Origin of the sequence: Exiguobacterium sp. Helios (assembly GCF_014524545.1) — a bacterium.
Classification (GTDB): Bacteria; Bacillota; Bacilli; order Exiguobacteriales; family Exiguobacteriaceae; genus Exiguobacterium_A.
In genome coordinates this window covers 1,776,527-1,828,891 of record NZ_CP053557.1, presented here as the reverse complement: position 1 = coordinate 1,828,891, position 52,365 = coordinate 1,776,527, and the positions used below count along the sequence as shown (strand labels likewise).

Annotated in this window: 73 protein-coding genes and 3 pseudogenes (2 of these 76 only partly in view); 35 read left to right on the top strand and 41 right to left on the bottom strand. The window is 47.8% G+C overall.

The window, feature by feature from the left end; genetic code table 11:
- Positions 1-964, bottom strand: the 5' portion of a protein-coding gene (gene nikA, locus HNY42_RS09645) for a nickel ABC transporter substrate-binding protein (RefSeq protein WP_188004386.1). The gene continues 560 nt to the left of window position 1, outside the view; 964 of the gene's 1,524 nt are visible here — the first part of the coding sequence; its start codon is at positions 962-964; the stop codon falls past the left edge of the window.
- 310 nt (positions 965-1,274) lie between these two features.
- Positions 1,275-1,484, bottom strand: a complete 210-nt coding sequence (locus tag HNY42_RS09640; protein WP_188004385.1) for a hypothetical protein — start codon at positions 1,482-1,484, stop codon at positions 1,275-1,277.
- A gap of 106 nt (positions 1,485-1,590) precedes the next feature.
- On the opposite strand from HNY42_RS09640, the gene HNY42_RS09635 reads away from it, so the two are divergent.
- Positions 1,591-2,319: an SDR family oxidoreductase gene (locus HNY42_RS09635; protein ID WP_188004384.1), complete on the top strand. Its 729-nt coding sequence runs from the start codon at positions 1,591-1,593 to the stop codon at positions 2,317-2,319.
- Between the two features lie 37 nt (positions 2,320-2,356).
- On the opposite strand, the gene HNY42_RS09630 is transcribed toward HNY42_RS09635, so the two are convergent.
- From HNY42_RS09630 to HNY42_RS09615, 4 genes are all read right to left on the bottom strand, one after another.
- Positions 2,357-3,346 (bottom strand): LLM class flavin-dependent oxidoreductase, encoded by a 990-nt coding sequence (locus HNY42_RS09630; RefSeq protein WP_188004383.1) that lies wholly within the window; start codon positions 3,344-3,346, stop codon positions 2,357-2,359.
- Positions 3,347-3,408: 62 nt separating this feature from the next.
- Positions 3,409-4,101 (bottom strand): ABC transporter ATP-binding protein, encoded by a 693-nt coding sequence (locus HNY42_RS09625; protein WP_188004382.1) that lies wholly within the window; start codon positions 4,099-4,101, stop codon positions 3,409-3,411.
- A 93-nt stretch (positions 4,102-4,194) separates the two neighbouring features.
- The gene (locus HNY42_RS09620) at positions 4,195-4,593 is read right to left on the bottom strand and encodes a hypothetical protein (RefSeq protein ID WP_131972656.1); all 399 of its coding nucleotides are present in this window, start codon (positions 4,591-4,593) and stop codon (positions 4,195-4,197) included.
- 55 nt (positions 4,594-4,648) lie between these two features.
- The gene (locus HNY42_RS09615) at positions 4,649-5,065 is read right to left on the bottom strand and encodes an Rrf2 family transcriptional regulator (RefSeq protein ID WP_131972657.1); all 417 of its coding nucleotides are present in this window, start codon (positions 5,063-5,065) and stop codon (positions 4,649-4,651) included.
- Positions 5,066-5,192: 127 nt separating this feature from the next.
- Here HNY42_RS09615 and HNY42_RS09610 point away from each other — a divergent pair, with 127 nt between their 5' ends.
- The 3 genes from HNY42_RS09610 to HNY42_RS09600 all read left to right on the top strand — a co-directional run bounded on the left by HNY42_RS09610 (position 5,193) and on the right by HNY42_RS09600 (position 7,203).
- Positions 5,193-5,819: an NAD(P)-dependent oxidoreductase gene (locus tag HNY42_RS09610; RefSeq protein ID WP_188004381.1), complete on the top strand. Its 627-nt coding sequence runs from the start codon at positions 5,193-5,195 to the stop codon at positions 5,817-5,819.
- A 258-nt stretch (positions 5,820-6,077) separates the two neighbouring features.
- Entirely contained in the window at positions 6,078-6,620 is a 543-nt protein-coding gene (locus HNY42_RS09605; RefSeq protein ID WP_188004380.1) for a recombinase family protein, read from the top strand.
- A 58-nt stretch (positions 6,621-6,678) separates the two neighbouring features.
- Positions 6,679-7,203 carry a DUF4256 domain-containing protein gene (locus HNY42_RS09600; protein ID WP_188004379.1) on the top strand — a complete coding sequence of 175 codons (525 nt, stop codon included), beginning with the start codon at positions 6,679-6,681 and terminating at the stop codon, positions 7,201-7,203.
- Positions 7,204-7,249: 46 nt separating this feature from the next.
- On the opposite strand, the gene HNY42_RS09595 is transcribed toward HNY42_RS09600, so the two are convergent.
- Positions 7,250-7,858, bottom strand: coding sequence for a helix-turn-helix domain-containing protein (locus HNY42_RS09595; RefSeq protein WP_255508302.1), 609 nt, complete (start codon positions 7,856-7,858; stop codon positions 7,250-7,252).
- A 140-nt stretch (positions 7,859-7,998) separates the two neighbouring features.
- Here HNY42_RS09595 and HNY42_RS09590 point away from each other — a divergent pair, with 140 nt between their 5' ends.
- The 6 genes and pseudogenes from HNY42_RS09590 to HNY42_RS09565 all read left to right on the top strand — a co-directional run bounded on the left by HNY42_RS09590 (position 7,999) and on the right by HNY42_RS09565 (position 12,574).
- Positions 7,999-8,241: a PLDc N-terminal domain-containing protein gene (locus tag HNY42_RS09590; protein WP_188004378.1), complete on the top strand. Its 243-nt coding sequence runs from the start codon at positions 7,999-8,001 to the stop codon at positions 8,239-8,241.
- The gene (locus HNY42_RS09585; RefSeq protein WP_188004377.1) at positions 8,225-9,115 is read left to right on the top strand and encodes an ABC transporter ATP-binding protein; all 891 of its coding nucleotides are present in this window, start codon (positions 8,225-8,227) and stop codon (positions 9,113-9,115) included. The genes HNY42_RS09590 and HNY42_RS09585 overlap by 17 nt, the downstream gene beginning before the upstream one ends.
- Positions 9,112-9,876: an ABC transporter permease gene (locus HNY42_RS09580; protein ID WP_131972663.1), complete on the top strand. Its 765-nt coding sequence runs from the start codon at positions 9,112-9,114 to the stop codon at positions 9,874-9,876. The genes HNY42_RS09585 and HNY42_RS09580 overlap by 4 nt, the downstream gene beginning before the upstream one ends.
- Positions 9,877-10,074: 198 nt before the next feature.
- Positions 10,075-10,245, top strand: a pseudogene (locus HNY42_RS09575) (DUF4256 domain-containing protein); the annotation flags it as partial.
- Between the two features lie 108 nt (positions 10,246-10,353).
- Complete coding sequence (locus HNY42_RS09570; protein ID WP_188005437.1) at positions 10,354-11,385, top strand: serine hydrolase domain-containing protein; 1,032 nt, start codon at positions 10,354-10,356, stop codon at positions 11,383-11,385.
- A gap of 346 nt (positions 11,386-11,731) precedes the next feature.
- Positions 11,732-12,574, top strand: a complete 843-nt coding sequence (locus HNY42_RS09565; protein WP_188004376.1) for a sensor domain-containing diguanylate cyclase — start codon at positions 11,732-11,734, stop codon at positions 12,572-12,574.
- Positions 12,575-12,585: 11 nt separating this feature from the next.
- On the opposite strand, the gene HNY42_RS09560 is transcribed toward HNY42_RS09565, so the two are convergent.
- Both HNY42_RS09560 and HNY42_RS09555 read right to left on the bottom strand, forming a co-directional pair.
- Positions 12,586-13,008: a hypothetical protein gene (locus HNY42_RS09560; protein WP_188004375.1), complete on the bottom strand. Its 423-nt coding sequence runs from the start codon at positions 13,006-13,008 to the stop codon at positions 12,586-12,588.
- A gap of 9 nt (positions 13,009-13,017) precedes the next feature.
- Entirely contained in the window at positions 13,018-13,485 is a 468-nt protein-coding gene (locus tag HNY42_RS09555) for an alpha/beta fold hydrolase (protein WP_188004374.1), read from the bottom strand.
- Between the two features lie 304 nt (positions 13,486-13,789).
- Here HNY42_RS09555 and HNY42_RS09550 point away from each other — a divergent pair, with 304 nt between their 5' ends.
- Both HNY42_RS09550 and HNY42_RS09545 read left to right on the top strand, forming a co-directional pair.
- Positions 13,790-14,167, top strand: coding sequence for an HAD family hydrolase (locus tag HNY42_RS09550; RefSeq protein WP_255508301.1), 378 nt, complete (start codon positions 13,790-13,792; stop codon positions 14,165-14,167).
- Complete coding sequence (locus tag HNY42_RS09545; RefSeq protein WP_188004372.1) at positions 14,164-14,559, top strand: GNAT family N-acetyltransferase; 396 nt, start codon at positions 14,164-14,166, stop codon at positions 14,557-14,559. Before HNY42_RS09550 ends, HNY42_RS09545 begins: the two co-directional genes overlap by 4 nt.
- A gap of 6 nt (positions 14,560-14,565) precedes the next feature.
- Here HNY42_RS09545 and HNY42_RS09540 read toward each other — a convergent pair whose 3' ends face one another.
- The 3 genes and pseudogenes from HNY42_RS09540 to HNY42_RS16270 form a co-directional block, all read right to left on the bottom strand.
- Positions 14,566-15,405, bottom strand: a complete 840-nt coding sequence (locus tag HNY42_RS09540) for a hypothetical protein (protein WP_188004371.1) — start codon at positions 15,403-15,405, stop codon at positions 14,566-14,568.
- Positions 15,402-15,779: pseudogene (locus HNY42_RS09535) on the bottom strand (RNA polymerase sigma factor); the annotation flags it as partial. The gene HNY42_RS09540 and the pseudogene HNY42_RS09535, both read right to left, overlap by 4 nt.
- Before the next feature lie 15 nt (positions 15,780-15,794).
- Positions 15,795-15,929: a hypothetical protein gene (locus HNY42_RS16270; RefSeq protein ID WP_255508300.1), complete on the bottom strand. Its 135-nt coding sequence runs from the start codon at positions 15,927-15,929 to the stop codon at positions 15,795-15,797.
- 111 nt (positions 15,930-16,040) lie between these two features.
- Between HNY42_RS16270 and HNY42_RS09530 the strand changes: the two genes are divergently transcribed.
- From HNY42_RS09530 to HNY42_RS09520, 3 genes are all read left to right on the top strand, one after another.
- On the top strand, positions 16,041-16,445 hold the full coding sequence (locus tag HNY42_RS09530) for a TIR domain-containing protein (protein WP_188004370.1): 405 nt from the start codon (positions 16,041-16,043) through the stop codon (positions 16,443-16,445).
- 200 nt (positions 16,446-16,645) lie between these two features.
- Positions 16,646-17,341, top strand: coding sequence for an ABC transporter ATP-binding protein (locus HNY42_RS09525; RefSeq protein ID WP_188004369.1), 696 nt, complete (start codon positions 16,646-16,648; stop codon positions 17,339-17,341).
- Positions 17,342-17,367: 26 nt separating this feature from the next.
- Positions 17,368-20,004: an ABC transporter permease gene (locus HNY42_RS09520; RefSeq protein ID WP_188004368.1), complete on the top strand. Its 2,637-nt coding sequence runs from the start codon at positions 17,368-17,370 to the stop codon at positions 20,002-20,004.
- A gap of 90 nt (positions 20,005-20,094) precedes the next feature.
- Here HNY42_RS09520 and HNY42_RS09515 read toward each other — a convergent pair whose 3' ends face one another.
- Positions 20,095-20,442, bottom strand: coding sequence for a potassium channel family protein (locus HNY42_RS09515; protein ID WP_131972681.1), 348 nt, complete (start codon positions 20,440-20,442; stop codon positions 20,095-20,097).
- Positions 20,443-20,617: 175 nt separating this feature from the next.
- Between HNY42_RS09515 and HNY42_RS09510 the strand changes: the two genes are divergently transcribed.
- Entirely contained in the window at positions 20,618-21,139 is a 522-nt protein-coding gene (locus HNY42_RS09510; protein WP_188004367.1) for a shikimate kinase, read from the top strand.
- A 2-nt stretch (positions 21,140-21,141) separates the two neighbouring features.
- Here the strand turns inward: HNY42_RS09510 and HNY42_RS09505 are convergent, their stop codons facing one another.
- From HNY42_RS09505 to HNY42_RS09495, 3 genes are read right to left on the bottom strand one after another with little or no spacing between them, the layout of a single operon-like run.
- Positions 21,142-21,531 (bottom strand): YkvA family protein, encoded by a 390-nt coding sequence (locus tag HNY42_RS09505; protein WP_188004366.1) that lies wholly within the window; start codon positions 21,529-21,531, stop codon positions 21,142-21,144.
- A gap of 59 nt (positions 21,532-21,590) precedes the next feature.
- Positions 21,591-22,388 carry a phosphotransferase gene (locus HNY42_RS09500; RefSeq protein ID WP_188004365.1) on the bottom strand — a complete coding sequence of 266 codons (798 nt, stop codon included), beginning with the start codon at positions 22,386-22,388 and terminating at the stop codon, positions 21,591-21,593.
- Positions 22,385-22,624 carry a hypothetical protein gene (locus HNY42_RS09495; RefSeq protein ID WP_255508299.1) on the bottom strand — a complete coding sequence of 80 codons (240 nt, stop codon included), beginning with the start codon at positions 22,622-22,624 and terminating at the stop codon, positions 22,385-22,387. Before HNY42_RS09495 ends, HNY42_RS09500 begins: the two co-directional genes overlap by 4 nt.
- Before the next feature lie 135 nt (positions 22,625-22,759).
- Here HNY42_RS09495 and HNY42_RS09490 point away from each other — a divergent pair, with 135 nt between their 5' ends.
- The 4 genes from HNY42_RS09490 (at position 22,760) to HNY42_RS09475 (ending at position 25,839) form a co-directional block, all read left to right on the top strand.
- Positions 22,760-23,758 carry an NADP-dependent oxidoreductase gene (locus HNY42_RS09490; RefSeq protein ID WP_188004363.1) on the top strand — a complete coding sequence of 333 codons (999 nt, stop codon included), beginning with the start codon at positions 22,760-22,762 and terminating at the stop codon, positions 23,756-23,758.
- Positions 23,759-23,916: 158 nt separating this feature from the next.
- A complete protein-coding gene (locus HNY42_RS09485; RefSeq protein ID WP_131503795.1) occupies positions 23,917-24,156 on the top strand; it encodes a hypothetical protein in 240 nt (79 codons plus the stop codon).
- 40 nt (positions 24,157-24,196) lie between these two features.
- Positions 24,197-25,372 (top strand): hypothetical protein, encoded by a 1,176-nt coding sequence (locus HNY42_RS09480; protein WP_188004362.1) that lies wholly within the window; start codon positions 24,197-24,199, stop codon positions 25,370-25,372.
- Positions 25,373-25,491: 119 nt separating this feature from the next.
- A complete protein-coding gene (locus HNY42_RS09475) occupies positions 25,492-25,839 on the top strand; it encodes a DUF2200 domain-containing protein (protein WP_071500063.1) in 348 nt (115 codons plus the stop codon).
- Positions 25,840-26,020: 181 nt separating this feature from the next.
- Here the strand turns inward: HNY42_RS09475 and HNY42_RS09470 are convergent, their stop codons facing one another.
- Positions 26,021-26,725 (bottom strand): alpha/beta hydrolase, encoded by a 705-nt coding sequence (locus HNY42_RS09470; protein WP_188004361.1) that lies wholly within the window; start codon positions 26,723-26,725, stop codon positions 26,021-26,023.
- 104 nt (positions 26,726-26,829) lie between these two features.
- Here HNY42_RS09470 and HNY42_RS09465 point away from each other — a divergent pair, with 104 nt between their 5' ends.
- Both HNY42_RS09465 and HNY42_RS09460 read left to right on the top strand, forming a co-directional pair.
- Entirely contained in the window at positions 26,830-27,300 is a 471-nt protein-coding gene (locus tag HNY42_RS09465) for a site-2 protease family protein (RefSeq protein ID WP_188004360.1), read from the top strand.
- 14 nt (positions 27,301-27,314) lie between these two features.
- A complete protein-coding gene (locus tag HNY42_RS09460; protein ID WP_188004359.1) occupies positions 27,315-27,515 on the top strand; it encodes a hypothetical protein in 201 nt (66 codons plus the stop codon).
- Between the two features lie 71 nt (positions 27,516-27,586).
- On the opposite strand, the gene HNY42_RS09455 is transcribed toward HNY42_RS09460, so the two are convergent.
- The 3 genes from HNY42_RS09455 to HNY42_RS09445 are packed head-to-tail and all read right to left on the bottom strand — an operon-like array spanning position 27,587 to position 28,744.
- Positions 27,587-27,790 (bottom strand): protein kinase family protein, encoded by a 204-nt coding sequence (locus HNY42_RS09455; protein ID WP_370528924.1) that lies wholly within the window; start codon positions 27,788-27,790, stop codon positions 27,587-27,589.
- A 4-nt stretch (positions 27,791-27,794) separates the two neighbouring features.
- A complete protein-coding gene (locus HNY42_RS09450; protein WP_188004357.1) occupies positions 27,795-28,304 on the bottom strand; it encodes a phosphotransferase in 510 nt (169 codons plus the stop codon).
- Positions 28,301-28,744 (bottom strand): Lrp/AsnC family transcriptional regulator, encoded by a 444-nt coding sequence (locus HNY42_RS09445; RefSeq protein ID WP_188004356.1) that lies wholly within the window; start codon positions 28,742-28,744, stop codon positions 28,301-28,303. The genes HNY42_RS09450 and HNY42_RS09445 overlap by 4 nt, the downstream gene beginning before the upstream one ends.
- 150 nt (positions 28,745-28,894) lie before the next feature.
- On the opposite strand from HNY42_RS09445, the gene HNY42_RS09440 reads away from it, so the two are divergent.
- A complete protein-coding gene (locus HNY42_RS09440; protein ID WP_188004355.1) occupies positions 28,895-29,053 on the top strand; it encodes a DUF1272 domain-containing protein in 159 nt (52 codons plus the stop codon).
- Positions 29,054-29,098: 45 nt separating this feature from the next.
- Here the strand turns inward: HNY42_RS09440 and HNY42_RS09435 are convergent, their stop codons facing one another.
- Both HNY42_RS09435 and HNY42_RS09430 read right to left on the bottom strand, forming a co-directional pair.
- A complete protein-coding gene (locus HNY42_RS09435; RefSeq protein ID WP_188004354.1) occupies positions 29,099-29,566 on the bottom strand; it encodes a DUF4188 domain-containing protein in 468 nt (155 codons plus the stop codon).
- Complete coding sequence (locus HNY42_RS09430; protein WP_188004353.1) at positions 29,563-30,108, bottom strand: PadR family transcriptional regulator; 546 nt, start codon at positions 30,106-30,108, stop codon at positions 29,563-29,565. The genes HNY42_RS09435 and HNY42_RS09430 overlap by 4 nt, the downstream gene beginning before the upstream one ends.
- Before the next feature lie 206 nt (positions 30,109-30,314).
- On the opposite strand from HNY42_RS09430, the gene HNY42_RS09425 reads away from it, so the two are divergent.
- Positions 30,315-31,400 carry a hypothetical protein gene (locus tag HNY42_RS09425; protein WP_188004352.1) on the top strand — a complete coding sequence of 362 codons (1,086 nt, stop codon included), beginning with the start codon at positions 30,315-30,317 and terminating at the stop codon, positions 31,398-31,400.
- A gap of 53 nt (positions 31,401-31,453) precedes the next feature.
- Here the strand turns inward: HNY42_RS09425 and HNY42_RS09420 are convergent, their stop codons facing one another.
- Positions 31,454-31,873 (bottom strand): SRPBCC domain-containing protein, encoded by a 420-nt coding sequence (locus HNY42_RS09420; protein WP_188004351.1) that lies wholly within the window; start codon positions 31,871-31,873, stop codon positions 31,454-31,456.
- 163 nt (positions 31,874-32,036) lie between these two features.
- Here HNY42_RS09420 and HNY42_RS09415 point away from each other — a divergent pair, with 163 nt between their 5' ends.
- From HNY42_RS09415 to HNY42_RS09405, 3 genes are all read left to right on the top strand, one after another.
- Positions 32,037-32,654, top strand: coding sequence for an ArsR/SmtB family transcription factor (locus tag HNY42_RS09415; protein WP_188004350.1), 618 nt, complete (start codon positions 32,037-32,039; stop codon positions 32,652-32,654).
- Entirely contained in the window at positions 32,641-33,849 is a 1,209-nt protein-coding gene (locus HNY42_RS09410) for an MFS transporter (RefSeq protein WP_188004349.1), read from the top strand. Before HNY42_RS09415 ends, HNY42_RS09410 begins: the two co-directional genes overlap by 14 nt.
- Before the next feature lie 140 nt (positions 33,850-33,989).
- The gene (locus HNY42_RS09405; RefSeq protein WP_188005435.1) at positions 33,990-34,442 is read left to right on the top strand and encodes a GNAT family N-acetyltransferase; all 453 of its coding nucleotides are present in this window, start codon (positions 33,990-33,992) and stop codon (positions 34,440-34,442) included.
- A 148-nt stretch (positions 34,443-34,590) separates the two neighbouring features.
- Here HNY42_RS09405 and HNY42_RS09400 read toward each other — a convergent pair whose 3' ends face one another.
- The 5 genes and pseudogenes from HNY42_RS09400 to HNY42_RS09380 form a co-directional block, all read right to left on the bottom strand.
- On the bottom strand, positions 34,591-35,502 hold the full coding sequence (locus HNY42_RS09400; protein ID WP_188004348.1) for a methyl-accepting chemotaxis protein: 912 nt from the start codon (positions 35,500-35,502) through the stop codon (positions 34,591-34,593).
- Positions 35,503-35,806: 304 nt separating this feature from the next.
- Positions 35,807-36,283 (bottom strand): VOC family protein, encoded by a 477-nt coding sequence (locus tag HNY42_RS09395; RefSeq protein ID WP_188004347.1) that lies wholly within the window; start codon positions 36,281-36,283, stop codon positions 35,807-35,809.
- A pseudogene (locus HNY42_RS09390) lies at positions 36,280-37,101 on the bottom strand (hypothetical protein). The gene HNY42_RS09395 and the pseudogene HNY42_RS09390 overlap by 4 nt, the downstream one beginning before the upstream one ends.
- A 19-nt stretch (positions 37,102-37,120) precedes the next feature.
- A complete protein-coding gene (locus HNY42_RS09385) occupies positions 37,121-37,300 on the bottom strand; it encodes a hypothetical protein (RefSeq protein WP_188004346.1) in 180 nt (59 codons plus the stop codon).
- A 27-nt stretch (positions 37,301-37,327) separates the two neighbouring features.
- Positions 37,328-37,516: a PspC domain-containing protein gene (locus HNY42_RS09380; RefSeq protein ID WP_188004345.1), complete on the bottom strand. Its 189-nt coding sequence runs from the start codon at positions 37,514-37,516 to the stop codon at positions 37,328-37,330.
- A gap of 136 nt (positions 37,517-37,652) precedes the next feature.
- Between HNY42_RS09380 and HNY42_RS09375 the strand changes: the two genes are divergently transcribed.
- Positions 37,653-37,868, top strand: coding sequence for a hypothetical protein (locus HNY42_RS09375; protein WP_188004344.1), 216 nt, complete (start codon positions 37,653-37,655; stop codon positions 37,866-37,868).
- Positions 37,869-37,938: 70 nt separating this feature from the next.
- Here the strand turns inward: HNY42_RS09375 and HNY42_RS09370 are convergent, their stop codons facing one another.
- Positions 37,939-39,249 carry a right-handed parallel beta-helix repeat-containing protein gene (locus tag HNY42_RS09370; RefSeq protein ID WP_188004343.1) on the bottom strand — a complete coding sequence of 437 codons (1,311 nt, stop codon included), beginning with the start codon at positions 39,247-39,249 and terminating at the stop codon, positions 37,939-37,941.
- A 93-nt stretch (positions 39,250-39,342) separates the two neighbouring features.
- Here HNY42_RS09370 and HNY42_RS16265 point away from each other — a divergent pair, with 93 nt between their 5' ends.
- Positions 39,343-39,588, top strand: a complete 246-nt coding sequence (locus HNY42_RS16265) for a hypothetical protein (protein ID WP_255508298.1) — start codon at positions 39,343-39,345, stop codon at positions 39,586-39,588.
- Positions 39,589-39,699: 111 nt separating this feature from the next.
- Positions 39,700-39,957 (top strand): hypothetical protein, encoded by a 258-nt coding sequence (locus tag HNY42_RS16260; protein WP_255508297.1) that lies wholly within the window; start codon positions 39,700-39,702, stop codon positions 39,955-39,957.
- Between the two features lie 43 nt (positions 39,958-40,000).
- Here the strand turns inward: HNY42_RS16260 and HNY42_RS09360 are convergent, their stop codons facing one another.
- The 5 genes from HNY42_RS09360 to HNY42_RS09340 form a co-directional block, all read right to left on the bottom strand.
- Complete coding sequence (locus HNY42_RS09360) at positions 40,001-40,504, bottom strand: DUF1572 family protein (protein WP_188004342.1); 504 nt, start codon at positions 40,502-40,504, stop codon at positions 40,001-40,003.
- A gap of 20 nt (positions 40,505-40,524) precedes the next feature.
- Positions 40,525-41,703 (bottom strand): hypothetical protein, encoded by a 1,179-nt coding sequence (locus HNY42_RS09355; protein WP_188004341.1) that lies wholly within the window; start codon positions 41,701-41,703, stop codon positions 40,525-40,527.
- A 153-nt stretch (positions 41,704-41,856) separates the two neighbouring features.
- Positions 41,857-42,600 (bottom strand): SDR family NAD(P)-dependent oxidoreductase, encoded by a 744-nt coding sequence (locus tag HNY42_RS09350; protein WP_188004340.1) that lies wholly within the window; start codon positions 42,598-42,600, stop codon positions 41,857-41,859.
- Positions 42,601-42,624: 24 nt separating this feature from the next.
- A complete protein-coding gene (locus HNY42_RS09345; RefSeq protein ID WP_188004339.1) occupies positions 42,625-43,419 on the bottom strand; it encodes an SDR family NAD(P)-dependent oxidoreductase in 795 nt (264 codons plus the stop codon).
- On the bottom strand, positions 43,416-43,865 hold the full coding sequence (locus tag HNY42_RS09340) for a MarR family winged helix-turn-helix transcriptional regulator (RefSeq protein ID WP_188004338.1): 450 nt from the start codon (positions 43,863-43,865) through the stop codon (positions 43,416-43,418). Before HNY42_RS09340 ends, HNY42_RS09345 begins: the two co-directional genes overlap by 4 nt.
- Before the next feature lie 226 nt (positions 43,866-44,091).
- Here HNY42_RS09340 and HNY42_RS09335 point away from each other — a divergent pair, with 226 nt between their 5' ends.
- Entirely contained in the window at positions 44,092-45,840 is a 1,749-nt protein-coding gene (locus HNY42_RS09335; protein ID WP_188004337.1) for a methyl-accepting chemotaxis protein, read from the top strand.
- A 108-nt stretch (positions 45,841-45,948) separates the two neighbouring features.
- On the top strand, positions 45,949-46,350 hold the full coding sequence (locus tag HNY42_RS09330) for a VOC family protein (RefSeq protein WP_188004336.1): 402 nt from the start codon (positions 45,949-45,951) through the stop codon (positions 46,348-46,350).
- 67 nt (positions 46,351-46,417) lie between these two features.
- Here HNY42_RS09330 and HNY42_RS09325 read toward each other — a convergent pair whose 3' ends face one another.
- From HNY42_RS09325 to HNY42_RS09310, 4 genes are all read right to left on the bottom strand, one after another.
- Entirely contained in the window at positions 46,418-46,795 is a 378-nt protein-coding gene (locus HNY42_RS09325; RefSeq protein WP_188004335.1) for a hypothetical protein, read from the bottom strand.
- A gap of 34 nt (positions 46,796-46,829) precedes the next feature.
- Positions 46,830-47,372 (bottom strand): nucleotidyltransferase family protein, encoded by a 543-nt coding sequence (locus HNY42_RS09320; RefSeq protein ID WP_188004334.1) that lies wholly within the window; start codon positions 47,370-47,372, stop codon positions 46,830-46,832.
- Positions 47,373-47,386: 14 nt separating this feature from the next.
- Complete coding sequence (locus HNY42_RS09315; RefSeq protein WP_188004333.1) at positions 47,387-47,863, bottom strand: hypothetical protein; 477 nt, start codon at positions 47,861-47,863, stop codon at positions 47,387-47,389.
- A gap of 131 nt (positions 47,864-47,994) precedes the next feature.
- The gene (locus HNY42_RS09310) at positions 47,995-48,957 is read right to left on the bottom strand and encodes a DMT family transporter (protein WP_188004332.1); all 963 of its coding nucleotides are present in this window, start codon (positions 48,955-48,957) and stop codon (positions 47,995-47,997) included.
- 129 nt (positions 48,958-49,086) lie between these two features.
- Here HNY42_RS09310 and HNY42_RS09305 point away from each other — a divergent pair.
- A protein-coding gene (locus HNY42_RS09305) for an IS3 family transposase (protein ID WP_370528923.1) occupies positions 49,087-50,432 on the top strand; the annotation gives its coding sequence in 2 pieces (ribosomal slippage) (positions 49,087-49,522 and positions 49,522-50,432; 1,347 coding nt in all).
- 71 nt (positions 50,433-50,503) lie between these two features.
- On the opposite strand, the gene HNY42_RS09300 is transcribed toward HNY42_RS09305, so the two are convergent.
- Positions 50,504-50,953: a hypothetical protein gene (locus HNY42_RS09300; RefSeq protein ID WP_188004331.1), complete on the bottom strand. Its 450-nt coding sequence runs from the start codon at positions 50,951-50,953 to the stop codon at positions 50,504-50,506.
- Between the two features lie 61 nt (positions 50,954-51,014).
- Positions 51,015-51,317, bottom strand: coding sequence for a putative quinol monooxygenase (locus tag HNY42_RS09295; RefSeq protein ID WP_188004330.1), 303 nt, complete (start codon positions 51,315-51,317; stop codon positions 51,015-51,017).
- A gap of 115 nt (positions 51,318-51,432) precedes the next feature.
- On the opposite strand from HNY42_RS09295, the gene HNY42_RS09290 reads away from it, so the two are divergent.
- On the top strand, positions 51,433-51,780 hold the full coding sequence (locus HNY42_RS09290) for a hypothetical protein (RefSeq protein ID WP_188004329.1): 348 nt from the start codon (positions 51,433-51,435) through the stop codon (positions 51,778-51,780).
- Positions 51,781-51,790: 10 nt separating this feature from the next.
- On the opposite strand, the gene HNY42_RS09285 is transcribed toward HNY42_RS09290, so the two are convergent.
- Entirely contained in the window at positions 51,791-52,111 is a 321-nt protein-coding gene (locus tag HNY42_RS09285) for a hypothetical protein (RefSeq protein ID WP_188004328.1), read from the bottom strand.
- 104 nt (positions 52,112-52,215) lie between these two features.
- On the opposite strand from HNY42_RS09285, the gene HNY42_RS09280 reads away from it, so the two are divergent.
- A protein-coding gene (locus HNY42_RS09280; RefSeq protein WP_188004327.1) for a hypothetical protein crosses the window boundary here: on the top strand, positions 52,216-52,365 show its 5' portion. The gene runs 39 nt beyond the window's last position; the window shows 150 of its 189 coding nt (coding positions 1-150); its start codon is at positions 52,216-52,218; its stop codon lies off the right edge, out of view.

Genomic DNA, 52,365 nt, shown 5'->3' with positions numbered 1-52,365 from the left:
TCCGCTGCTCATAATCCGGAGCAAAAGGGAACGACGAAATGAATGGTCCGGTCGCGACCGTCGCATACCCTTGCAGGACATGATCGACCAACTGTTTGCGGTCAATCAATGCATCGATCGCTTTTCGTACAGGAAGGGACTGCATCGGTCCGTCCGTTACGTTCATCGTCAACTGGTGGACACGAAACGTTTCCGTCACGTCAATCGCAAATCCGTTTTTCTTCAGTCGATCGACCGATTCGGCTTCAGGACGGTACACGATATCTGCCTGACCGGATTGTAGTGACATCGTTCGGGCTCCAGCATCTTCATTAAATAAAAAGTTGACGGTTTCAAGTTTTGCCGGTCGTCCCCAGTATCCCTCAAACCGTGTTAATTCCACTTTTGTCCCGGGTGAGAAAGCAGACACCGTAAACGGTCCAGTCCCGATTGGTCGGGCCTCTATTTTTTTTGCCGTTGTATCGATGATAGCTGTATTTGGATTGACAAGTTCCGAGATGAATTCCGGATAGACTGTATTCGTTTCAAACAAAAGATCGTTTCCGTCGACTTTTATCGACTTGATCTTCAATGCATTTTTGACACCCATATTCTCTGCGATTGATCGCTCAAGAGAAGATTTGATGGCATCCGCATCAACTGTTTTTCCGTTTTGGAAGGTGATGCCTTGCTGTAACTCAAGCCGCCAGACCGTTTCAGTTTCATTTTTCCAGCTTTTCGCAAGCCACGGCTCGACAGTCAGTTTCTCATCATCCAGCCGGACCAATGTTTCTGTTACACCTGCTCGCAGTGGGACGTAACTGCTGTCGCGGTGCGGATCGAGCGATAACGTTGAAAAATTATAAACGAACGTCAAGTGGTCGCTTTCTGTTGATTCCGTTTCCGGGCTGCAACCACTGAGTAGTACCGCTCCGAGTGCAATCGTCCGAACGGTCTGTCGTAAGTATTTTTTATATGTAAACATTGGCTCTCTCACCTCTATTTCGTAATCATTACGTTTTATATCATATCGTAATGATTACGTTTTAACAATAGTATTTAGGTAAATCTTAAAAAAGCCCTGTCGACTCTTTCTGATTCAGGAAAGATTCGACAGGGCTGGACGATTAGTGTTTTAAAGGAAGCTTCTGTCTTCCGACACAAGGAACAGGGCAGCTTGGCAATTTCTTCTAGTTGGGCGGTTCGCAGATTCAATCCCATCCCGAGCATCGTCCGGCCATCCCGAATTCATTGATGTTCGTCTCGACTGCACCGGGTTTGACGACTGCTGGTGTCTAGTCGGCTGTCATGTCGAACGGAGTCGTATAAATAAGATCAACACATTTGCTGTTCAACAGGCTGTGCCAGCAAGATGATCCGCTTGTCACACCGATGTCTGTTCCGTTGACGGAAACATCCGGTTCCGGCAGTGATCCGCGAAACGGTTCGACGTATAAAACCAATCCGACTGCTACTATAAGAACGAGCCAAAATCCTTTTCGCATCGTATTCATCCTTTCGGTCTTCGAACTGTCTGTCCGAGGTTTGCTGATGTTTAAAAGAGGTTAATACTTCTAAGTTGAGTTAAAAAATATGCAGGAGGTTTTCTAAATGATCGAAAACAAAGTCGTCATCATTACAGGAGCATCAAGTGGCATCGGGGAAGCTACTGCTAAGTTACTCGCTAAACAAGGTGCGCAACTGGTCCTCGCAGCGCGCCGGGAAGATCGTTTGAAAACTTTGCAACAGGAAATCGAACAACTCGGCGGTAAAGCCGTCTATCAGGTGACGGACGTCACGGACGCGTCGCAAGTCGATGCACTCGCGAAACTTGCACAAGATACGTTCGGTTCGGTCGACGTACTCGTCAACAATGCGGGCTTGATGCCGCTTTCGAAACTAAACAAAAACAAACAGGATGAGTGGAACACGATGGTTGATGTCAACATCAAAGGTGTCCTCTACGGCATCGGTGCGGTTCTGCCCTATATGCGCGAGCAGAAACGCGGACATATCATCAACATCTCGTCTGTCGCAGGACACGACGTCATGCCGTCTAGTGCCGTTTACAGCGGGACGAAATTTGCCGTCCGTGCGATTACGGAAGGTTTGCGAAAAGAAGAGTCGGTCGAAAACAAGATCCGCGCGACAATCATTTCACCGGGAGCAGTTGATACCGAATTGAAAGATCACATCACGGACGAAGAAATCAAACAAGGCATCGGCGACTTAAAAGCGATGGACGCTGACGCCATTGCCCGTGCGATTGCTTACGCCGTCAATGAACCGGACGATGTGGCGGTCAATGAAATCCTGATCCGCCCGACTGCCCAACAATAAGTCAAAACGAACACCGCCTGTACGCAGGCGGTGTTTTTTAATGGAGCAATCGTTCGGCAATCAACTGATAGGACCGGAGCCGCTTGTCCTGATCAAACGCATTATTGATCAACAGAAACTGATCGGTCTGGTAACGGTCGGACAACGCCTGCAGTGCCTCGGCGACTTCGTCTGGTGTCCCGACAATTGTCCGCCGGCGGTCGTGCTGGATTCGTTGTTGTTGCTCGGCATTCCACGACTTATTTTCTGTGGTCGCAAACGACGGCACGATCGAATGGCCAAGCCGGATCCCTTGAATCCAGGCGTCTTGCGTCCGTGCCAAGGCTTCTGCTTCTCCCATCGTTTCGGCACAGATGACGAAAACACAGACGATGACGTTCGGTGTTCGTCCGTCGACCGGAACGAATGCGTCGCGGTACGTCTGCAGCGTTTCTTGCCACTTGTCGGGATTGATGAAATGACCAAACACGAGTCCGTGTCCCCGCTCAGCGGCGAGTATCGCACTGCGCGGCGACAGTCCGAGCACGGATAACGGGATCCGTTCCTTGATCCGCGGTGTCGTCTTGACGATCCGGTACGGATGACGCGACGACAAGGAATCTGTCAAAAAACCTTCAACCTCTTCGAGTAACCGCGGAAATTCAGCAGCCGCGTTATCTGCCCCGTCTGTCAATGCACGCCGGGTCCGTTCACTGCCGCCCGGCGAATTGCCGATTCCAAGTTCAATCCGGTTCGGATAAAACGCAGCCAGTGTCGAAAACGTCTCGGCTACTTGAAGCGGATGATACTGCGGCAGTAAGATCCCGCCGGAACCGAGCTTAATTTTCGAGGTCGCGTCCCCCATCCGGGCAATGAACAATTCTGGCGCCGCACTGAGCAACCCGTTCGTGTTGTGATGTTCAGCAAACCAGTACCGGTCATACCCAAGGCGTTCCGCCTCGACGACCAGTCGTTTTGTCGCCTCCATCGTCTGTTCGATCGTATCCCCCTCGTGACGCGGGACCTGATCCAAGATTCCTAAGCGCATACGCTCGCCTCCTCTACACATTCAGTGTACGCGGTCGCTGCGGTGAATTCAAAAAGAAGGGATCAGGCGCGGACGAGCCGGCGGTCTTCGATGATCAGACCGTCCCGCATTTCGATTTTGCGGTCGGCCCGTTCGGCGAGAGCCGGATCGTGGGTGACGAACAGGACGCCGCAACCCTTCTCTTCATTCAAAGTGCGCAACAGGCTAAAAATGATTTCACCGGTTTCGGTATCGAGATTGCCGGTCGGTTCGTCCGCCAGCAACCATTTCGGTTCGTGGACGAGGGCCCGGGCGACGGCGACCCGCTGTTGCTGACCGCCGGATAACTGCGACGGGAGTGAACCGGCTTTATCCGCCAGTCCGACTTTCTCGAGCAGCGACAAGGCCCGCTCTTTTTTATCGTACGTCACTTTCCGCCCGAATAACGGCGCCATGACGTTTTCGAGCGCGGTCAGTGTCGGAATCAGATGGAACTGTTGAAAGATGAAGCCGACGTTCTCAAACCGGAAATCGGACAGTTCTTTGCTCTTGAGCTGATGAATCGCTTGATCGCCGTATGACAGCATGCCGCTCGTCGGACGGTCAAGTGTCCCGATCAAGCTGAGCAATGTCGATTTTCCGGAGCCGGACGGACCGATGATCGAAATGAAGTCCCCGCCATCAAGTGTCAGGTTAATATCCGACAAGGCATGGGTCTCGATGCCGTCACCGGTAAAGGATTTTCCGAGTTGCCGGCAAATGAATGTATCTTGCATGCGTGTTCTCCCCCTTTAAATGTAGCTGTCTACCTGTTTCTCCTTTTTATTGGGAATTCCTGCAAAAAAGACCTTCTTTTCAGAAGGTCAGCGTCAAGAAGACATCGAAGGGTGATTCGTCGACGATTTTTTTAAGTACATCCATTCATACGGGACGATATAAAACAGACAGGCCAGTGTCGCGAAGCGGACGATTCCGCTTAAGTTTTGCCGGGACTCGACAAAAGTCTCCTGACCGAAATAATCATAAAATCCGACGAACAATAAAATCGTAAAGACACCGGCCGTCAAATAGATCAAACAGCGTAAGGAGAACGGATACTGCCTTGTAATGAAGAGCATCGGCAGACCGACGGCAAATGTAAACAAGGTCGTCGCGAACGTACCGAACTGATATAAAAACTCATTTTCGACATTCGTTAAAAAGGCGTACGCAGTGAACAATAAAAAGGATCCGATTGCACTGACGGCTGAATAACTGATCAGTCGCATCTTGACATTTCTCCTTTCAAATGTGAAGGCGTTTTCATAAAAAGACAGACCAGCATCATCTTGCCTGGACAAGACGATGGAGGATATCGGATAAGGTTTCGTTCCCGAGTTCGGCTTCAAGCGCCTGTTGGGCACGTGTGAAGGACTGGTTGAGGGCCGATTGGATGTCGCGGCCGACCGGACAGGCAGGATTCGGCTGATCATGGATTGAGAATAACGTCTCTTTCGGTTCGACTGCCCGGTAAATCATCAATAATGTGATGTCATGCGGATCTTTCTTCAACGTCGCCCCGGTTTTTCCGGCGACCGTCGAAAGCAATCCGGCTTGGCGTAACGATCCGATCAAGCGACGGATGACGACCGGATTGGTATTGACACTTCCGGCGATATAGTCAGAAGACAAGGCTTGGTCCGGATGTGTCGCGATCAAGGCCAGGATATGAACAGAAACCGCAAGTCGGCTATTAATCATTTGTTTCACCACCAATGCATTTATTTTAATGAGCATCCCCTTTAATGTCAATTGCCTTGACAATAATAGATTCTGTAACTAAAATAATTACATGTACAGCTACATACAAATAAAGGAGGCGTTTTTGGTGAAGGTTGCCATCATTGGAGCGAGTGGAAAAGCAGGACGGGTTATCTTAGAGGAGTTGGCAGAACGGGGTCACGCCTTGACGGCCATCGTCCGTGATGCGACACGGACGAAACATGATACGGTGCTGGAACGCAATGCGTTTGAGCTGACGACGGAGGAATTGGCGGATTTTGATGTCGTCATCAATGCCTTTGGAGCGTCACCCGGAAATGAGCACCAGCATGTTGATTTAGGACGGCATTTGATTGATCAATTACGCGGCAATTCGACCCGTCTGATTGTTGTCGGAGGAGCCGGCAGTCTGTACGTCGATCAAGAAAAAACGGACCGTCTGGCAGATACGCCGGACTTTCCGTCCGCTTACCTGCCGACAGCGAAAAATCAGGCGAAAAATCTGGAAGATTTGCAACAGACTGTCGATCTACACTGGACGTTCATCAGCCCGGCCGCCTTCTTTGATCCGGAAGGGCCACGGACCGGTAAGTATCAATTGGCGCAGGATGTCTTGACGCTGAATGCTGCGGGTGACAGTTACATCAGTTATGCCGATTATGCCGTTGCTTTAGCGGATGAAGTCGAGCATCATCGTCATGATAAGGAACGGATTTCTGTTGTATCCGCTTAATGGATTGCCGACGTTCTCGTCTGACGAGGACGTTTTTATTGTATTAAAAATCAGGTCATGCAGAAAGTGTTCTTGTCGTTTATTTCTCCACCGCTTCCTGTATAATACCCCACCTTTCTTCTCGTCCAGGTTTCCCTTATACTAGGAAGTGACAGATAAACATCGGCTGGATGAATCTTGAATACGAGTTTCATCTAGAACAGATCCGCGTATTCTTTTGATCGCAGCAGGTATTTTGATTCGAGCGAGGAGAACATTATGATTATTGGTTACATGCGCCCCTATTTTGAAGATCCAACGTGTGAGAAGCAAGCCGAGGCACTTAAGACCTATGAAACCGATCAAGTAAGGATCGAGGAGCACAGTTCCTCGAAACGACGTTACGTGCTTGATCAATTGTTAGAAGATATCAGACCGGGTGACATCATCCTTGTCTCTCATTTGTATGTGTTGGCGGATTCGACGCGTCACCTGATCGAAGTGTTGAACGCTTTGGATACGAAGCAAGCCTACCTCTTGTCAATCCGGGAAGACATTGACACCCGGCAGGCCCTGAACCAGTCGTTCCGTGACATCGTCCAGCATCTCGTGGCCCTCCAAAGTGACGTCGTCAGCATGGCGACCCGCGAAGGACTGTCGAAAGCAAAAGAGCTCGGCAAACAGACGGGACGCCCGCGAAAGCCGGATGAAAACGTCAAACGAGCAATCGACATGTATCAAAGTAAACAGTACAGTCTGTCCGAAATCCGGGAGCAAACGGGCATCAGCAAAAGTACCCTCTACCGTTATTTGGAAAAATGATGTAAATTTAATACATCTTCTAGAGAAAATAAACTAGCTATCGAAAGGCGGAAAGAACATGGATCAAGCGACGTTGATTGACATCCTCCATCACCGGTTCACGGATCATCCTGACCGGCATCCCGCTGTGAAGTGGGATGATATCGTGTCCCGGTTATCCTCGGAAATGCTCCATTCCCTTGACTGGATGGAACAGACCGGCGGTGAACCGGATATCGTAACAGTGCCAAATGGCCAATGGGTTTTCGTTGATTGTGCAGCGGAAAGTCCATCGGGTCGCCGCAGCTTATGTTATGACGAGGCTGCACTGGAAAAGCGGAAGAAAAATAAGCCTGTCGGCAATGCCGTCGCGGAAGCCACTGCACACGGTGTCGCCTTGTTGACAGAAGTCCTCTATCGTCATCTGCAAACGATTCAACCGTTCGATGTAAAGACGTCGAGCTGGATTGAGACACCGGAGTCCATCCGGGCGCAAGGCGGCGCGTTATACTGCGACCGGCGGTATGATCATGTTTTCGTGTACCACAATGGAGCCGACTCGTATTATGCCAACCGCGGTTTTCGGACGTACTTCACGCTTTGAACGGTAAAAAGCAGTACTCACTTATGATAGTGAGTACTGCTTTTGTTTACGGGATGATAACTAGCGAGACAGTTCTTTTATTTTCATTGTCTTCTTTTTCCATTGATAATGCATAGTATTTTTCTAATAATGTAGCAAGTTCTGACTGGAATGAATGAAACGTTTCATCTGGTAAATTTAACTTAACCAATGAAAATGTTGCTTTATCCGCTGAATCGGTTGTAATTAGCTTCTCATGATAATTTTTATAGTTTTGTAAAATGTACATAAAATAGAACGAGACAAAATTAACCTTCTCCTCATATGTCGCTGAAGCCCAGTCCTCATCTTTAATTTTGTATCCGGATGTATTCAATGCATAAATTTTTTCTTCGACTTTTCCGACACGTTGAAGCCTAACCACTTTCAATAAAGAATCTTGAAGCATCGCGTTCACATGGCGATATAGCGTAGCTTGTGGAACATCTGAGAGTAACTTATTCAGTTGCATAATGGATAATCCATTATCACGGTCAATTAATTCCAATGCAATTTTGAACCTGATTTGATTTTTAAATAAATCTAAATTCATTTTATCTATCCTTTCGTTAAACAGTATATTTGTTACGTCACCTTGTCCTGATAGTCTCTTTTTTAAAATATCATATTGTGCCAACTGTTTTTGGCTATCCCTGCTACATGAACATACCATATGTCTACATGATGTTTAAAATTTCATTGAGTCCATAAAAAGTAAAAAACTAGTTGACTTATTAATTATCATTATTGATAATGATAATAGAAAGAGGTGATTAAATGAACACAAGTATCACACCTTTATTAGAAATCGATTGGCTTCAACTACTTCCTCTGATTCTCCCCATTCTTTTCCTAAATGTATTGTTGATTGGAATCACCCTCTTCGATTGGTATAAAAGAAAAAATCAAATTGTTCTGCCTTACTTGTGGCTATGGATCATTGTCAGTATGCAAATGGTTGGTCCAATTCTCTACTTGATGATAGGAAGGAGAAACGCCCGTCATGATTACGATTCATAATCTGCATAAAACGATTGATAAACAAAAGATTCTCGATGGGATCAATCTTTCGATTGAGGATAACGAATGTATCGGATTGCTTGGCCCAAATGGCGCAGGCAAAACAACGCTGATCAAATGTCTGATGGGAATCCTTTCGTATGAATCAGGCGATATTACATTTCATTCTCAGCCAATTGAAGTTTATAAAAAACAGATCGGTTACTTATCTCAATACACAGATTTCAAACCGTGGATGACTTGCCAAGAGTCACTGTTCTTTTTTGGAAAATTGTCCGGCATAAAAAAAGATATCTTGAAGAATCGCATTTCAGAAACTTTAAAGGAAGTTGGTCTTCAGGACAAACAAGACGTTCAGGTGGAACAATTATCGGGAGGGATGAAACAACGTCTCGGAATTGCGCAAGCCATCTTGCATGAGCCCCGGTTTTTAATTTTAGACGAACCTGTCGCCTCCCTAGATCCAATCGGCCGAAATGAAATTCGAAAGTTAATCGGTCGTTTGAAGCAACGGATGACGATTTTGTTATCGACGCATATACTGCATGATACCCAAGATATTTGTGACCGTTATGTCATCATGAAAAACGGTCGTATCATCAAACACCTATTCCAAAAGGATCAAACAATTAATCCTAAACAGTTACGCATCAAGTTCAGGGATGCTGTACATGTAGATCAAATACGGGAATTTTTCCCATCCGTCATTGTGGAAAAGTTATCAGCCGCCACATTCCTTATCACAGGAACACAACCGTTTGACCTAAAGAAAGTCTTAACCGTCTGTTCTCTAAAACACATTGACCTGATATCAATTGGTTTCCATGAAATAGGACTAGAAGATGCGTTTCTCGAACTGGCGGCGGATTTATGAACCATTTAGCGACGCTTGTGCGGGTAGAATTAACGGAGGCTGCAAAGGAATATAAATACGTTTGGTTAACGGTTTTTTTTGTTCTACTTGGTTTAACCCAACCTTTGATTAATCTGTATATGGACATCATTTTGCAACAGTTAGGCGGTTCGATTGGAGTCATCCTGGATCCGAACAAGCTAGATCCCACTCCGAGTGAAATTTTTTTATCAACGATCTCTGGTCAATTTGATCAAATCGGTCTGATCATCCTGCTGATCAGCTTCATGGGACTGATTGCAACGGACCGTCAAAACGGGATGCAGGATTTTATTCTGACACGCCCGGTATCCATACATTGTTATGTATATGCCAAACTGATCGCCCATTGGTTCATCAGTATGTTCAGTATCGGATTTGGAATCCTGACATCCTATATCTGCACGGTATACTTATTCGGTTCGTTCTCGATTACAAAACTGATTTTATTTTCTGTTCTATACAGCATATGGATTCTTTACCTGACCAGTCTTGTCATTGTGATTAGCGTCTATGTAAAGCATCAGGTTTTGATTGCTGTTTCAGCCATCGGAATCAGCTTTTTCCTCCTGCTCATCAAGAACGTTGATCTTGCGTTTTCCGATTTGTTACCCTCGTCCATCTTAAACGTGGCGGAACATCAACTAGTGGCAACATACGATGTTTCCTATTTAAGTATCGTCTCTTGTTTGGTATTGATTTTTTGCAACTTACTATGGGCTAGCAAAAAGCTGAAAAATTGACTGTCTTCCTATCTGTCGTCTCAAGGTTACGAAAATACGGTACCCGCTTTGGCAGGTGCCGTATTTGATATTTTTAGGACTTCCATAAATTAAAATGGGATTTTTTTGTATATTTAAATTCGGTTGTTTACTATACTTTAATGTATCTCATTTTACAGATCATTCCATTGTTGAATCAAAAGAATACATACATAAGGCATAGGTAAATTTGATTTGAAGAAATCCGGCTGAATCGAGACGCTGGAATCGATTCGGACAAAAGATGGCGCCCTTTTTTGCGACCGGCGGTATGATCACATTTTTGTCTATCACAATGGAGCGGACTCCTATTATGCCAATCGGGGGTTTCGGACGTATCTAGTGCTTTAAGTCTTAAGAAGTGGATTAGAGCAGATGGATTTTATAGCTTTATTCTAATTGTTAAGAGACACAAACTTGGAGACCAATTCATCAAAACACGAAAGGAGCATTGTTCATTTGCACCCTTCCTATCAAAAGCTGCTTTCCTACGTAAGCGAGATTAAGCATCTAAATCATAGCAGTGCCGCAGCGGTAGTTGTCATACAGAATGATCAAATCATTTTAGAACACTACGAAGGATTTCATTCCAATGAAGATTCGAACCCGATCGGTAGACATTCCATGTTCAATATTGCTTCCGCTCGTAAAAGTTATTTAGCGTTAGCAATTGGTTATGCGTTGTATGAAAAAAAGATTCACAGTCTTGATGATTGTGTCTCGAAATACTTGAGGAACTATGATCAACAGATTTTCCAAGGCACGACCATTCGTCATCTGGTCACCCACTCACATGGTTTAGATGAACGAGATGACGGATCAATTTACAGGGAGTTCGCTGCAGGTGAAAGTTGGGCCTACCGTGGAATCAATATCCGGATTATCACGGAACTGTTTAAGTATCTGTATGGCTATGATTTCACTCAATTATTGAAGGAGCGCGTCTTCACTCCATTAGGATTTAAATCTACCGAATGGTCAACAGAGGAGTCGGAAGCTTTGGTCAAAGTCATCGATGACCCTGAGCAGAAGGCAGTGTTCCAGTTGTACCCGTATGATGACGGAATGGGTTCAAATCTGCACACGACTGCAAAAGAATTTGCGTTATGGGGAAATCTTCATTTAAATATGGGACGTCATGACGGAATTCAAGTTGTTCCGGAAGAAGTCATTCGAATCTGTACATCCATTCAAAGTCTTCAGTACGATGATGGACGACTTCCTGCCAATGGATTGTTTTGGTACGTGCAAGACGAAGCAAAGGAAAGAAGTGAGATCGGAGAACGTGTTCCAAAGGGTTCTTATCAAATTCTTGGAAACACTGGTCCACTCTTACTCGTAGTACCCGAAAGTCAGCTTGTTGTTGTGAGGATGTATAATAAACGGTATAACTATGGCGGTAAGAACTATCTCCACTATCTTCGTGAGTTTAGTAATAGAGCCTCGGACGCGTTTACGATTCCGACATGCTCAAAAATGCATCGACTATGAACACAAAAAGGTCAGCCAAACAGTTCGTATTTTGCTGACTTTTTTGTCGTGGAATGAGAAAATCTTTTATCTTTCCAGAAAGCGTCACCTTGCTGATCAATATACTCCTATCGCTCAGTATAATATCAAGAAAGTAAATATGTGAATTGTCATTTTTTGTATGTATTATTCAATGCATTTGCTATAATTTAGTGTGTTCTATTAGCATCTCATCTACATTATCACGCATACATACGTTTTGATACGAGCTGAAGCATTAAAAATAAGGCAGGTGAAGCTTTTGTTGTGGTTTGGAATGACAATTGGGATTGGATTGACCCTCCTATGTTGTTGGATATTCAAAAAGATGCGTCCGCTGTCTCTACCTTCGACGATTGCCGCATTCGGGAACCATTCCAAAGACATCATGTATATCTTTGAAGTCAGACCGGTCTATCGCTTTCGTTATATCAGTCCTTCTCTCGATGAACATATCGGTGTCGGAACGGTTGAAGCGAGTTATGCCGACCCGTCCGATTGTTTCGACCGGATTCATCCGGATGATCTCGAGATTTTAATGTCGAAAATCTCGGGTAACTGCAACTACGATGAACCGTTCCTGCAACGCTGGCGGACGAATGACGGTACATATATTTGGTTTGAAGAATATACGACTCCGATTTATGAGAACGGCGAAATCGTTGCCGTTCAAGGTGTGATCCGGAACATGAATGCAGCGAAGGCCAAACAGCAGGAACTCGAGCAACTGTGTCAACGTGATACGTTGACCGGTCTCTACAATCGCCATGCATTCGACTGCTTGATCGAAGAGATGATATCCTCTGAGGCCATTCCGCTGGGTATCCTCACGCTGGATCTGAACGATCTAAAACGGGTCAATGACCGGTTTGGTCATATCGCAGGTGATGCGTTGCTCCAACAGACGGCCCTTTGCTTAAGCCGTTTCAGCCAAGAAGCGTTCCGTCTCGGGGGAGATGAATTCGTCATCGTCTGCCAGGGGTACACGGAACAGCAGTGTCGCCATTTACTGGAACAATTACGGAGCGAGTTCCTCAAACATGACCTGTCGATTGCCGTTGGGTTTGCGTATGATGAAGCAACAACCGATGTAGTAACCGTGTTTCAAAAAGCGGATCAAGCGATGTACAGTGAGAAGCAGCGGACTAAATCACTGGTTGGACTGAACTAAGATGCCCCGTTTCATTGCAACACGTCCTTTACTGGAGTTTGGTCGAGCTGTCGGATTGCCGCGATGACAAGTTCCGGCCGGTCGAGGTGAACGGCATGGCCTGCTCCTTCAGCAAACCGAATCGTTGCCGTTTTTGTCAGGTTCGCCTGTCGTAATATGAGTTGATGCCACGTCTCTTCCAGCTGACGAACTTCCGTTTCCGGTAATCCGTCCTGCAGTCCTTCGGCAATGGCTTTCCTCTGGTCCCGTCCGATGACAATCAGCGGCAAGTCGGGAAACGTGTTTCTTTTTATCCGTTGTGCATCCATTTTCCAGTGTGTGACTTCGGTCGCCATCATCGCATACAGTGCCGGTTCGGTTTGGAAGTCAAGCAATGCCGACTGAATCGTCTTCGGTAATCGATGTTGCGCCGGCGTCAGTACCGGTTGAACCAAACGACGCGACTAATCGTTCGTTTGTGTCGCATAATACCGGCATTGTTTGATCCAAGTGGCATCGGATGACAGGGTGCCAAGCACCGGTGTATCAAGAGTATCCAGTTCGTGTAAGTCAACCGACGTCGAATCGACCAAAAGCAACCCTTTTAATTGATCGGGATGACGGATCGCAAACTCTTGCGCAATCAGTCCCCCGTAGGAATGGCCGACCAGGAGAATCGGTTCGTCTACGTTGCAATGGGTCAATAGTGTCTTTAGTTGTTGAACAGCGTGACTGGTCCGGTGAACTCCGTCCCTTTCCCGCCATGAATGCCGGTGGAAGCTGAGCACCCAGTTGGTTGTTTGAAGTGTTTGGACAATCTCATACCATTCATGATAGGAACAGCCCATTCCGGTCAAAATCAGGATGGGTGTTCCGGCTGTTTGTGTATCCAGATACTGTACTGGGTTAAATGAAGATGTTTTTATTTGCATGTGACTCTCCTTGTGCAAGCAGTTTAACGAAGTAGACGAATATAGATATTGATGTTCTGTACAGATGTGAGATATCCTTTTTAAGTTTTCGATTAATTTTGTGTTAATATTACGGTAATTGAAATATACATAATGAATAGGAGTTGCTATTTCATGACCCTCTCCGCTGTTTTATTTGATCTCGACGGGACGTTACTTGATCGTACGACTTCTTTGCAGCTCTTTTTGAAACCTCAACATGCTCGTCTGATTGCGCCCGTTCCAACTTGTCCACTTGACTCTTATCAAACCCTCTTTCTGACCTTTGACCAAAACGGTCTCGTCTCGCCTTGGGCTCATAACGAACGGTCGGAGTGACTTGCAACGATCGGTCATCGCCCACCATCAGTTGCAGACATTTTTTGATCCGATCCTGATTTCGGAAGAAGTTGGTCTTGCAAAACCTGAACCGGCTTTGTTCCTCCGTCCCGTACAAGACTGGGGACTCACACCGGAACAGGTCCTGTTTATCGGGGATCATCCACTGCACGATATCAAAGGAGCAGAAGCAGTTGGCATGACGGCGGTATTAAAAAGTAATCAACCGGTCGTCAATAGTCCGTCCTCCTACACTGTGAACGATTGGTCGGAACTCGAACCCATTCTCATCAAACTTAATTCAGAAAGAAGGTCACGCTCATGACAACTACTTACCAGATTCGACCATACCAAGATCAGGACTTCCCCGCCATTCAGCGCTTAAATGCTGCGGAAGGCTGGAACCAGCTCGTCCGTCTCCATGAACGGACCCAACTCGCTTGGCAACACTCGAACGCTGCGCTTGTCGTCGAACATGCGGGGGAGGTCATCGGTTATGTCCGCGGAATGACAGACACTCAGGTCACGTTGTACATCTGTGAATTACTGATTGAGGCCGATTTCCGTGGCCAAGGTCTTGCGCAACAGCTGTTCGCCCGTCTTCATGACTGGTATCCGACAACCCGGATTGAGGTCCTGGCGTCAAGCAGCTCGGAAAGTTTTTACCGCGGTCAGGCGTTCCGCCCGTTTTACGGCTTTCGGAAGTCCTTTGAGTAATTGGTGTTACTGGTTCAACTGCTCCCAGACATCATCAAATACTGGCCCGTTGACGGCAAAGTAACGGTCGAGCGGTTCATAATAAACATAGCCTTCACGAATCAACCGGAATTGGTTCGTCACCCCGTCTGCCATCGTCACGTTCAGAATCCGCAGATCGGTGTCATTTTGATACTCGACGACATCCGCCGCAAGATCCGACTCGCGTAACGGAACCGCCTTGCTCAATTCAGCAAATAATTGACGCAGCCGGAATCCTGCGGAAATCGGTTCCGAGTTGGTCGATTCCCATGTCGAGAACGTTTGATAATTAGCACGAAGAATTGTCTGTTGCAGGTGAAGCTGTTGGAAATAATCCGGACGGAATGTCGACCGGTCCAGCACGCGGACGATTTCAGCCCCGTCCTCCTGTCCGACCGCGAGCAGTCGGATCGCGGGATCATATCCTTTTACGACGTAAATCGTATAATTCTCTAGATTCGATCCAAGTGATTGCTTGACGTTAACGGCTTCCGCGCCTTCGGTCCAGGTATTTTTGGAGACACCTAACTTTTGTCCACGCAACTGAAACTCCGTTTCTTCGGCGATTGTCGTATCACTTTGCAGGTATATCGCTTTCTGGTAGACAAGTCCTGGAATCATCGAGGCGGTCGATTGGTCGATCGGCGGCTGGATCCAGGACTCAATCCGATCATACTGCAACAGACCGATCAGCAGGACGGCTGCCAACATCAGTTGCGGTACTCGGTGTTTCCGTCTGTTCCGACGGATGCCCTGCTCCATCCGGGCATGAACGGTATCCGGTACGGGAATGTGGGTTAATGCTGTCTCCAGTTGCTGTTTCATCCGGACTCTCCTCCTTTCGCTTGATGGCGTTGTAGTTTTTGAATCGCCCGGTATAACGTACTTTTCACCGTACTGATCGGAATGTCGAGTAAACCAGCAATTTCCTGAAAGGAATAATCGGCTTGATACCGTAACGTGACTAACGACCGTTCCTTGACATCGAGTCGTTCAAGTAAATCAGTCAGGTACAGTTGATCAACGACCACATGTTCAAACGACGGGATTTGCGGCTCACCCCTATCCTGTGCCGTATCGTTTGTCCAGACCAGCACTTGGTATTTCTTAAGATGATCGAGTGCTGCATTGATCGTGATCCGGGTCAGCCAAGTCTTAAAATAGGTGACATCCTGCAGTGACTTTCGGTACTTCCAGGCGCGAAAAGCGACTTCCTACACGTTTTCGAGCGCTTCCTGCTCGTGTTTTAAATACAGATACGACATCCGGTAAATATAGCGTTCTTCGGCATATAACGCTGCGAGAAACACATCATCCGTCCAACTCCCGGCGATTTTTTTACGAAACACAGCACTCCCCCCTTTCTTCTCTATTCATTAGACTGATTAAATCATTAGACTGATTAAAAGCCGATTTAGTTTCAAAAATCTGTAAAAAATTATACGACAGGAGATCGTTAGATGAACTTTTATACTGCTAGCAGCTTCCGCAACATCGAAGACGTCCGTTTCATAAACGACCAACTGATTAAGCAAGGTCATCACTTGACGTACGACTGGACGCAATCGGAACGGGTCGATACACCGGCTGCCCTGCAACGGATTGGACAGCTGGAACTCGATGCCGTCCGGGCGATCGATTGCATGATTTTAGTCCTCCCTGCCGGAAAAGGCAGTCACGTCGAGCTCGGGATTGCTCTTGCCTCTCAAATTCCGATTTTTCTTTGCATGACGGACGAAACTTGTTGGACCGGTCCGGAAGCGAGCACGTTTTATCATATTGATGGCATTATGAAGTGTATCGGCCCTCCCCAAGACTGGGTCCAGACTATTCTAGACGCAATGAACGAGCAGACTGTCCGGTGAGATTGTGCTGAAAGAACGAATCTGCCAAAGTGTTAATATGCCTCAGCTAAACACAACGTTTAGCTGATTTTTTTATTCTCATTCGACCGGAAACTTCTGTTTCGATTTTCTATTCTCTATGTAATCATCTTTTATAAATAGACAAAATTTTCAAATAATATTACACTTATTTTACCTTAATTTGTAAAAGGAGTGGTTTGATGGATATCTTAGTCAAAGACGTCTCGCACACATTCAACCAGGCGGGACTACAGAGTGAAGTCTTAAAAGCGTTGACCTGTCAGCTTTCCGCGAGTGACATCACCGCCCTTGTCGGTCCGTCCGGATCAGGGAAATCGACGTTTTTAAGTCTGATCGGCTCGCTCGACCGTCCGACATCGGGGCAAATCGACTATGACGGACAAGACATCACGAAGTGGAAGAACCGGCAATTGTCAAAGTTCCGGGCGCAGGAAATCGGTTTTGTCTTCCAACAGTTTCACCTGTTGCCCGCGTTGACGGTCAAAGAAAATCTGCTTGTTCCCTTACTAAAACAAAAAACCGACTTCAACAAAGAAGACCGGATTGCGGAAATCTTGGAAAAAGTCGGGCTGACAGCGAAACAGGATGCCTTGCCGGCGCAATTGTCCGGCGGGCAACAGCAACGGGTCGCGATTGCCCGAGCCCTGATCAATCGGCCGCGCTGGATTCTCGCCGACGAACCGACCGGCAATCTCGACTCGGTCAACGGGGAGATGATCTTTCAACTGTTGCTCGATCTGCATCAAGAAGAACAATGCGGCATCCTGTTCGTCACGCACGATTTGGCACTCGCGGAGCGGGCGGACCGGATTCTATTCATGCAGGACGGGCAGATTGTCGAAGACCGGCGGAAGCAAACCGTTCGGAGTGTGTAAAAAAATAACAATAGAGGAGGTTTGAGATGTTACGTTTTGTCCTGAATCACTGGCGCCGGCAACGGTTTAAATTCATCCTGACGCTTGTCGGCGCGCTCATCATCAGTGCCGGTCTCAGTCTGATGTTCAACCTGACCGACTCCAGCCAAGGCACGGTCGAACAGACGTTACAGAAAAAATGGTCGTCCGCTTACGATATCGTCGTCCGGCCAAAAGGCAGTCAAATGTCGACCGAATCAAGTGACCTGCTCGAACCTAATTATTTAAACGGTATCAATGGCGGGATTTCTTTTAAGCAATATGAAGCAATCAAACAGATGAAAGAGATTGATATTGCCGCACCAGTAGCTGTGATGGGCTACGTCAATACGACGGTCAATTTCAAAAAAAAATTGAAGTTTCCAAGAACACCAGGTTTGTACCGCATCACGACAACCAACTATATTCAAAACGGTTTTAACAAAGAACGTCAATCGCAAGTTATTCTGCATGTGGCACAAGGAAGTAAAATCTCAATCCCAGGAAATGTTTCGTTTTTGACGGAACCGATTGAAGCCTTTGAAGATGCAGTCGCAACTAATTCCGTTCTTGTAGTTGCGATTGATCCGAAGGAAGAAGCACGACTTGTCGGTTTAGATAAAAGTGTCAATTCAAAAAATAAATCGCGTTATTTCTCGTCTCTTGACCGCTATGAGTACGATAAAAGTACAAGAAAAAATACGATTCCCGTTTTAGTTAATCCCAACTCTTACAATCAGGGAAACTACACCTATAAAATCGAAAAATTAAATGCGTCCTTCAAAACAGAGCAAGATCAACAAAAACTGGTTGATGAATTGATTAAAAAACAACCAAAGCGATCGCTTGACCAATCGGTTTTAAATACATATCCTTCTAAGGTCATCGAACGTGTAAATATTCCGACGTCTAAAGTGGAAGAAACGTATTTACAAATGTTGATCAATAATACAAACGTGACGTATTCCGATTCGGAAGAAGAAGACGGCGGAATGCTCCTTTATAACACTGGTCCTCTTCAATTCAAGTCGGCATCCAGCCCTTACCCGAGTCGTTGGAATACGGCTTACGAAGTTTCGTCGTCACCGCTTGACATGAAAAACTGGGAACATGCTAAAAGTATCTTCCCTGCTAAAGGATACCGCGCCGTAAAATCTATCGGTAAAAAAGTAAAGAATCTAAAGCCCGGCGAAGTGGACGTCCTCTTTCCTTATCTCGCTTTTAAGGTCGTTGGTCTGTATAATCCGAACAAAATCAAAGTTTCCAAAGATCCGCTTAATGAACTGCCGATGGAAACGTATCGTCCGTCCTCTGCCGATCTCGTCCTCGATGCGAAAGGTGAGCCGGTCAATCCGGCGAAATCAATCGATACGTCCGGCAATCCCGTTGGTTTGCTGACGAGTTCACCAAACATCCTGACGACACTTGACAGTGCACGTGGCGTTATGGGAGAACAAGCGATTTCGTCGATTCGTCTAAAAATCAAAGGTGAAACGACCGTCAGTGAGGAGTCGGAACAACTCCTGCAAAACGTTAAGACTCAAATCGAACAGAAAACCGGACTACTGGCAACGATCACCAAGGGTTCTTCCCCGCAACCGGTCGTGACGAAAGTCGTCGATAACGGCAAGACACTCGGCTGGATCGAACAGCCATGGGTCCATATCGGTGTTGCGATGACAATCTTCCGCGAGACGAGCGTCGGCTTCTCCGGTGTCATCTTCGCGATGCTTGCTGTCGCGATCGTCTATGTTCTCGCGACAAGTTACGTATCGATGCTAGCCCGGCGGAAAGAATTTGCCGTCTTTCTAGCACTCGGTTGGCGGACAAAAGACCTGTACCGGATTGTCCTGATTGAAGCGGCCTTGCTTGCCGGGTTTGTCTCTATCGTCGCTTTAATTGTCGAAAGCATTTTCTCGTATGTCCGAAGTGAGACGATGAACGGTTGGAGTCTGCTCTGGATCACACTGTTCAGTCTCGTGATTTACTTTGCCGGTGCGGCCTGGTCGTCGTTTACAATCCGGAAGATCTCGCCGTACGAAGCAATCAAGACGGGCGAATATGCGTCGTCGTCGCACGTCAAACTCGCTCTCCGGTCGACCTGGACACTGGCACTGAAAGAAATCTTCGGCAAATGGAAACGTAATGCGCTGTCGATTCTGTCAATCGCGTTACCAACAGCCTTGCTGACATTCTTCCTGTTCGTGACATTCCACCTGCAAGGGGTCCTCTATACGTCCTGGCTCGGTCAGTTCGTTGCCTTACAGGTCGGACCGATGCATTACGTGACGATGGGCGTTGCGATTACGATCGCGATCCTGACAACAGGGGAAATCATGTGGCAGAATGTCACCGCTCGCCGGGCGTCGCTCGCCATCCTCAAAGCCGTCGGTTGGACGAACGGTTCCGTCCGTCAGTTGATTGTGTTAGAAGGTATGCTGATTGGATTTGTCGCCGGAATCGTCGGCCTGAGTATTTCCTATCTCACGATTTATGTCTTGTATGATCTCGTCCCGTGGAATGAGCCGCTTTTGATTGGCGTTTCATTGCTTCTGCCGGTGTTGTTCGGAACGATTGCTTCCCTGTTGCCGGCGCAAATCGCAGCCCGCGTCAATCCATATCAGGAGCTGAAGGATGCCGGATAACCATAATCAGTAGACAACGAAGACCGGCTCTCAACATATGAGATCCGGTCTTCGTGCAGTTCATCAAACAAGTTTTTTCCAAAGGAATCGTCACTTCCGCTTCGATTGATCCTGCTTGGAATGAAATTCCTTTAACGCCCGGTTGAAGTTGACGATCAGGGCACTGATGACACCAATGCCAAGCAAGACATAGCAGATCGTAAAAATCTTGCCGATCGGCGTGACCGGATGAATATCGCCGTAGCCGACCGTCGTCAGCGTCATGACGGAAAAATACAGTGCATCGAGATAACTCAGTTCCTCTGCGCCGTGGTAAAAAAACATCCCGACCGTCAGCAGAAATACGACGGAAAACATGACGGCTTTTTGTTCGTCCTGCCGGAACAGAATTTTTAGCACGTGGTACATGTTGCGTAACAAGATGAAAAACGCAATCATCTTCGTTGCTCCCTTCACAGGTAATCACGACTGTCCGCCGGCTCATCTGTTAGAGGAATACCCGAAAAAAAGGAAGACGATTCCTTTATCGTCTTCCCGTCCGCTCTATTCTGTTTTAAGACCCGCATGGTATGATACATACAAACTATGCCCCATACATCAAGGAGGTTTTCCATTGCGGATTCAAATCATCGGTGGTTCCGGCACCGGTAAAAGTACATTCGGCCGGTGGATCGGACAACAGGAAGGGATTCACTGGATCGACACGGATCATTATCTGTGGAAAGACCAGACGTTTACCGAAAAACGGTCGATTGCCGAACGTTATGCGTTATTTACTCCGGATATCGAGCGGCATCACCGGTATGTCGTCTCCGGTTCAATCTTTTCCTGGAATAAAACCGGATTTCATAACCGGGAATTGCTGGTCTTTTTAACTTTGGACGAAGACATACGAATGCAACGATTAATCAAACGGGAACAAGAACGCTATCCTGATTTCGACGGATCCAATGAATTTCTCGATTGGTGCCGGACGTACCGAACCGCGACCGATCCGGCCATGATTGGGACGTTAGCCGAGCACCGACTTCAAATAATTCGTTCGGCGTCCCCTGTCATCGAAGTCGATGCCGCGTTGCCGACGGATGTGATGTACAAACAAATCAAATCCGCCTATCAGAAACTGACAATCTGAGCCTACCGGACGGCATCGTAAATCTGCAGACCTATCCACATGATTAGCGTGCACCACAGCAAGAGGATCAAAGCGCCGACAAACCAATTTTTCGGTTTATCCGTTCCGAGCCGTCGTTCTGCCTTGACGGTACAGTCGTCGATGACTTCCTGCGGTAACATCCTTAATACAAGCAAGATGCCTAAAGGGACAAGAATGATGTCGTCCAGGTATCCTAACACCGGGATAAAATCCGGAATCAAGTCAATCGGACTGAACGCATACGCGACGACACAGGCCGTAAATAATTTGGTGTACCAGGCGACCCGGTCGTCCTGGTAGTGGTAGGCAAAATACAAAATAAAAATCTGCTTTTTTAATTTTTTTGCGGTATCCTTCAATTTTTCCAACATGATGATTCTCCATTCTTCGTCCGTTTAAACCGGCGGCGAACCCTTTCAACATTTCCGGTTCACCGGAACCAGTTGGCTTCCTCGCGTTCGAGAAAATCGAGTTCTTGTTCGTAATGCGTGACGTGCCCCTCTTCGATCATCCGTTGAAACGCTTCGTCACCTTCCGCCGCTTTCCGGTGAATCGTTTTGATCAATGCTTCCACACGAAGCAGCACGGTTTCGTACATCTCGCCCTTCAGCTCCGTTTTGCCGTAGGAAGACAAAAACAGATTGATTCGGTGCCGAATCCGTTCCTGATCGTTAACCGGATTATAATGAGCCGGCTCACCGTCTGCCGTCATTTGATGCCGGCTTAACGGGACACAGGTGTAGAGCGTGTAGGCCACATCCCAAATCCGCGGTCCCGGGGCAGCAACGTCGAAATCGATGATTCCGACAGGCCGTTCGCTTCGGAAGATGAGATTATAGACAGCAAAGTCATTATGACATATGAGTTCGAGCGGTTCCGGTGTTCCGTCGAGCGGCTGCCAATCGTTTGGTACCGGAAAATCAGCAATGGCATCATGGTATCCCCTTAACAACCGGGCCGTCTCCTCGAGGACACGGTCTGACCGCATATACGGCTGAAGCGGATAATTCCCGGCTTCGCCTTCGATGAACGACAGAATTTCGCGCCCCTGTGGATCCATTCCTAAATAGCGCGGGCTTCCTTCAAATCCTTTTTGCTCAAGATGTTGTAGTACCCGGTGGACTCGAAGACTCTCCGGTTTTTGTTCCCGTCTGACCGTATCCCCGATCCGTGAGACGTCGGAGACATTCCCGCCCGTCAATGGTTCTTCCTGTTCCGATTGTTTCATATTTTATCTTCCCCTTTTGACTGATTGAATACCGGAACAAGAATCGCCGCTCCGGCTAAACTGATGATGAGATCGCGCCATGAGACTAACCCGATATCAAAATGAAGGATCGTTGCCACTCCGTTCGTGACAACCAGTAAGAGGACGTACAATGTCAGACTGAGCGGCACCATCCGTTTAACGAACCGCGGCACACGTAACCACAGCCGTAACAATCGTTCTCCGGTCTTGTTCATCTCATTCACCCCAAACTCCAGTTTTTCCCTGTTCCTGTTTAGCTTATCATGTCCGAATGAATCACTCAAAGTGTTCTCCCGCTGGATCAACTGGTAGACTAAAAGCAGAAGAACCAGGAAATGGAGAGGATTTTCATGAAAGCGATGACGATTTCAAAATACGGCCAGGTCCCGCTCGAACAAACCAAACAGCCCTGCCCGGTCGTCCGGCCGCATGATGTTCTTGTGGAAATTCACGCAGCGAGCATCAATCCGGTTGATTTTAAGATTCGGGAAGGTGACGTCAAGCTGTTGATTCCGTATCAGTTCCCGCTGATTCTCGGCAATGACTTCGCTGGAATCATCATTGAGGTCGGTCATGCCGTAAAACAGTTTCAAATCGGTGATGCCGTCTACGGACGGGCTGAGAAAAACCGGATCGGCACCTTTGCCGAATACATCGCAATTGATGAACAGATGCTTGCCTTAAAACCGGCTTCGCTCTCCTTTGAGGAAGCGGCCTCCATCCCACTCGTCGGCTTGACATCCTATCAAGCATTACATGATGTCTTGCAGGCGACACCGGGACAAAAGATCCTGATCCAGGCAGGTGCCGGCGGCGTCGGAACCTTTGCCATCCAACTGGCGAAAGCGATGGGCTTGTACGTCGCAACGACGGCAAGCCCCGCCGGACATGATCTGGTTGCGTCACTTGGCGCTGATGAAATCATCGATTACCGGACTGAAGCGTTTGACGAAGTCCTGCATGATTATGACGGCGTCTACGATACGATCGGCGGCGAGACGCTCCGGCGTTCGTTTAAAATCGTCCGTCCGGGCGGACACATCGTCTCGATTTCCGGACTGCCGAACGGACGGTTCGGGAAGTCCTACCGGTCCGGTTTCCTGAAGACCAATCTGTTCCGTCTGCTGACTCTTCGCGAGACATGGCTCGAACGGAAACATCGTGTTACATACACGTTTTTGTTCATGCGACCGAGCGGACGCCAACTGGAACACATCTCAGAGTGGATTGAGACGGGACAAATCAAACCGGTCATCGACCGAATTTATCCGTTTGAAAAAGCACAGGCGGCACTCGAGTATTCCGAGTCTGGTCGTGCCAAAGGCAAGGTCATTTTAAAGATCAAGTAAGAGACTAAAACGGTCCAGCAATCACCCGACGATGGGGTGTTTGCTGGACCGCTTTTTATTGATGGCTTATTTTAAATTTATTCATCAACTTAAACAATAAATGATATAATATGTTAAAAATAGGATAATCGATTCTGGAGATGGGAAGGAAGAAATCAATGGACATACGTACCGGCACTCCGTACAAGTATTATTTTTGGAAACGGTTTTTTCTGCTGTTTATTCCGCTGTTTTTGATTGGTGCGTTACCTGACCCTTTCATTATGGGTAATCCGTTCGCCAGTCTTGAGGATTATGGCGAGTTTGCTTTCGCCATCTGTTTCTATTTGCTCACCTTGTCCGGCATTTCTGCTTTTTTGGTCTCGATACGTTGGCGAATGAAACACAACCGCCGTTGAATTCGATTCCCACACTTCACTTTAAAGGAGACTACATACTATGTCCCGGAAGACTTTCTTTACGGCGGCGTTGACGTTGACGCTTGTCGTCACGGCAGGATGCACCGATTCGACTGCAACGAAGCAACACTCGAAAGTTCCGGCAGATACGCAGGCTCAAGCTGCGCCAACCCTTAAACCCGTCACTGCTCCATTGTCCGACTATAGAAAATACGTGCCGCTGAAGCGACAATCAGAAACGGTTACGCTTGGAAACCATCAGACATACAATCTGGCCCCGTTCTTTACCGGACAAACCGTTGTCATTGCGCCGGACTACCTGTATCAGCAATCGATCTACTATACGCACATCAAACAAACGAGTGACACCACCAGTAAAAGCTACATTTACCGGTACAGCCAAGGGTCGAACGATAATCAAGTATTGCATACGGTCAACCGGACCATCGGTATGATGACCGGAGTGTCGCATTACCTGTTTTGGGTCGAATACAATCAAACCAAGTCCGGACAAAAATGGGCGATTCGCTTGCTGGACTTGAAGACGGAAAAAATCAATACGCTTGATCAAGGGATCAGCCGTTATGACACGGCGATTCCTTATCTGGATACGTCGTCCAAACGGGTATCCTGGATGACGCATGAAGCGACACCAACCCGAACGAAAACAATCCTCAAGTCGTTTGATGTCGCGGAAGACGCCATCATCATCCATCAGCAGTATATTTTAAAAGAAGGCGCAAAACGGAATGGACAGTATCCATTTGACTTCCGCCGGAGCGATGCCGGGCTGATTTTGCATACAAGTACTTTCAAAAACGGTCATCAAACGCCGACACTCGAGACGTTTGACGGCACGTTCAAACGACGGATGAACGGGCTGATTGATTTTGAACACAACAAAAAGTATGTTTCGATCGGCGAAGAAGGCTCCGCCCTCTTCATGCCTAAGAAAGGACGACAACCGGGGTACCAGTTCAAACCGTCGGACAATCGCTTGACGGTTGATGCATTCCGCTTTTTATCGGCTGACCGTGTGATTTTCCGGGAGAGTATGACGCGACTCTGGTACGCCGATCTTGCGCGCGGCACCGTTGCTCCCTTGACGGAAATGGCCGATACAACGTCCAAACCGATTTATGCCAACGGGAAGCTCGCATATGGGGTATCGGACGATGAACAGATTGAATTCCATGTCATCGATTTAAAAAAATGATTGGTTAAGACCGTTCCTTTCGTGCGAAAAGGACGGTCTTTGATTTATCTGGAGGGGCCCATTTCCAACGTTCGATATGCTACACTTTTTGTAATAATTAGTCATGAGGAGGAAATACGATGACGAAACACCGTTTGTATACGACAGCGTTTTCGAGTGTCTATCCGCTTTACGTGACAAAAGCTGAACGCAAGGGTCGGACGAAACAGGAAGTCGATACGATCATCTGCTGGCTGACCGGTTACTCGGAACAACAACTTGCAACGCTGACAGCAGATAAGACGACATTCGAAGCATTTTTTGCGGATGCCCCACAGATGCAGGAACGTCGATTGTTAATCAAAGGTGTCGTCTGCGGCGTCCGCGTCGAAGACGTCGAGGATCCGTTGATGCGGGAAATCCGCTATCTCGACAAGTTGATTGATGAACTGGCAAAAGGAAAAGCGTTCGAGAAAATCTTACGGTAAGAATCTAAGGAGGAAAAATCGTATGCTGACTACCATCGCGTCACTCTTCGCTCTCGTCACGATGTTAATGAACGGTTTTTACCTCGTTGATCATTATCTTCGGTACGGCGTCCCATCTAATCACTAAATACTAAAAAACCGGGCACCTCAAGCAGGTGTCCGGTTCTTCTGTCTATTCTCGTTAAAAACGATCATTCAACCAAATGAAGATGTCCGCTATCATCTGATCCGACACGGTATGGTTGATCGACGGATGTTTCAGAAACGTTAAATCGTGATGGATTTCGCCCACTTGTCGTACATAATGCTCCTGCGTTTCAATCGGAATGACCGCATCGCGTTGTCCATGTACGAATAACGTTGGTGTAGACTGTTCTTGCAGGACAGGATCATACGCCCGCAAGTGTCGTTCTTCTTCCGCCGTTAAATCGTCTCTTTTGTCACGGCTTCGGAAAAGCTGTTCCGAAAAGAGGAAGGAGCCGGACCCGTTGATGTTAATCACCCCTGCGCTACCGTCATGTTTAGCAGCAGCACCGCTGGCTATAAATCCTCCCATCGAGACACCAAGCCAAATAATGTCCTCTCTTGGAACGTTCAGCTGCTGAACGAGTGTGCTCGATTCCTCGATGCTTTGAAACACGACTTCCCAAAAGTGACGTTCGACTATTCCTTGATCAAAATACGCACCTAGCGCATTGCGGCAGTCATGCAGGTGGAGTTCCGGCACAATGACCGTAAATCCTTGTTCCGAGAGCATCCGTGCGAATTCTTCATATTTTGTCACGCTCGATCCCCAGCCGTGGTACAAACAAATGATTTTGCGGTAATCCTTACGCTGAGCTGGAAATATGCGAATTGGCAAAGTTGAATCAGTTAACAGGTTCATATAATAAGTCTCCTTTTTCAATCTCTAGATGAATAAATGACAATTATGTAAGTTGCTTTCAACATCCATTTTTTGTTATTTTTGTTAATGAGAGGAGGAAGAACATGGGTTTACTATGGTTCAATCTAATCATGTTTGCCTTTTACTTACCGAGTCTGATTCTGCACGAATACGGTCATGCGCTCGTCGGTCGTTTGATCGGTCTGAGGCTAAAATCAGTTTCCATCGGCAAAGGTGAACCATTCTTACGAATCGGTCATTTTTCCGTCGCCAAAAAGCAGATATGGGAAGGCTTATATCAACCATATCCTCCAACAGTCCCGCTTCGACGTGGACAAAGAGCTGCCTTGTTACTCGGCGGGATTTTCGCGAATTTTATAGCCGGATTGTTCGTCGCCGGATTAAGTCAGCTCTTTCCAAGTCCGGTCATGCATCTGTTGGCTCCACCATTTATACAGATATCCATCATTTTCATTTTATTTAATCTGATTCCGATCCGCTTGACTAGTGGCTTTCCAAGCGACGGACTGCAATTAAAACGGTTGTTCTTTAACAAAAACTCACGGACTGACTGACAGGAGATGATTTCATGTTAAAACTATTACTGTTGGCAAGTAGTCTACTGCTCGTCGGATGTACTTCCGAGCAACCGAAAACCGTTCCGTGGGGTGAAAGTACACCCGCTCAAATGGAACGGCTAAAAGCCAATGACATTGAGTTTAAAGTTGAGGGCGACCAATTACTGATTCCGCAAGATCAGGTCGATCAAGCGACAAGGTGTTGTACTTAATAGAAAAAATAATCAAGATGGCTATTTCCTTTTAATATTCAGGAGATAGCCGTTTTTGCTTTCCAAATTGTTCAATAAAATTCATATAATCCGTCATCAAAATAGTGAAATGTTTCTTCTGATATTGGTGAATATCCATATCCGGAGTAGAAGGCATCGAGCATCTTGGCATTATACCGAAAAGACCGTGTCGCCAAGGCTTCATCGTAGCGTGGATCGCCGATTGTCATTCCGGATACATCAATAAACGCAACGATTGCGTGGTCTCGGACCAACAGATTATCCGTCGTACAATCCCCGTGTATCCACGTCGCCGGAACAGGTTCCGGCTGCTTGATGGATAATGTGTGAAGCAACTCGCGCGAACCATTTGTCCAGCCAGTCTTGTGAAGAATGGGTAGAAATAGTCTCGCTCGTATGAAACTGTCTGAGGAACCGTCCGAATGAACGGATCAATGCCAATCGTTGCAACTCGCAAGCACCCGCCAGTGCCGTTGTCAACGTCTCACCTGCTATGTAGGACATCAGTAAATAATCCTGTTGCTCGTCTTCCATATAATCAATATAAGTCGGGATAATGATATGTTGTGACTTGAACGTCTGCATCACTGTCGCTTCCTGCACCAACCACTCGCGGTATCGGGGTAAACTTGCCTGTTTGAGGATATAGGTGCCGCCTAACGTTTTCACGTGGTAGACGATGGCTGTTCCCCCCTGCTTGGCTACGGGATGGATCGAGTGAATCAAACCGACTTTTTGTTCGATTCGTTGTTTGATAGAAACGTTCATATCAAAATCCCATCTCCGACCGTAAACGCCTTAAACGCGACCGGTGACGACAAGCGAATCCAGGTCGACGGTTTTCCGTATTCCATCGAGGCATCGATAAACGCTTCCAATGTCTCGACCGACGGTGTGTACAGTTTGACCATGAAGTTAAACGTTCCGGCGAGCCGGTGACACTCGACGACATCCGGATGACTCTTGCAAAATGCGATAAACGCGTCGCATCTTGTGTCTTCGAACATCAAAATCGCCATGATTGTTTTTTCAAGCGCAACGGGATTGATGACGGCCCGGTATCCTTCGATGACACCGCGGTCCTCGAGTTTTTTGACGCGTTCGTTGACGGCAGGCGTCGAAAGACCCACCGTTTTGCCGAGTTCCGTCCAGGACATCCGCCCGTCTGCCTGCAATGCCCGAATAATTGCGTAATCAATTTCGTCCATTCTTCAACCCTCCTAATATTATGAAGACATATCTTAAAATTACCATTCATTTTCAGGTGAAGCTACTGAAAAACAAACAAAACCAGCTGTCCGGTCACGGTTTCGTTTCGTACAATTAAGACAGATCAAACGAGACGTGAGGTGAACGACATGCAGGCAACAAATTGCACCCGCTGTGCGGAGACATTTGAAGACGGTCAGGAAACGTACCACTGTTCGCACAACTGTATCTTTTGTAAAGAGTGTACCGAGACGATGAATTCGATTTGTCAAAATTGCGGGGAAACATTGGTCCGGGTTGAGCGATAAACATAAGCAAGGGAGCGGATCATTGGAGTCCGCTCCCTACTTTCGTTATTCACGTGTCGACACCGGCTTGCGTTCCGCGAGGCGGTCTTTCGCCTGTTCCTGATGCTTCTGAACCGGACGCTCTCCGACCGCTTTCGCCAGTCCCCGCGTCAGCAGATTGACATACATCGTCTCATAGTTGCTGATTTCAAACGTCTCATGGAAAATCCCGACGGCGTTACTCGCCCGCGACGACTGATTAAACTTTTTCCACGCGTTCAGGTGACGGTTACCGTGCGAATAGGCAATCAGAGCGTCGGAGGAACGCCAATACTGAATCAACGTAACCGACCGCCAACCGACGAGCATCTCATGCGACAATAAACCAACCTGCTGCTCATAACATTCCTCAATCATCGGTGTCATCGCCTGGACGGTCGGCCACCATTTCCGGACCGATCGCAGACGGTTGATCCGTAAGCCGATGATGAATACGACGATGTCTTCATTTGGTGTCGCGATCACGCGTTTCATGATGATGTTCCTCCTTCGAGTGTCTGAACGGACGCTTCACACCATTCGAGCAAAGCTTGTGTTTTCCGTTTGCCGTAATCAAGCGTCAGCAACCAATACATGGCGTCATCCGCTTCGTTGTAGGCCAAAATCGATTGTTCAATCATCTGGTATGTCTCCAATCGCTCCCGGAGCAGAACGGCATGCTGATCGATTTTTTGAATCGTAGTTTCTTTTGACTCATGACGGGCAAAATAGAGTTTCAGTAACAGTTCATTCCGCTGGACCGGTAGTTCGGTCGTCGGCTCCTGGACCCAGCGTTCGAGTTCCGCCTCGCCGTCCGGTGTCAGAACAAACGTCTTCCGGTCATCCCCCTCTCCGGTTTCTTCGACGATTAACCCTTCCTGCACCAACGTCTTCAACATCGGATAGACCTGCCCGAAGCTGATCTTCCAAAAGTGGTTGAGACTCGTATCAATCGTATGTTTCATTTCGTAGCCTGACGTACATCCGCTCGCCAGTAGCCCTAAAATCGCATACCGGGTCATGTTTTCTTTTGGCATAAGTCGCTCCTATATCTTTTAGATAGTATCTTTTAGATATATATATTCCCGGTCTTTCAGTTACTAAACGAACATTCAGAATATTCATGAAGGAAACATCAGCTTACATTCCTGTAAGCTTCCCTTCTTTTTTAGGGCAATGCACGTTTTTCCCTCTACACTGATAGAGTTTCATTTTCTTAAACCAGAATGGGAGTTTTGTGTGTATGTCTACTTTCATGAAATTGGGCTTATTCAGCCTTATCTTACTTATTTCCGGATGCGGTCAGCCGAAGACGGAATCAATTCAGCCGGTACCGGCACCAACAGAATTAATCCGCAGTGAGGGCTTTTCGACACTTGGACCAAGTACGAGTTACGACTTAACAGATGTCTATCAACGTTACCCTTACCTGTCCGGTCCAAGCTATATCGATGAAGCAGCCGTGTACTTTTATGCCTCAAGCGAAAAAGACAGTTCGATTTTCCGTTACTCGCTGACGGATCGGCACCTGGAGAAACTATATTCGACGAGCCAAACCATCTATAAGCTGGTTGGTGTCGGACGACAACTGTTCTGGATCCGTTATCAGGACAACGGGAAGGACAGCAACTGGACACTCGAAGTGATGGACTTAGCAACCGGTTCGCTTCAACAACTTGATCACGGAATAGAATCGTCTCGTTTTTATCCGGATCTCCAAGCCACGACGGCACATGTCTCTTGGATCAAACACATCAGTCAGAAAGATCAGACCCGGTCACTCGTCCAAAAATATGATGCGGCGACCGGATACGTCACGACACAAAAAACACTGACAGTGAAGGAAGCAGAAACCCGGAGTGGTGACTATGCCCAGTACTTACGGGACGGTGATGCGGGAATTCTTCTCGATCAAACAACATACAAAGCGGACGAAAAGACGACCGCCTATACGACACTTTCCGGAAAAGCCGTCAAAAAGACGACGATGCCGTTTGATTTCGCTTATGGACAGCATTATCTGGCGACGGGAGCGGAAGGTTCTGCGGGATTTCAAGCTCACGTGTCGAACCATATATCCTATCGTTACAAGACCTCCGAACCGTATTATCTGATTGACGGGTTTTGTTTTCTGACGCCGGATCATATCGTCTTCCGGGAAGAACGCAATCAACTTCTGTATACGGACCTGTCGAATGGAACCGTCGTCCCGTTGACGGACCAGGAAGGCGAATATTCAAAACCGGTCTTCACGAACGGGCGACTTGGTTACAGCGTCGTCCGGGATGATGGATCCGTGTCTTTCCGCATCATTCAAGTCAACAACTGAACATGAGAAAAACCCGTTCCAGATTGGACGGGCTTTTTGCTGTCTGCTCGTATTCAGTGTTGTTCCGCGTATGCTTTGAAGCGGTCGAGGATGGCCTGCCAACCGGCCTGCTGCATTTCTGGAGGATTCACCGACTCCGCTTCAAACGTTTCAACGACTTCCGTTTCCTCCCCGTTCGCTGTAAACCGTACCGTTACATGCCGTCCGTCGTCGAGCGTATAGGCAAGTTTTTCATATAAGATGACTTCCTGGTAGACACCGGAGAAGTCAAACCCCATACTGCCGTCTTTTGCCGCCATATGACTGGAAAAACGCCCGCCTGCCTGGACATCGTTCGTCGCTTCTGTCGTATGCCAATCGTCCGAAGCGGCATTCCATGCTTTGATGTGTTCCGGTTCCCTCCAATACGTCCAGACTTCGGCGACAGGACGTTGGATTACGGTCTGGATCTGAATTTCTTGAGCTTGGTTCATATGAATCACTCCTCTGTAAGTTCAGAATCTGTTCTTTGTTTAACGTTCTGCTTTAACTGAACAAATCCTTCTTTTTGAAAAATGGTTTATTTTGTCAATCATTCAGGTATACTAACTTTATAGTTAATAAAAATTAACCGGTTAATAAAAAGGAGTGTTAGTCATGGAACAGCAGGCGATTTTGATTCTCGAACAGTATGAACAACTCAAAGTCATCAGTGATCCGATGCGGACAAAAATGCTGATGCATCTGATTGAACAGCCACATACCGGTCAGCAATTGGCTCAAAAACTTGACGTCTCCCGGGCAAAGATTTTGTATCATCTGCGGGAACTCGAAAAGTATCAGTTGATTCAACTCGTCGAGGAAGAAGTCCGAGGCGGAAATGTATTGAAGTTTTATCAGGCGGTCGCCCGCGGATTCATTCCGGCTGATCATCTCCTGAATCTTGTTGAGACGAAACAAGCGACACGCCAGTCTTATGTCGAGGTCCTCGACAGGGCGAAAACACGTGTCTTGACGGCGCCTGAACGTTCGTTTGCCCCGCGTTCCTCTGACGTAGAGGACTGGGAAAGCCTGTCGTTCCAACAAGAACTCCGACTTTCACCTGAGCAATTCTTGATGTTTACGAAACAATACCGGGAACTGTTGCAGGACATCGAACAGGATCCTTCGACGGCTGAAGCGGACAAAAAATTATATTACGTAATGGCAACGGCGTTTGAGATTGATGCACCGTTATTTCAAGAGGATGAGGAGGGACGAGATGCAGGCGACTGAATCGGGACTTCATCAACCGCTGTTAAAGAACCGTTCGTTCCGAGCGCTGTGGCTCGCCAGTACCTGTTCCTTTCTCGCCCTATCAACCTACCTGTTTGCCGAGCAGTGGTATATCCTCCGTGTCTTGAAACTCGATGCGTATTTAGGTCTCGTCTTGATGCTGACGTTGTTGCCGCGGATTTTTTTAATGGTGTTCGGCGGTGTGATTGCCGATCGGTTCAAGAAATCGATCATCTTACGGTATTCCAGTCTGATACGGCTCACCTTTGTGTTGTTCCTGCTGTTCGTCTATCACCTTGAACTGTTGACGATTGTTCCACTCGCTGTATTTGCCTTTACGTTCGGTTGCATCGATGCTTTTTTTTCCCCGGCCAGTGCGTCCCTGTTGCCACTCCTCGTTTCAAAAGATGATCTGACACGGGCCAATTCAATTCTACAAACCTCCAATCAAATGGCATTGTTCTCCGGACCGTTGCTTGGCGGGTTACTGCTTACCTTCTCATCGTTCCACTTCTTATTTTTGACGATTGCACTGTTTCTTCTGCTCGCATCGCTCGGTACCTTGTTTATTCGTGAACATCCAGTAGACAATCCGACTCGTACCTCCGCTTGGCTTGAGCTCGTGCAAGGATTTCATTATGTGTTTGCCGACCAATACTTAAGACGGATCCTCTTCCTGCTGATTATCATCAATTTCTTCTTTTTTGGTCCGTTGCTGATGGGGATACCGTTACTAGTCGATCGAGTTTTAGGCGGTCAAGCCCTTGATCTCAGTTATCTTCAAGGTGCGTATCAGCTCGGCATGTTGCTCGGGGCAGCTTGGATCGGCTTCAACCACTCGATCAACCAGTCGTTTCGCCTGTTGCTGTCGTTGATTGGTCTGCTTGGAGTCGGTCTTGGGTTACTCGGACAAATCGGACACGTTTGGCAAGGCGTTCTGCTGCTGCTGACAATGGGAGGGATCTCCTCCATCATCAATGTCCTGATTTTGACGACGATTCAAACGACGACACGACCACAAATGATGGGACGGGTCATGAGCCTTGTCAATGCCGCGTCCAACGGTCTGGTTCCATTGTCTTACGCTGCCCTGTCCCTCTCATTGTCGTTTGAGGTCCGTCTCGAACAAATTCTTTTATTTTGCGGCTACGGTATCGTTTTTGTGGTGTGTGCTGCCTTTGTTCGGATCAGATGAACGCATCAAAAAAAAGCCATATCCCGTTTCAGGGGATATGACTTTAACTTGTAGAAATGAAAAAACAGGAGTGCAGAATCTTGACCCATTGAAGAACGAGTGCATCAAAACTAACTGTGAGGAGTGTGGCATCTATGGAGATAAACATCCGTCAACTGTCAGCTCATGAGAATCCGCCGATAGAGCTTTTGCTATTAGCGGACCCGTCTCAGAAAATAGTCGAAGAGTATTTGCAAAGAAGCCGTTGTTTCGTTGCTGAAACAAGAGATCAGCTGGTCGGGGTGCATGTGCTTCTACCCACGAGACCGCAAACGATCGAAATCGTAAATATTGCAGTAGACGAGAAGTCTCAAGGAAGCGGCATCGGAAAATATCTCTTACAACATGCCATCGAAACCGCGCAAGCGATGGGATACGGAACCATCGAAATCGGGACAGGAAATTCAAGCATTGGCCAGTTGGCACTTTATCAAAAATGTGGATTTCGGATTGTTGGAGTCGACCTGAACTTCTTCTTGCGGCACTACGAAGGGGACATTATTGAAAACGGTATCCGGTGCACCGATATGATTCGGTTATCTCAGGACATATAAGAGTCATCCTCTAAAACAACTTGACGGATCAAAGTATGTTTCAGGAAAACGATTCAAAATGACAAAAAAGCGGTCCTTCTCGAAAAAGAGAAAAACCACTTCGTCTTCAGTCTCAAGTCATGTCGGAACTTAGGTCGTGACTTCCCATTTAAATGACTGTCGTGAATTTCTTTGCCGTTTCATTCAGTTCATGGGCCGACTCACTGACGGTCTCAAACCGTTGCAACGTCTCTTCCATGACGGAAACACTCGACGAGGCATCAGCGTTTGCCCGCGTGATGCCCTGTTGAATCCGCTCCAGCTCCTTGTTCATCTGTTCCGTCGTATTTCGGACGTTGACGACAGCCAGTTCAACAAGCTTCGAGAGATTACGGACTTCCGTCGCAACGACGTTAAAGCCGCTTCCATGCTCACCGGCGCGTGCTGCTTCAATCGAGGCGTTCAACGACAGTAAGTTCGTCTGCGCCGCAATCTCTTTGATCGTCCCGGTAATCTTTGTGATCTCGGAAGACTGTTCCTGCAGATTCGCGAGTGTCCGTAAATTTTCTTTGGCATCGTCCGCCATCTTCTCGATCGTTTGTTTCAGTTGACGGCTCTCCTGTTTACCTTGCATGGAACGGTCATCAAGATCCGTTGCGATGCCGGCAAAGGACGTCGCATACTCTTGGATGGTTTCTTGCCGGTCCGTGACATCAGAAGCTATCTTGACGACGCCGACGACTTGGTTTGCTTCATAAATCGGCATATAAGTTGCTTCAAGCCATATCGAGTCGCCGCGGGCGTCAATCCGTTCGATTTTATCAGCCGAGCTGAAACCGGCCAGTAGTTTGTTCCATAATTTTTGATATGCCTCACTGTTCACAAAGTCCGCTCGGCAAAACAGATGGTGGTGCATACCGATCATCTCGTCGCGTTTGTACTTCATGGTCTTGGCAAACAAGTCGTTGACATCAACGACCCGGCGTTGCGTATCAAAACGGATCATCGCAACATTCGTGTTTAAGGCTTCAAGGACATCTGTAGAGGCAAGTGTTTGATTGTTAGATAGCGGTGTCGTCACGTGGTTAATCTCCTTCGGGTCGAATAGTACTTTGATTTTTAGAAAATGAGTAGAAAGATATTTTTTATCGAAACATTTTTTAGTGTGCTGTTATCATAACAAGCCATGATTGACGTGCACATCATTCTGCTCATACGTCTCAAAACATTGACCCATCGCTCAAAACAGGTCTTTTTTGGGAATATCTTCTCCCTTCTTTACAACTTAATACCAATCAACAACATCTTTCTGCTGGAAGTGATTCTTGAAGATCCAATACACAAAAAAGCCCTCTCCGATTCACGAAGAATCGAGGAGGACTTGCTTATTTCAGAGTGAAACCACGGTCATTTAAAAGAGTCTCCCATTCACTTAAGTACATATACTCCTGCGCCCCGAGCGGATTGTCGAGCTTCGTGATGAACTCGAGACTATTGCCGTCCGGATCGTTAAAATGGATCTTCGCATGAGCATGCTGGGCAATCGGCATGACGAACGGTTCCGTCCCTTCAAAACCAAATGCCTTGCGTGGCGTATAACCACGTTCCGTCAGCCAACGGACCGAATCTCGTAAGCCGTCGAGCGAGACGTGAAAGGCGATATGCCGGATCGACGGATGATACGGCAGTTCGACTTGGTCCGCTTGCCAGAGACCAAGCCAACTTTGCTCTTCAACAATCCAGAGAAAGGCGATTTTCTGATCCACGATGTGATCGACCTTCAAACCAAGTCCCGTATAAAACGCGATGGACTGCTGTAAGTCGCGGATGGGCAGATGTGCTTCGTACAGACCAAGAATCATTGCCGTTCACGTTCCTTAACGTGTCCGTTCAGCGCCTCGATGTAGCGGCTGGCAGAACGGGCGACGGCGGCTTTGGCATCCGTCACGACGATTTTATGGAACGCATCGTAGATTTGATTAAAGCGGACGTCTGTTAGGGCAGACGCCATCTCAGCGACGGTTGCCGCCGGTAACGGAATCAGGTTCGGATAACTGTACATGAAGCTGACCCATGCCCGGTCGGCAACGACACGGACGATATCCCCCGTCAGTAAAATCCCGCGTCCTTCGTCCCCCGTCGTCCATTCGAGCACGGTCGCCCCGTCAAAGTGACCGCCGATCCGGTGTAACACTACATCGTCAGCTAACTCCAAACGGTCATCGGACCAAAAGACAATCTGTTCACTTGGTCGCGTCACCCACTATTGATCTGCTTCATGAATGTACAGTGGAATTTCAAACGTTTCCGCCCACTCGACCTGGGTCGCGTAATAGTGCGGATGCGACAAGGCCATCGCGTCGAGTTGACCCACTGTATCGATGACCGCCTGATCGAGATAGGTGATGCAGTCCCAAAGAATCCGTTTGGTTCCCGCGACGAGATAAGCCGTCTGCCCGATCCCGAACTTCGGTGTCGTGACGAGACTCGAAAGTCCCGGTTGTTCCTCCGTCACGGTCGTCTGATATGTATCGGACGAAATCATATCCGGAAGTGTCGTCCACGATTGACCGTTTGGATTCACATATTGCCGCTCGTCCGTACAAATCGGACAGATGTCGTCCTGTGTTACGTTCTCATCCATCTGGACCCCGCACGTCGTACAAATTAAGTAAGTCATGCCTATTTCCCCCTGCTGTTTAAGATCTTTTGACGCGTAACCAAATGATGTTGATCAGGGCAAAAATCAGAGCACCGGCCACGAATCCGAGTAGGACACTGACATCAAAGGTCCCCTTCGCTTCGTAAACAATCAGTAAACCGACGATCGCACCAATCAAAATGCCTAACACACGAAGTGCAATCTTTCCGTTCGTCATCGTCATGCCCCCTTTTGTTCATTTGTTTTACAACGTTCTTGGTGCATCCGCCATCGCGTTAGCGAGAATCATGTAAATGATTAAATTAATCGGAAGCGGAATGACAAGGAAAATCAGACGGACGGCCAATGACGAAATACCGAAGTGTTCCGCGAGTCCGCCGCATACCCCCTGGATCGAGCGGTCTGTTGCTGATCTGCGTAGTGATTGTGCCAATCGTCTCCCCTTCTTTCTTTAATTTCATTTTGGGTGATCCATCCATATGTTACAATAATTAGTATAGCGTAATGGAGTTCAATTTTGCAGGGGACAGCCCCTTTGATTCGGAATCTGACAGAAAGGACGTGAGACATTGGATATTTTTTATTTGATTCAGGAACGGGCGTTACCGTTCTCGATTTTGGCTTTACTGATGATGGCGAGTGCCGTCGTCGTGTATGTTGTTTGGAAAAAACAGGTCAGCTTGCCGTTGCCGTTGCGTATTTTTACGACTGTCATCTGCCTGACCTGTATCATCGGTTCAGCCTGTTTGATGCTTTTCACACTGTTCGTCGGCTACAACGCTTAAAAAAATACGAGTCCGGTAAACAAACAGACGTCACCTTCCCTCAAGGAGAAGAATGACGTCTGTTTTTCATTCATCGTATGACTGCCCGCTCAAAAGCGGTTTGAGTACGGTATTCTTGATCCTGCCAAATCCAACGCTTTGCTGTTCCTTTCGCCAAACGATAGGTATTCTGTTCGAATTGATTCCCGGAGCTCGTCTTAAAGCAGTGGGCGACAAACAGATTGTCTCGTCCCGTCGTAAACGTATTGTGGTCGATCCGGTTATCGCGGACATCGTGTTGGACCAGCAGTTGTCCGCCTTCGAGACCTTTCGTATCATTGCCAGTGACTTGATTGTCCGTAATCCGGACCTGCTTCGTTCCGCCGCGCTTCTTGTCATAGCCGCCAATCGAAATACCGGTAAACCGGTTTTGTTGGATCAGATTGCCGCGGACCGTGACGTCTTCCGCATACTGCTTTGCATGTTCACTTGTTACTTCAATCCCGATATCATTCCGCTCGACGGTATTGTTTTCAATCGTCAGCTGTTTGCCGCCGTCGACGTAAATGCCGGCTGCATTGTACTCCTTGCCATAGACCGGATTTCCGTAACTTGAACTGTCGGAAACGTGATTCCCGGCAATCGTCCCGCTCCGTGCATAATCCTCGGCCGGATTCGTTGCGACCCCTTCATAGCCAATTAAGTCGATGCCGATGTTATCGTTCCGTCGAACAGTGTTGTCCGTGACGGAAAAACCGTTGATGTTACCATTCAGCACCAAGGCTTCGCTGGCCCCGAGCCGGTTATCTTCGATCCGGTTACCCCGGACAGTGATCTGCTTCAAACGACCGGTTCCATAGATTGCAATCCCGTGGGCGTTGCCGTCTTTCGCATTGGTTTGAATTCGCCGGACCTGGTTGCCAATCAGTTGAATGTTCCGCCCGGTGCCGGTAACAAAAATTCCGATCGGTGTCTCATTGGTTCGTGTCGTCGCGATGTCGGCGACCACCAGTCCTTGAATCGTCACGTACTGTCGATTTTCGATCCGGACGAGTGCCGTGTCCCCGTCTTTCTGCTTCAGCGTCTTACCACTTAACACCACTTTCTCCTTTTGATAGTTCCGGAAGACGACCGGTGCGTGTTTCGTCCCGCTGTACTTGACGGTTAACGCTTCCGGATATGTTCCTTTACGCAGATAGACCGTTGTCCCGGCTTTCGCGAGCTGACTGGCTCGTTTCAGCGTTTTCAGCGGTTGCTTAAGCGAACCGGAATTCGTATCCTTGCCGGTCGGAGCGACATACAGAATGTGTTTAGCTGCTGTCGACTCCGCCGGTTCTTGATTCCAAGTCGTCGAACAGCCAAACAGTCCGAGCGACAGCAAGAGAATAAAACGTTTTTTCATATAACCCTTCCTTCCTATGAAACCTAATCCGATTGTAAATATCATCCATTCCCCTTACACTGAATGTACTTACATATGAGGGGCGTGACGTGGATGTTGAAACAACTGCTTGTCTGTTCACTATCGGCACTTTTACTTGCCGGTTGCAGTACGGAAGAAACCGGTCCGAAAAAAGTCATCAAACCAACGGAACTGCCGTTGACACTTAAATTAGTTGAGTCCAAAAAACCGGCAGATGCCTTTGTAAATAGCGCGACCTATCTCATGACCGGTCAAACGGATCAACCCCTTTACCTGACCGGAATCGAGTATTTTGCGTCGGGCAAGCAGAAAATCTAGTTTTCCGAGACCATCAAACCCGGTCAATATGACGGAAAATCACTGAAACTCAGTCAACAGTCTGATCGCACAAAAGGCTACCGGTCCTACAGATATGAGCTGGAGGATACGATGAATGAGTGGTCCGAAGAATCAAATGATTTGAAAAAATCCTTGATGACGGGTGTCGAGTTTCAGAACCAATCATTCCACGCATCTGAATATGACCTGTTGATGTTAGAAAAGTCGACCATTAATGAGTCCATGGTCGGAAGATCATTAGCTGGTATCAATTCTCCTGAAGGCATCAAACTTAAAAAGGGCGAGCATGCTTTTACGATTTCATTATCGACTAAATCCTTCGGTACCCCAAGTGCACGTACACTATGAAAACAGACCTGTCTCTTCGTAAAAAGAGGCAGGTCTGTTTTGTTCAGTGCCGCTGATGCGGCAAGGGGATCGTCAATGGTTTGAAGTCCGGTCCAAGCAGGATTTTCATCAAAAAAATCAGCTGTCCGGTGTGATAGGCATAATGCGCGAGCTGCCGTTCAATCGCGTCGACGACGAGATGCGGTTCACCGCGAATCAAAACGGTCCGTTCCAGATCGTTTGGTGTCAAGGAGGCAAGCGTTGATTCGACGAGTTGCCAGCCGTCGTTCCACAGTGTCAGCAAGGTCCCTTTGTCATGACCCTGGTCGACAAACTCGGCATCCCGGTTACGATCCGGCTTTTCCCCGTCTGTCGTCAAAAAGTCGGTCCAACGAGAGGTCATATTGTTCGTCATATGCTGAATCAACAACGCGACGCTGTTCGTATCCGGTGCCAGTATCTGATGGAACTGTTCCTCATTCAGCCAGCCGAGTGCCTGCTCTGCCGGTTCGCGGACGGCCCGGAACCGTGCTTGAATTGCCGTCAAATACACCTCTTCAAAAGCCATTTTATTTCCTCCCTTTGCTGTTAATCCATCACAAAGTCCACACCATTTGCTCCTTCGACCGGTATCGTCCGTAACGTTTTTAAGTTGTCATCCGTGATAATCAATCGGCCTTTTCCGGAAAATGACGTTTTACTTTCCGTGAAATATGACGTCTTCTTATATGGATTCCGGTAGAGGTAACGGTAATAGTTTCCCTCCTTCCAAAAATCAGGTCGGACCGGTTCAACCCGGAACGCTTGTCCGAACGTCCACTTAACGAGCCGTTGATCCGTATCGTTTTCACCGGTGCCGATGATTTGATAACCGGTCTGTTTGTTGATCATCCGCATCGGTTCCGTCGCCCAGTAGTTGACATCATCCAATACTGAAAATGACTTTTGCTGCATCGTTCCGTCCGTCTTCAGCCGGATCATCACGCCGTCGGTCGTTGCAAAATATGCGGTCTCTTTCGCACCGTATAACGCCGTATAGGCATACGGTTCGTCCGCTTTTCGAATGACGCGTGATTTTCCGGTCGTCTGGTCGAGCAGGACCATTCCGGCCGCCCCTTCTTTATCATCCTCGGTACCGTTGTTGGCATAAGCAATCGTCTGATCCAGTTCAAGAATCGGTGAATCAAAGACCGGCATCAGCCGGTCTTCAATCGGATACCGTTTGTCTGTCCGGACGTTGATCAACTGAATTTTTTCCTTTGGCTTCGAGGCATTCGATTCCAGCCAGACATCTTTCCCGTAATGGGCAACGGATGTGATCGCTGTATTCGGCACCTCATGTTTTGTAAACGTGTCCCGTTTTAAATCATACGTAAAAAAGTGATCGGCTTCGATGCCATCCGGGTGATGCGCATAGATGTGGCGCGGGTCGGTTCCTTTTTGCGACAGCATCATCAGATAGAAATCCGGGTCAGCAATTGCTTCTGTCTTCAGCTCTTTACCCGTTTTCGATAGTGTCGTCATCAATCCCGGTTCTTGCGGATCATCCTGTGTTTCTTTATAACGGTTAATATCGCTTCCATACAGCAGGATGACCTGACCATCTTTCGGTGTAAACGTCATCGTCGTGAGATCCTTCGAAATGACCGGATAGGAAACGGCTTTTGGTTCCTCCGGACGCAATCCGAGATATAAAGCACCTGCACTGACAAGAACGACCAGGCCCGCCGATCCGTACAGCATTCGTTTTTTCCATGATTGAAGCATGAATATCCACTCATTTCGTTTGTCATTTTCACCTTCCATTGTACCGCTTTTTTTGTAAAAAAATTCTTTGAAAACGGATTTTCATTACCAATTGACCTGTTGTTCCATAAAAAAGACACTGTCGGATGGACAGCGTCTTTCATTTCATTTCAGTTATCTGGCTGTGACGCCACCATCTACCGGAAGACCGATTCCCGAAATATGGCTCGCTTCATCTGTTGCGAGGAAAAGAACAGCGTGCGCGACTTCTTCGGCTTGTCCGACATGACCAAGCGGAATTACCTGTTCAAAATAGTCTTTATACGCGGCCATCGACGGGGCACTCATCTTCGTCTCGATGTAACCCGGGTAAACGGCATTGACCCGGATGTTGTACTTGCCGTAATCGACAGCCGCCGCCCGTGTCACCGCATCGATGGCGCCTTTTGATGCCGTATAACCACCGGCTCCTGCCATTCCGCTGATGGCAGAAATCGAGGCGATGTTGACGATTGAACCCCCGGTCTCCTGCATCAACTGAATCGCCTGTTGCATCCCGAGCAGAACACTGTTGACATTGATGTTAAAAATTCGGGACCAATCGGTTTCGTTCTGCTCTAAAAACGGGGTACTCAACGCAATGCCGGCATTGTTGACCAGAACATCCAGTCGATTAAACTCCCGCTCAATCATGTCCATGACGCCTTGCCAACTTTCACGGGAAGAGACGTCGTGGCGTAACGCATACGCTTGACCGCCTTCAAGCAGAATCTGTTTGACGACCGCACGGACGGCCTCCTCATTGATGTCGGTCGCGACGACGACGGCACCTTCACGCGCCGTCATCATTGCCGTTGCTTCTCCCATGCCGCTTCCGGCACCGGTCACTAACACGATTTTTTCTGCTAATCGATTCATTTTCATCCACTCCGTTTCTTGATGTTAAGGTTGCATTGCTAAAAAATCGGGACTGGTCGGATTGCCGATATAATGTCCGCCTTCAATTTGTAGGGTCTGCCCGGTCATGAACTTGGATTCGTCTGACGCAAGATAAACGACGGCATGTCCGATATCATCGGCCTCACCGTGATACGGAAGAGCATTGTATTTTTCGAAGGTCGCGAGCAGACTGGGACTCATGTTGTCTTTTGCTGCTGGTGTCAAAATTAAACCGGGAGCAATCGCATTACAGCGGATCAAATCCTTGCCGTACTGCGTCGCGATATACTTCGTCAATTGAACGACGGCAGCTTTCGATGTTCCGTACGCGGAGCGGATACTGTCGCCCGCAAAAGCCGACATCGAAGCCGTATTGATGATCGAGCCGCCACCAGCCTGTTTCATATAGGGAATCGCATAACGGGCACCGAGCAAGACACTTTTGACGTTAACGTTCATCAGGCGGTCCCATTCCGCGAGGTCCATCGCGACGACATCGAGATCTTTTTGAAGATTCGTCAGACCAACGTTGTTAAACAGGATGTTGAGTTTTCCATAGGCTTCGACGGTAAATGTAACGGCATTCTGGATCGAATCGGCTTCCGATGCATCCAGGAAGACCGCCTGAGCCAATTTTCCTTGTCTCCGTAAACCGGCCGCCACGTCTTTTGCACCCTTGATGTTGTAATCTGCGATGACGACCGCAGCACCTTCTTCCGCAAGCAATGTTGCTGCCGATAAGCCGATACCTGACGCACCTCCTGTCACCAATGCCACTTTTCCCGCTACTCGATTCATCGTTTCACTCCGTTCTCACGCTTTGCCCGGATATGGGTCAACAGTTTTTCGTTGATTGCCAAATAAAGCCGAATCTCTTCTTCATCCAACACGTCATACAGTTCAAGATACTGTTGTTTTCCGATCGCCTGAGCTTCACTTAAGATTTGCTCGCCCTGCTGCGTAATCTGAAGCAAGACTTGCCGCCGGTCCTGTTCGTTGTAGACCCGCTCGACCAGTTCAAGCTGGATCAGTTTTTTGGCGATATTCGTCATCGCCCCTCCCGTAAAACCAAGTGTTTCCGCTAACTTCATTTGATTTTGAGGTCCTTTTCGTTTTAACTCCCCTAATGTCAAAATCGGTGAGATGCCGATTTTGTGCGGAAAACGAGCGTTCCAATCAATAATGGCTTCATTTGTCACAGCTTCCACCGTATGAATCATCTTAAAAAGTTGATCTTGTTCCATTGTCCCCACATCCTTTTGGTCGGTATTCTGTCCAACCAGCATTTTTACTTACCACGTTAAATAATTTAACACTAAACTATTTAACTGTAAACTTTTTTAAGTAACAGGATATCCCGCACGTTTTTTTGTTCACCTCGTACTTTATTTACTACGCTCGCTATAACTTTTTAAAATTTCAGCCGATAAAATAGATAAGCAACACGCAAAACATCACCAGGAGGATTATATGGACACAACACGGACTCATTCCATCAGAACACGTTTACTACTCATCATCAGCTTGATTCTCATCCTGTTCTTTGTTTTCAGCAGCTTCTCACTTTACCTGACAACTAAACAAACTGCACTATCGACACTCAAGAAAACAGCGGAACAGGATGCGCTCCGGATTTCAGCCTCCGTCGATTCCGCTGCTTATCAAGAATTTTTAAAAAATCCTACGAATGACGCGATCTATGATGAATTACGCGAATCACTGGATCAACTCCGCAAGCAAAACGGATTGTTGTATGCCTACACGGCAAAAGTGGACCAAAATCAGGTCAAACTATTGATTGACGGTCTGCCGGTTGCAGAGGCCGCAAACATTAATGATCCGGCAACCGGTGCTGTTGCCTCCGACATGAAGGACGTCTTACGCGGAGAGACCCACTCAACCGATGTCATCGATGATCCAAAGTTCGGAAAATATATCAGCGTCTATGTTCCGTTAAAAAGTCCGACCGGAAACATCATCGGTATTCTAGGAACTGACATCGCAGCGAAAGACGTCGAAAACTTGACGACGGCGATGCTCAAACAAACGTTGCCGCTTTTTATCGGTCTGTTGATCGGTTTACTCGCTGTGACGCTGGGGCTTCTCTATTACATACTCGGCCGGAAACTGAAACCGCTTGAGACCCTGCAGTCCGTCGCGAAGATGATTGCCGATGGAAAACTCGAGCTGGCCCATCAGACGATGCACCGTTTGACGATTCCGGCAAAAGATGAAATCTACGCACTCGCCCGCTCGATTCAGCAAATGAATGAAACGCTTCGGTTGATGATCGTCGACATCAAACGGACGACGGTGCTCGTGACAGAAACCAGTCAAGCCATCGACGCCGGCACGACGGAAGTGCTCGACGGTTCAACGCAGATTGCCGAAACGATGTCGGAAATTGCGATGGGGACCGAAAGTCAGACACATACGACACTCGCCTTGACGGACGAGATGACCGGCTTCTCCGCGCTTGTCCAAAAGACGGCTGACGACAGTCAAGACATCGAACAGACGGTCGAAACGATGCGAAGCGTGTCGCAAGAAGGACAAACGCAGATGAAACAATCCGTTGTCCGGATGAACACGATTCATACGCACGTCGCCGAAGCCACGGAGCAGGTCCGACAATTGAAACAACAATCGAACGATATCCAGGCGCTCGTGACGATCATCCGTGACATCGCGGCGCAAACGAATTTACTGGCATTGAACGCCGCCATCGAAGCCGCCCGTGCCGGCGAACAGGGAAAAGGATTTGCTGTCGTCGCGACCGAAGTCAAGAAACTGTCGACCCATGTCGCAAGCAGTGTCGATCAAATCGCTGCCATCGTCCAAAATATCACCGGGAATTCAACACAAATGGAAGTCCGGTTTGTTGAGACCCTCCAAGAGACACGACTCGGGCAGCAGGAAATCCAAGCGACGGACAGCTCGTTTTCGCAAATCGCGGGACAAGTTGGAACTGTCGCTGCGTCGGCGTCCGATATGCGCAGACAAATGCTTGATGTCGCCCGGACGGAAGCCCGGATTCGCAGTGCGTTGACAGAAATTGCCGCCGTTGCCGAAGAACATACGGCCGGTAATGAAGAAGTCGCCGCAGCATCGGAACAGATGATTGCAACGATTACCGGATTACATGTCCTGGTTGAGACGTTGAATGAAACATCGGCTTACTTGACTGATCAGACAGAGAAGTTTGAACTGGAATCATGAAAAACGTCCGTTTCCTCATAGGAAGCGGACGTTTGTTTATGCTAAAATTTAAACCGGAATCGCTGAACATAATCTATTTTGTGACTGACTGGAAAGGACGTTATTTCATTGAAACAAATCCATCATCTCTGTATCCAGACGACTGATTACATCGCGTCAAAAACCTTTTACGAACAACTCGGCTTCGAGCTGATCCAGGAATCACCCAATTTCCATACACGTGCCTTCAACAGTTGGTTAAAGCTGGGTGACTTCTATATCGAACTCCAGACAAACAAAGTCGACGAGACATTGAAGTCCTATACGAAACATGCGGCCGGTCCCGTCCACTTCGCATTGTATGTCGATGATTTACAGGCGGAAGTCGCACGGCTCGAACAACTCGGCATGCCGTTTTTGCCGAAACATGGCGGTAATATTTACTTCGTCGTCGACGGTCATCTCAGTAAACTGAAGGCACCGGAAGGAACGATCATCGAACTACGGGATACGTGGACGATCAAAGAATAATCAAACAAACGCTTATGCCTCGTATATTCAGGGCATAAGCGTTTTTCCGTTACAATAAAAAATTTTGTCATTTGATTCCCAAGTTCTCGATATACGTCGTTTTTGCCTTGTCGAGTTCATCCGACACCTTTTTCAATTCTTTCCTTACGTACTGGTCACCCTGCTTTTGATAGACACTTTCTTGCAGTGACTTCTTACCTCCCTGCACAGGTGCATCATAGGACAATTCAATCCAGTCCCCGTCATCACTGACTTCAATTCCCGTTTCTTTTCGGACGATCGGATCGTGGTTCCGTCGTACGAGTTCTTCGTTTTCCAGTTTAATCACGGTATCGATGGATTCGTTAAACTTCTTTTTGTAGTCAGGTGGCGGTGCTGGTTCCCGGAATAGGTAAAAGACAATCAAGGCTCCGAGACTGACAAGCAACATCTTTTGAAAGTTCATCTGTACCCTCCTTTTACAGCCGATCATGAATTATTCAGAACTGATTGACTATCTGTAAATCATGCCGCTTGTCCCATCCCTTGTCGGCTACGCGTTTTTGAAAGATGGTATGATGCGGTAACCCTTTTGAGAACAGCGGGGTCGGACGAATCGTCCGGGTCTGTAAATCGGATGCGCCATATGCCAGGTACAACTGAAATTGTCCGTCCGTTAACTTTGCCGCAATCGCCGTCACCGTCTCCGGAAAATGCGCAATCGCGACACAGGTCGATTGATACGGTGGTAACTCGTTTTTCAGATGCATCCGCGCCTGATTTTTAACGGACCACGGCAACGGTTGCCAAGATTTCAATAACGCTTCATACTGTTTTTCCGTCGCTTCCGATGTATCGGTCGCGTCGTAATAGACGACATCGATATCCTGTTCCTCAGTCAAAGTCAGCCCCCAAATCAACGACCGGATGTAACCGGTGCAAATCCAGGCATCCGGCAGTCCGAGCCGGTCGACGAAAGTTAACTGTTCGTGCAGTATTTCATTTTCACTTAAGACATGGTAAATGTCATTGGTTTCTTGCATCGATTGGCCCCCATTTAAGTCTTCAACTTTTTCCACGTCTTCGGATAGGTCCGCAACTCTTTTTTTGTCGGATGCTCGGGATCGAGTACTTTTCCACGGCGTTCAAGGATCGTATCCGCCATCAAGAGCATGATGGCGAGCAACAGATACACACCGATGCTCGTGAAGAACGGCAAGCTCAGATTTAATACGACCGGCAGAAAAAGACCGACCAAGACGATGAAACAGTAATCAATTACGTACTGGATTTGGATGATCCGCTTCATTGCCGGATAAGGCGTCAGCGCCATATCCCGGTTGACTTCTTTGGAATGTAACCGGGCAATCAGTACCAGCGCAATTACGAGAACGGCGAACGGCCAGTAGGCACCGCGGTTGGCGACAATCAGGACAATACTTGTTCCGTATAATAATGCGCTCATCATCCGTTGCTTCACCAGATGTCGTTTCGCTTCTTGGATGAACTGGGTACGTTCTTGTTTATTTTTCATGTTCTTCGCTCCTTCCACTTTCATTATACAATTTATAGGAGATGATGAATCATAGTATGGAAAGAATGGAGTGTTTAAAACTAAAAATGTCTCTTTTTCGGATTGATTAGATCCAAAAAGGAGACATTTCTTTACAAGCGAATCAAAATGATCCCGACAATCATCAAACCAAGGCTAAATAATTGAACACCGGTGACCGGCGTTTTCGCTGCGCCAAACCATCCGAAGCGGTCAATCAACAGACTGCCGGTCAACAGACCGATCGTGACGATGACGACGGCAACGCCCGTTCCAACGAGCGGGACGATAACTGCATTCCCGGCGATAAACAAGGCGCCGATCAACCCGCCGATCCAAATCCACCATGGAGTCGGGAGCGACCGGTTGAACTGCCACTTCGTCCGGACGATCACGTTCACGAGCAACAACGTCACCGTGCCGACGATAAAGGAAATCAACGCTGCTTTAATAGCGGACTCGAGCACAACTCCGAGATGGCCGTTGATCGCGGCTTGGGCGGCACTCATCATCCCCATGACGACACCGAGAATTCGCCAACCGTAAATCGTCGAATCGACCGGCTTTGCCTGCTCCGGATGCCGGCGTTTCGCGAGCCAATCGCCGAGCGCAACCGTTCCAACGACACCAAGTAAAACAAATCCCGCACCGATTAGTCTTGTGGACGAAAGCGGTGTGGAATTTGTAGAAAACCAACCGAAGTTGTCAATCAGCAGTCCCATCAGCACCTGTCCAAAAATCGGCATGATCACCGTCTGGACACCGCCGATTCGCGGGAAGAGCAGAATGTTTCCGGTTAAAAAGATGACACCGAGCACGCCGCCGATCCAAATCCAGCCGGGTTCCGACCAAACGCCCGGATTCAGACTGAAATTGCGTTCGACAAAGAGTGTCAGTACGATCAAAAAAACCGTCCCTATGCTGAAGGACAGCAAGGACGCAAGGAATGGTGAACCGACGATTCCACGCAGCCGTGTGTTAACACTCGTTTGAACCGGAACGAGAATCCCGATGATCAATCCAATGATAATGGCTAGAATAAGAAGCCCTCCTTTTGTACGAGTCGTCCCTATCATATGTCAGAGACGGACGGGAAAGCGATTTGCCTGCTTATATCATCAGTTGAACACAAGAAAAAGCATCCGGATATTGAACTGCCCCATAAAAGTTGGACATGAAAATCCAACTTTTATGGGGTGTTTTTTATGGTCAAATATACGAAGGCGTTTAAAATCCAGGTCGCTGAACGTTATCTGACGGGACGAGACGGATACCAAGGTGTGGCGAAAGAATTCGGGATAGCGCGTCAACTGATCCGTGACTGGTCGCGTCCCTATGAAAGTTGGGGGGAGACGATCTTCGATCCTTCCTATACAACCCACTCGCCGACATTTAAACTGGAGGTATTAAATGACATGGCGACCAACGGGCTGTCCCGCATAGAGGCGGCTATAAAATACCGAATCTCCTCCCCAGGGATGATCTCGAACTGGCGATCAACGTATGAACGGGAAGGGGTCGAGGGTCTGGTCGCCAGACCGAAAGGACGTGCCCCGATGGCGAGACGCAAAAAGAATCCTGAAGAGATGACAGAGGTTGAGAAGCTCAAGGAGCGAATCGAGTACCTAGAGATAGAGAACGCTGCGTTAAAAAAATTGAGAGCCTTGGTTCAAGAAGAGAACGCGCGACGAACCGGATCAAGGCGCAAGTGATCGACGAGTTGCGGGCGATCTATCCCGTCCCGGGACTCCTCCGCGTGCTCGGTATGGCCCGAAGCGTCTACTACTACTGGCGGACGCGCCTGACGGGCGAAGACAAGTATGCGGAGGTGAAGGCAGCCATCCATACCCTCTTCCACGAACACGAGGGGCGATGTGGCTATCGTCGCATCCACGCACTCCTCGAACGCCAGGGCTTCCGGCACGACCCGAAGACCATACGCCGTCTCATGAAAGAGCTCGGGCTTAAGTGCCTCGTCCGCATGAAGCGATACCGCTCCTATAAGGGGCGAGTCGGGAAGGTCGCGCCTAACCTTCTCCAACGGGACTTCAAGGCCTCCGGCCTGAACCAGAAATGGGTGACCGACGTCACTGAGTTTCACCTCTTCGGGGAGAAGCTCTACCTCTCGCCGATGATGGACTTGGGAAACCGTGAGATCATTGCCTATACCATGTCGGACCGTCCCACATACCAATTCGTCGGCGAAATGTTGGACCAGGCAATCAGAAGGCTCGATGGAGAAGCCCAACCAATCCTCCATTCCGACCAAGGTTGGCATTATCAATACCGAGCGTTCATCGATACGCTCCACGAGCACGGCATCACGCAAAGTATGTCCCGTAAGGGAAACTGTCTCGACAACGCAGCCATCGAAAGCTTCTTCGCCGTGCTCAAGTCAGAGCTCCTATATCTCAAGGAGTTCGATGACATGGACCACTTCAAATGTGAGCTCAAGCGTTATATCGAGTACTATAACCATCGTCGTATTAAGAGACGACTAAAAAACCTGAGCCCGGTGGAATACCGGACTCAGGTCCTCAAGGTCGCCTGACGAATTATTTATTGTCTAACTTTTTTGGTTCAGTTCATATCGCGGATGCTTTTTGCAACAAAGAAATTTCATTACCGGTATTCGTTGCTTAACGGCTGTTCCGGGTCGGCTTGTCTAACACGGTGATCTAAGTTGGTTTCGACGGCGACTATCATTATGATTATTACCGAACTAGCCAAATACCAATAGAACATGTGCGAATCGGAAACATCCGCCACATGAGGGATCGTGATAAGAGTCATCGCTATACTTATAAGGACAAAACTAGCAACATAACTCAGTTGAATCCACCGTTTGGCTTGTTTCATGTTTGTTATCCGACAGATTTCGAGACCCTCTTTTCGTGAAGATATTCCGAAAAGAATCAAAGCGAAAACGATCAGAAAAATCGACCATATAGGCTGATCGGTTAAAAATAGGATCAGGAATCCAATCGCCGCAAAGCAGGCAGATACCATTCGCACTGGTTTCATCCGCTTGCGAATGGTTTGTATGGTCTGGATCCGTTCTTGTTTGTTCATCTTCTCACCTCATTACGGTAATACGCGTTCTGCCTATAGAAGTTCCCTCTTTTTGGAAAGGTTATTTTAGTCCCTTTCCCCCGTGCGGCTGATCTTCAAGCACCCGTTCGACATGTAACAGAATCGGTCGCGCTTGTTCAATCAATTTTTGTGTCGCTGGCAACTGTAAGGATGCCATATGTGCCGCTTGATCCGTCCATATCTCCCGGACCATCACGGTATCAGGTTCATCATTCATACTGACGACATACTGCCGGCAATCTGTCACATGCTCAAGTGACGAAGCGGCTTCTAACAGCAATTCCGCCAATCGGTTTCCCGCGCCTAATTGTGTCGTGAACTTCGTGAGTAATCCGTAATACATTGTTCTCTCCTCATTATATCTAATGACGGACTATTTAATTCGAGACTCCTGGGAACATTTAGGTGGAACAGACGTATATTATGAATAATCTATAGAACCAAAGGGAGGACCTGTTTTGAAGAAACGTCTGTTTTTAGCGACCAGTTTGTATCTGCTCGTCATGATGATGACGATTTACGCCATCTTTTTCGAACAATCCGATTCGACTTTTCTGCTGGTCATCCAACTTGGACTGTTGATCCACTTCTACTTTCAGTACCGGATGTCGTATATCGTACCTGATCAGGATGTTCCAACTGCACCATTTCGATTGAATGTCCTTCGAACCGGACTGATTGTAGCAGCCTTCGTCTCGTACATTGCGCTCGATACCGTACCCATCCTGCTCGCAACGGCTGTCGCTTTAGCGATCGCTGTGCCGACGCTTGTCTCCTACCTCCGTTTACGGATGCAGGAGGATTGACGCGTACGGTTCATTTTCGTTCCGGTAAGGAGCAGGTGCGTCCAATGAAGACGACCTGCTGCTTCGCCAGTCGAAAGACCTGGTATTCACCGCGTGGATCGGTGTTCAGCTGGACGGCAACCTGATGCCGGGCTTCTTTCGTAGATGCCGTCTTGTCATAAGCAGACCGGACCGCAACGATCGTCTCTTTGCCATATTGCTCGGCGACATGTTTCGTCACCCGGGCACGCACGATTTGTTCAAACGTCTCATCCTGTTCCTGCTCAAGAAAAAACCAACCGATGCCGCCAATCATTCCTAATAAGAGTAGTGCCAGTACCGTCTTTCGCATTTCGAACGCCCCGTTTCCGTTTTGTTCTCTTTAGACAGAATTCGCTGTTCATTCCAGACCTCCTGCTTATTGAAGAAAAGCAGGAGGAGAAAGGAGGTCTTCATTTGTCTTCTCGCACTGTTCCTTTAGTGTTTCGCTTGTTATTGGCGGGATTGATTCTCGTCAGCCTGCTGAACACCACCGTCCTCGATCTGCCGCGATTGACGCTCGTAACAAATATTCTACTTGTGCTGGTCGCATTCTTCTTTTTCGTC

Excerpts from the sequence above, each read along its gene's own strand:
- HNY42_RS09640 (WP_188004385.1), bottom strand. The coding sequence starts at position 1,484 with ATGCGAAAAGGATTTTGGCTCGTTCTTATAGTAGCAGTCGGATTGGTT.
- HNY42_RS09635 (WP_188004384.1), top strand. The coding sequence starts at position 1,591 with ATGATCGAAAACAAAGTCGTCATCATTACAGGAGCATCAAGTGGCATC.
- HNY42_RS09630 (WP_188004383.1), bottom strand. The coding sequence starts at position 3,346 with ATGCGCTTAGGAATCTTGGATCAGGTCCCGCGTCACGAGGGGGATACG.
- HNY42_RS09625 (WP_188004382.1), bottom strand. The coding sequence starts at position 4,101 with ATGCAAGATACATTCATTTGCCGGCAACTCGGAAAATCCTTTACCGGT.
- HNY42_RS09620 (WP_131972656.1), bottom strand. The coding sequence starts at position 4,593 with ATGCGACTGATCAGTTATTCAGCCGTCAGTGCAATCGGATCCTTTTTA.
- HNY42_RS09615 (WP_131972657.1), bottom strand. The coding sequence starts at position 5,065 with ATGATTAATAGCCGACTTGCGGTTTCTGTTCATATCCTGGCCTTGATC.
- HNY42_RS09605 (WP_188004380.1), top strand. The coding sequence starts at position 6,078 with ATGATTATTGGTTACATGCGCCCCTATTTTGAAGATCCAACGTGTGAG.
- HNY42_RS09600 (WP_188004379.1), top strand. The coding sequence starts at position 6,679 with ATGGATCAAGCGACGTTGATTGACATCCTCCATCACCGGTTCACGGAT.
- HNY42_RS09590 (WP_188004378.1), top strand. The coding sequence starts at position 7,999 with ATGAACACAAGTATCACACCTTTATTAGAAATCGATTGGCTTCAACTA.
- HNY42_RS09585 (WP_188004377.1), top strand. The coding sequence starts at position 8,225 with ATGATTACGATTCATAATCTGCATAAAACGATTGATAAACAAAAGATT.
- HNY42_RS09580 (WP_131972663.1), top strand. The coding sequence starts at position 9,112 with ATGAACCATTTAGCGACGCTTGTGCGGGTAGAATTAACGGAGGCTGCA.
- HNY42_RS09565 (WP_188004376.1), top strand. The coding sequence starts at position 11,732 with ATGCGTCCGCTGTCTCTACCTTCGACGATTGCCGCATTCGGGAACCAT.
- HNY42_RS09555 (WP_188004374.1), bottom strand. The coding sequence starts at position 13,485 with ATGCAAATAAAAACATCTTCATTTAACCCAGTACAGTATCTGGATACA.
- HNY42_RS09545 (WP_188004372.1), top strand. The coding sequence starts at position 14,164 with ATGACAACTACTTACCAGATTCGACCATACCAAGATCAGGACTTCCCC.
- HNY42_RS09540 (WP_188004371.1), bottom strand. The coding sequence starts at position 15,405 with ATGAAACAGCAACTGGAGACAGCATTAACCCACATTCCCGTACCGGAT.
- HNY42_RS09530 (WP_188004370.1), top strand. The coding sequence starts at position 16,041 with ATGAACTTTTATACTGCTAGCAGCTTCCGCAACATCGAAGACGTCCGT.
- HNY42_RS09525 (WP_188004369.1), top strand. The coding sequence starts at position 16,646 with ATGGATATCTTAGTCAAAGACGTCTCGCACACATTCAACCAGGCGGGA.
- HNY42_RS09520 (WP_188004368.1), top strand. The coding sequence starts at position 17,368 with ATGTTACGTTTTGTCCTGAATCACTGGCGCCGGCAACGGTTTAAATTC.
- HNY42_RS09515 (WP_131972681.1), bottom strand. The coding sequence starts at position 20,442 with ATGATTGCGTTTTTCATCTTGTTACGCAACATGTACCACGTGCTAAAA.
- HNY42_RS09505 (WP_188004366.1), bottom strand. The coding sequence starts at position 21,531 with ATGTTGGAAAAATTGAAGGATACCGCAAAAAAATTAAAAAAGCAGATT.
- HNY42_RS09500 (WP_188004365.1), bottom strand. The coding sequence starts at position 22,388 with ATGAAACAATCGGAACAGGAAGAACCATTGACGGGCGGGAATGTCTCC.
- HNY42_RS09495 (WP_255508299.1), bottom strand. The coding sequence starts at position 22,624 with ATGAACAAGACCGGAGAACGATTGTTACGGCTGTGGTTACGTGTGCCG.
- HNY42_RS09490 (WP_188004363.1), top strand. The coding sequence starts at position 22,760 with ATGAAAGCGATGACGATTTCAAAATACGGCCAGGTCCCGCTCGAACAA.
- HNY42_RS09485 (WP_131503795.1), top strand. The coding sequence starts at position 23,917 with ATGGACATACGTACCGGCACTCCGTACAAGTATTATTTTTGGAAACGG.
- HNY42_RS09480 (WP_188004362.1), top strand. The coding sequence starts at position 24,197 with ATGTCCCGGAAGACTTTCTTTACGGCGGCGTTGACGTTGACGCTTGTC.
- HNY42_RS09475 (WP_071500063.1), top strand. The coding sequence starts at position 25,492 with ATGACGAAACACCGTTTGTATACGACAGCGTTTTCGAGTGTCTATCCG.
- HNY42_RS09470 (WP_188004361.1), bottom strand. The coding sequence starts at position 26,725 with ATGAACCTGTTAACTGATTCAACTTTGCCAATTCGCATATTTCCAGCT.
- HNY42_RS09465 (WP_188004360.1), top strand. The coding sequence starts at position 26,830 with ATGGGTTTACTATGGTTCAATCTAATCATGTTTGCCTTTTACTTACCG.
- HNY42_RS09460 (WP_188004359.1), top strand. The coding sequence starts at position 27,315 with ATGTTAAAACTATTACTGTTGGCAAGTAGTCTACTGCTCGTCGGATGT.
- HNY42_RS09450 (WP_188004357.1), bottom strand. The coding sequence starts at position 28,304 with ATGAACGTTTCTATCAAACAACGAATCGAACAAAAAGTCGGTTTGATT.
- HNY42_RS09445 (WP_188004356.1), bottom strand. The coding sequence starts at position 28,744 with ATGGACGAAATTGATTACGCAATTATTCGGGCATTGCAGGCAGACGGG.
- HNY42_RS09440 (WP_188004355.1), top strand. The coding sequence starts at position 28,895 with ATGCAGGCAACAAATTGCACCCGCTGTGCGGAGACATTTGAAGACGGT.
- HNY42_RS09435 (WP_188004354.1), bottom strand. The coding sequence starts at position 29,566 with ATGAAACGCGTGATCGCGACACCAAATGAAGACATCGTCGTATTCATC.
- HNY42_RS09430 (WP_188004353.1), bottom strand. The coding sequence starts at position 30,108 with ATGCCAAAAGAAAACATGACCCGGTATGCGATTTTAGGGCTACTGGCG.
- HNY42_RS09425 (WP_188004352.1), top strand. The coding sequence starts at position 30,315 with ATGTCTACTTTCATGAAATTGGGCTTATTCAGCCTTATCTTACTTATT.
- HNY42_RS09420 (WP_188004351.1), bottom strand. The coding sequence starts at position 31,873 with ATGAACCAAGCTCAAGAAATTCAGATCCAGACCGTAATCCAACGTCCT.
- HNY42_RS09415 (WP_188004350.1), top strand. The coding sequence starts at position 32,037 with ATGGAACAGCAGGCGATTTTGATTCTCGAACAGTATGAACAACTCAAA.
- HNY42_RS09410 (WP_188004349.1), top strand. The coding sequence starts at position 32,641 with ATGCAGGCGACTGAATCGGGACTTCATCAACCGCTGTTAAAGAACCGT.
- HNY42_RS09395 (WP_188004347.1), bottom strand. The coding sequence starts at position 36,283 with ATGATTCTTGGTCTGTACGAAGCACATCTGCCCATCCGCGACTTACAG.
- HNY42_RS09385 (WP_188004346.1), bottom strand. The coding sequence starts at position 37,300 with ATGACGAACGGAAAGATTGCACTTCGTGTGTTAGGCATTTTGATTGGT.
- HNY42_RS09370 (WP_188004343.1), bottom strand. The coding sequence starts at position 39,249 with ATGAAAAAACGTTTTATTCTCTTGCTGTCGCTCGGACTGTTTGGCTGT.
- HNY42_RS16265 (WP_255508298.1), top strand. The coding sequence starts at position 39,343 with ATGTTGAAACAACTGCTTGTCTGTTCACTATCGGCACTTTTACTTGCC.
- HNY42_RS16260 (WP_255508297.1), top strand. The coding sequence starts at position 39,700 with ATGAATGAGTGGTCCGAAGAATCAAATGATTTGAAAAAATCCTTGATG.
- HNY42_RS09360 (WP_188004342.1), bottom strand. The coding sequence starts at position 40,504 with ATGGCTTTTGAAGAGGTGTATTTGACGGCAATTCAAGCACGGTTCCGG.
- HNY42_RS09355 (WP_188004341.1), bottom strand. The coding sequence starts at position 41,703 with ATGCTTCAATCATGGAAAAAACGAATGCTGTACGGATCGGCGGGCCTG.
- HNY42_RS09350 (WP_188004340.1), bottom strand. The coding sequence starts at position 42,600 with ATGAATCGATTAGCAGAAAAAATCGTGTTAGTGACCGGTGCCGGAAGC.
- HNY42_RS09345 (WP_188004339.1), bottom strand. The coding sequence starts at position 43,419 with ATGAATCGAGTAGCGGGAAAAGTGGCATTGGTGACAGGAGGTGCGTCA.
- HNY42_RS09340 (WP_188004338.1), bottom strand. The coding sequence starts at position 43,865 with ATGGAACAAGATCAACTTTTTAAGATGATTCATACGGTGGAAGCTGTG.
- HNY42_RS09335 (WP_188004337.1), top strand. The coding sequence starts at position 44,092 with ATGGACACAACACGGACTCATTCCATCAGAACACGTTTACTACTCATC.
- HNY42_RS09325 (WP_188004335.1), bottom strand. The coding sequence starts at position 46,795 with ATGAACTTTCAAAAGATGTTGCTTGTCAGTCTCGGAGCCTTGATTGTC.
- HNY42_RS09320 (WP_188004334.1), bottom strand. The coding sequence starts at position 47,372 with ATGCAAGAAACCAATGACATTTACCATGTCTTAAGTGAAAATGAAATA.
- HNY42_RS09315 (WP_188004333.1), bottom strand. The coding sequence starts at position 47,863 with ATGAAAAATAAACAAGAACGTACCCAGTTCATCCAAGAAGCGAAACGA.
- HNY42_RS09310 (WP_188004332.1), bottom strand. The coding sequence starts at position 48,957 with ATGATAGGGACGACTCGTACAAAAGGAGGGCTTCTTATTCTAGCCATT.
- HNY42_RS09300 (WP_188004331.1), bottom strand. The coding sequence starts at position 50,953 with ATGAACAAACAAGAACGGATCCAGACCATACAAACCATTCGCAAGCGG.
- HNY42_RS09295 (WP_188004330.1), bottom strand. The coding sequence starts at position 51,317 with ATGTATTACGGATTACTCACGAAGTTCACGACACAATTAGGCGCGGGA.
- HNY42_RS09285 (WP_188004328.1), bottom strand. The coding sequence starts at position 52,111 with ATGCGAAAGACGGTACTGGCACTACTCTTATTAGGAATGATTGGCGGC.